Origin of the sequence: Mesorhizobium sp., from assembly GCF_041661565.1 — a bacterium.
Taxonomy (GTDB): domain Bacteria; phylum Pseudomonadota; class Alphaproteobacteria; order Rhizobiales; family Rhizobiaceae; genus Mesorhizobium.
In genome coordinates this window covers 1-55,833 of record NZ_JBAZUD010000012.1, presented here as the reverse complement: position 1 = coordinate 55,833, position 55,833 = coordinate 1, and the positions used below count along the sequence as shown (strand labels likewise).

The 55,833-nt window shown below is 64.3% G+C and carries 49 protein-coding genes and 1 other RNA gene; 38 read left to right on the top strand and 12 right to left on the bottom strand.

The window, feature by feature from the left end; genetic code table 11:
* The coding region (locus WC739_RS04115; protein WP_372951745.1) for an alpha/beta fold hydrolase at positions 1–419 on the bottom strand (419 nt) is incomplete at its 3' end.
* A 188-nt stretch (positions 420–607) separates the two neighbouring features.
* Between WC739_RS04115 and WC739_RS04110 the strand changes: the two genes are divergently transcribed.
* Positions 608–1,615 carry a ribonuclease T2 gene (locus tag WC739_RS04110; RefSeq protein ID WP_372951744.1) on the top strand — a complete coding sequence of 336 codons (1,008 nt, stop codon included), beginning with the start codon at positions 608–610 and terminating at the stop codon, positions 1,613–1,615.
* 71 nt (positions 1,616–1,686) lie between these two features.
* On the opposite strand, the gene WC739_RS04105 is transcribed toward WC739_RS04110, so the two are convergent.
* Positions 1,687–2,967 carry a diguanylate cyclase gene (locus WC739_RS04105; protein ID WP_372951743.1) on the bottom strand — a complete coding sequence of 427 codons (1,281 nt, stop codon included), beginning with the start codon at positions 2,965–2,967 and terminating at the stop codon, positions 1,687–1,689.
* Between the two features lie 262 nt (positions 2,968–3,229).
* Here WC739_RS04105 and ettA point away from each other — a divergent pair, with 262 nt between their 5' ends.
* The 4 genes from ettA (at position 3,230) to WC739_RS04085 (ending at position 7,392) form a co-directional block, all read left to right on the top strand.
* The gene (gene ettA / locus WC739_RS04100; RefSeq protein WP_372951742.1) at positions 3,230–4,879 is read left to right on the top strand and encodes an energy-dependent translational throttle protein EttA; all 1,650 of its coding nucleotides are present in this window, start codon (positions 3,230–3,232) and stop codon (positions 4,877–4,879) included.
* Between the two features lie 46 nt (positions 4,880–4,925).
* A complete protein-coding gene (gene tam, locus WC739_RS04095) occupies positions 4,926–5,696 on the top strand; it encodes a trans-aconitate 2-methyltransferase (protein WP_372951741.1) in 771 nt (256 codons plus the stop codon).
* 116 nt (positions 5,697–5,812) lie between these two features.
* Positions 5,813–6,142 carry a hypothetical protein gene (locus WC739_RS04090; protein WP_372951740.1) on the top strand — a complete coding sequence of 110 codons (330 nt, stop codon included), beginning with the start codon at positions 5,813–5,815 and terminating at the stop codon, positions 6,140–6,142.
* A 128-nt stretch (positions 6,143–6,270) separates the two neighbouring features.
* A complete protein-coding gene (locus WC739_RS04085) occupies positions 6,271–7,392 on the top strand; it encodes a beta-ketoacyl-ACP synthase III (RefSeq protein ID WP_372951739.1) in 1,122 nt (373 codons plus the stop codon).
* 9 nt (positions 7,393–7,401) lie between these two features.
* On the opposite strand, the gene WC739_RS04080 is transcribed toward WC739_RS04085, so the two are convergent.
* A complete protein-coding gene (locus WC739_RS04080) occupies positions 7,402–7,968 on the bottom strand; it encodes an isoprenylcysteine carboxylmethyltransferase family protein (RefSeq protein WP_372951738.1) in 567 nt (188 codons plus the stop codon).
* Between the two features lie 177 nt (positions 7,969–8,145).
* Between WC739_RS04080 and WC739_RS04075 the strand changes: the two genes are divergently transcribed.
* Complete coding sequence (locus WC739_RS04075) at positions 8,146–8,784, top strand: MOSC domain-containing protein (protein WP_372951737.1); 639 nt, start codon at positions 8,146–8,148, stop codon at positions 8,782–8,784.
* Between the two features lie 48 nt (positions 8,785–8,832).
* Here WC739_RS04075 and WC739_RS04070 read toward each other — a convergent pair whose 3' ends face one another.
* Entirely contained in the window at positions 8,833–9,147 is a 315-nt protein-coding gene (locus WC739_RS04070) for a DUF2293 domain-containing protein (RefSeq protein ID WP_372951736.1), read from the bottom strand.
* On the bottom strand, positions 9,144–9,668 hold the full coding sequence (tsaA, locus tag WC739_RS04065; RefSeq protein ID WP_372951735.1) for a tRNA (N6-threonylcarbamoyladenosine(37)-N6)-methyltransferase TrmO: 525 nt from the start codon (positions 9,666–9,668) through the stop codon (positions 9,144–9,146). The genes WC739_RS04070 and tsaA overlap by 4 nt, the downstream gene beginning before the upstream one ends.
* A gap of 154 nt (positions 9,669–9,822) precedes the next feature.
* Here tsaA and WC739_RS04060 point away from each other — a divergent pair, with 154 nt between their 5' ends.
* Together WC739_RS04060 and metF are read left to right on the top strand one after the other, a co-directional pair.
* Positions 9,823–10,845, top strand: coding sequence for an ArsR/SmtB family transcription factor (locus tag WC739_RS04060; RefSeq protein WP_372951734.1), 1,023 nt, complete (start codon positions 9,823–9,825; stop codon positions 10,843–10,845).
* Entirely contained in the window at positions 10,845–11,756 is a 912-nt protein-coding gene (gene metF / locus WC739_RS04055; protein ID WP_372951733.1) for a methylenetetrahydrofolate reductase [NAD(P)H], read from the top strand. The genes WC739_RS04060 and metF overlap by 1 nt, the downstream gene beginning before the upstream one ends.
* A 494-nt stretch (positions 11,757–12,250) precedes the next feature.
* Here metF and WC739_RS04050 read toward each other — a convergent pair whose 3' ends face one another.
* A complete protein-coding gene (locus WC739_RS04050; protein ID WP_372951732.1) occupies positions 12,251–13,168 on the bottom strand; it encodes a DMT family transporter in 918 nt (305 codons plus the stop codon).
* Between the two features lie 196 nt (positions 13,169–13,364).
* Here WC739_RS04050 and WC739_RS04045 point away from each other — a divergent pair, with 196 nt between their 5' ends.
* Positions 13,365–14,585, top strand: coding sequence for an alanine racemase (locus WC739_RS04045; protein WP_372951731.1), 1,221 nt, complete (start codon positions 13,365–13,367; stop codon positions 14,583–14,585).
* Between the two features lie 161 nt (positions 14,586–14,746).
* Here the strand turns inward: WC739_RS04045 and WC739_RS04040 are convergent, their stop codons facing one another.
* Entirely contained in the window at positions 14,747–15,925 is a 1,179-nt protein-coding gene (locus tag WC739_RS04040) for a lytic murein transglycosylase (RefSeq protein WP_372951730.1), read from the bottom strand.
* A gap of 228 nt (positions 15,926–16,153) precedes the next feature.
* Positions 16,154–16,948, bottom strand: coding sequence for a GH25 family lysozyme (locus WC739_RS04035; protein ID WP_372951729.1), 795 nt, complete (start codon positions 16,946–16,948; stop codon positions 16,154–16,156).
* A gap of 268 nt (positions 16,949–17,216) precedes the next feature.
* On the opposite strand from WC739_RS04035, the gene WC739_RS04030 reads away from it, so the two are divergent.
* Positions 17,217–18,596, top strand: coding sequence for a serine hydrolase domain-containing protein (locus WC739_RS04030; RefSeq protein ID WP_372951728.1), 1,380 nt, complete (start codon positions 17,217–17,219; stop codon positions 18,594–18,596).
* Here WC739_RS04030 and WC739_RS04025 read toward each other — a convergent pair.
* Genes WC739_RS04025 through WC739_RS04015 form a run of 3 tightly spaced genes read right to left on the bottom strand, consistent with a single transcriptional unit; the run spans position 18,593 to position 24,292 of the window.
* Positions 18,593–19,261 carry a class I SAM-dependent methyltransferase gene (locus WC739_RS04025; protein WP_372951727.1) on the bottom strand — a complete coding sequence of 223 codons (669 nt, stop codon included), beginning with the start codon at positions 19,259–19,261 and terminating at the stop codon, positions 18,593–18,595. The two genes, WC739_RS04030 and WC739_RS04025, sit on opposite strands and share 4 nt — an antisense overlap.
* Positions 19,258–20,556, bottom strand: coding sequence for a DUF3419 family protein (locus WC739_RS04020; RefSeq protein WP_372951726.1), 1,299 nt, complete (start codon positions 20,554–20,556; stop codon positions 19,258–19,260). Before WC739_RS04020 ends, WC739_RS04025 begins: the two co-directional genes overlap by 4 nt.
* Positions 20,557–20,587: 31 nt before the next feature.
* Positions 20,588–24,292, bottom strand: a complete 3,705-nt coding sequence (locus WC739_RS04015; protein WP_372951725.1) for a hydantoinase B/oxoprolinase family protein — start codon at positions 24,290–24,292, stop codon at positions 20,588–20,590.
* A 179-nt stretch (positions 24,293–24,471) separates the two neighbouring features.
* Between WC739_RS04015 and WC739_RS04010 the strand changes: the two genes are divergently transcribed.
* The 7 genes from WC739_RS04010 to WC739_RS03980 all read left to right on the top strand — a co-directional run bounded on the left by WC739_RS04010 (position 24,472) and on the right by WC739_RS03980 (position 28,445).
* Positions 24,472–24,672, top strand: coding sequence for a hypothetical protein (locus tag WC739_RS04010; RefSeq protein WP_372951724.1), 201 nt, complete (start codon positions 24,472–24,474; stop codon positions 24,670–24,672).
* A gap of 133 nt (positions 24,673–24,805) precedes the next feature.
* The gene (locus WC739_RS04005) at positions 24,806–25,525 is read left to right on the top strand and encodes a TerB family tellurite resistance protein (RefSeq protein WP_372951723.1); all 720 of its coding nucleotides are present in this window, start codon (positions 24,806–24,808) and stop codon (positions 25,523–25,525) included.
* Positions 25,522–26,277, top strand: coding sequence for an N-acetylmuramoyl-L-alanine amidase (locus WC739_RS04000; protein ID WP_372951722.1), 756 nt, complete (start codon positions 25,522–25,524; stop codon positions 26,275–26,277). Before WC739_RS04005 ends, WC739_RS04000 begins: the two co-directional genes overlap by 4 nt.
* 209 nt (positions 26,278–26,486) lie before the next feature.
* Positions 26,487–27,167 (top strand): lytic transglycosylase domain-containing protein, encoded by a 681-nt coding sequence (locus tag WC739_RS03995; protein ID WP_372951721.1) that lies wholly within the window; start codon positions 26,487–26,489, stop codon positions 27,165–27,167.
* Between the two features lie 135 nt (positions 27,168–27,302).
* Positions 27,303–27,712, top strand: an RNA gene (rnpB, locus tag WC739_RS03990) — RNase P RNA component class A.
* Positions 27,713–27,870: 158 nt separating this feature from the next.
* Complete coding sequence (locus WC739_RS03985) at positions 27,871–28,146, top strand: type II toxin-antitoxin system ParD family antitoxin (RefSeq protein ID WP_372951720.1); 276 nt, start codon at positions 27,871–27,873, stop codon at positions 28,144–28,146.
* Positions 28,143–28,445: a type II toxin-antitoxin system RelE/ParE family toxin gene (locus tag WC739_RS03980; RefSeq protein WP_372951719.1), complete on the top strand. Its 303-nt coding sequence runs from the start codon at positions 28,143–28,145 to the stop codon at positions 28,443–28,445. The genes WC739_RS03985 and WC739_RS03980 overlap by 4 nt, the downstream gene beginning before the upstream one ends.
* Before the next feature lie 9 nt (positions 28,446–28,454).
* On the opposite strand, the gene WC739_RS03975 is transcribed toward WC739_RS03980, so the two are convergent.
* A complete protein-coding gene (locus WC739_RS03975; RefSeq protein ID WP_372951718.1) occupies positions 28,455–29,570 on the bottom strand; it encodes a cystathionine gamma-lyase in 1,116 nt (371 codons plus the stop codon).
* A gap of 404 nt (positions 29,571–29,974) precedes the next feature.
* On the opposite strand from WC739_RS03975, the gene mraZ reads away from it, so the two are divergent.
* The 21 genes from mraZ to WC739_RS03870 form a co-directional block, all read left to right on the top strand.
* The gene (mraZ, locus tag WC739_RS03970; RefSeq protein ID WP_372951717.1) at positions 29,975–30,433 is read left to right on the top strand and encodes a division/cell wall cluster transcriptional repressor MraZ; all 459 of its coding nucleotides are present in this window, start codon (positions 29,975–29,977) and stop codon (positions 30,431–30,433) included.
* Complete coding sequence (rsmH, locus tag WC739_RS03965; protein WP_372951716.1) at positions 30,430–31,491, top strand: 16S rRNA (cytosine(1402)-N(4))-methyltransferase RsmH; 1,062 nt, start codon at positions 30,430–30,432, stop codon at positions 31,489–31,491. Before mraZ ends, rsmH begins: the two co-directional genes overlap by 4 nt.
* 4 nt (positions 31,492–31,495) lie before the next feature.
* The gene (locus WC739_RS03960; RefSeq protein WP_372951715.1) at positions 31,496–31,873 is read left to right on the top strand and encodes a hypothetical protein; all 378 of its coding nucleotides are present in this window, start codon (positions 31,496–31,498) and stop codon (positions 31,871–31,873) included.
* Positions 31,870–33,579 (top strand): peptidoglycan D,D-transpeptidase FtsI family protein, encoded by a 1,710-nt coding sequence (locus tag WC739_RS03955; protein WP_372951714.1) that lies wholly within the window; start codon positions 31,870–31,872, stop codon positions 33,577–33,579. The genes WC739_RS03960 and WC739_RS03955 overlap by 4 nt, the downstream gene beginning before the upstream one ends.
* 54 nt (positions 33,580–33,633) lie before the next feature.
* Complete coding sequence (locus WC739_RS03950; protein WP_372951713.1) at positions 33,634–35,088, top strand: UDP-N-acetylmuramoyl-L-alanyl-D-glutamate--2,6-diaminopimelate ligase; 1,455 nt, start codon at positions 33,634–33,636, stop codon at positions 35,086–35,088.
* The gene (locus WC739_RS03945) at positions 35,085–36,518 is read left to right on the top strand and encodes a UDP-N-acetylmuramoylalanyl-D-glutamyl-2,6-diaminopimelate--D-alanyl-D-alanine ligase (protein WP_372951712.1); all 1,434 of its coding nucleotides are present in this window, start codon (positions 35,085–35,087) and stop codon (positions 36,516–36,518) included. Before WC739_RS03950 ends, WC739_RS03945 begins: the two co-directional genes overlap by 4 nt.
* Before the next feature lie 24 nt (positions 36,519–36,542).
* A complete protein-coding gene (mraY, locus tag WC739_RS03940; RefSeq protein ID WP_372951711.1) occupies positions 36,543–37,625 on the top strand; it encodes a phospho-N-acetylmuramoyl-pentapeptide-transferase in 1,083 nt (360 codons plus the stop codon).
* Between the two features lie 8 nt (positions 37,626–37,633).
* Positions 37,634–39,034, top strand: coding sequence for a UDP-N-acetylmuramoyl-L-alanine--D-glutamate ligase (gene murD, locus WC739_RS03935; RefSeq protein WP_372951710.1), 1,401 nt, complete (start codon positions 37,634–37,636; stop codon positions 39,032–39,034).
* Positions 39,034–40,185 (top strand): putative lipid II flippase FtsW, encoded by a 1,152-nt coding sequence (gene ftsW / locus WC739_RS03930; RefSeq protein WP_372951709.1) that lies wholly within the window; start codon positions 39,034–39,036, stop codon positions 40,183–40,185. The genes murD and ftsW overlap by 1 nt, the downstream gene beginning before the upstream one ends.
* A gap of 1 nt (position 40,186) precedes the next feature.
* Complete coding sequence (murG, locus tag WC739_RS03925; RefSeq protein ID WP_372951708.1) at positions 40,187–41,314, top strand: undecaprenyldiphospho-muramoylpentapeptide beta-N-acetylglucosaminyltransferase; 1,128 nt, start codon at positions 40,187–40,189, stop codon at positions 41,312–41,314.
* Positions 41,311–42,717, top strand: coding sequence for a UDP-N-acetylmuramate--L-alanine ligase (gene murC / locus WC739_RS03920; protein WP_372951707.1), 1,407 nt, complete (start codon positions 41,311–41,313; stop codon positions 42,715–42,717). The genes murG and murC overlap by 4 nt, the downstream gene beginning before the upstream one ends.
* A complete protein-coding gene (murB, locus tag WC739_RS03915; RefSeq protein ID WP_372951706.1) occupies positions 42,714–43,679 on the top strand; it encodes a UDP-N-acetylmuramate dehydrogenase in 966 nt (321 codons plus the stop codon). The genes murC and murB overlap by 4 nt, the downstream gene beginning before the upstream one ends.
* Before the next feature lie 302 nt (positions 43,680–43,981).
* Complete coding sequence (locus tag WC739_RS03910) at positions 43,982–44,908, top strand: D-alanine--D-alanine ligase (protein WP_372951705.1); 927 nt, start codon at positions 43,982–43,984, stop codon at positions 44,906–44,908.
* A complete protein-coding gene (locus WC739_RS03905; protein WP_372951704.1) occupies positions 44,896–45,837 on the top strand; it encodes a cell division protein FtsQ/DivIB in 942 nt (313 codons plus the stop codon). The genes WC739_RS03910 and WC739_RS03905 overlap by 13 nt, the downstream gene beginning before the upstream one ends.
* A complete protein-coding gene (gene ftsA, locus WC739_RS03900) occupies positions 45,834–47,141 on the top strand; it encodes a cell division protein FtsA (RefSeq protein ID WP_372951703.1) in 1,308 nt (435 codons plus the stop codon). The genes WC739_RS03905 and ftsA overlap by 4 nt, the downstream gene beginning before the upstream one ends.
* A 66-nt stretch (positions 47,142–47,207) precedes the next feature.
* The gene (gene ftsZ / locus WC739_RS03895; protein WP_372951702.1) at positions 47,208–48,896 is read left to right on the top strand and encodes a cell division protein FtsZ; all 1,689 of its coding nucleotides are present in this window, start codon (positions 47,208–47,210) and stop codon (positions 48,894–48,896) included.
* 282 nt (positions 48,897–49,178) lie between these two features.
* Positions 49,179–50,129 (top strand): UDP-3-O-acyl-N-acetylglucosamine deacetylase, encoded by a 951-nt coding sequence (gene lpxC / locus WC739_RS03890; RefSeq protein WP_372951701.1) that lies wholly within the window; start codon positions 49,179–49,181, stop codon positions 50,127–50,129.
* Between the two features lie 262 nt (positions 50,130–50,391).
* Entirely contained in the window at positions 50,392–51,261 is an 870-nt protein-coding gene (locus WC739_RS03885) for an outer membrane protein assembly factor BamD (RefSeq protein ID WP_372951700.1), read from the top strand.
* A 13-nt stretch (positions 51,262–51,274) separates the two neighbouring features.
* Positions 51,275–52,948: a DNA repair protein RecN gene (gene recN, locus WC739_RS03880; protein WP_372951699.1), complete on the top strand. Its 1,674-nt coding sequence runs from the start codon at positions 51,275–51,277 to the stop codon at positions 52,946–52,948.
* A gap of 140 nt (positions 52,949–53,088) precedes the next feature.
* Positions 53,089–55,293, top strand: coding sequence for an NAD-dependent DNA ligase LigA (ligA, locus tag WC739_RS03875; protein WP_372951698.1), 2,205 nt, complete (start codon positions 53,089–53,091; stop codon positions 55,291–55,293).
* Positions 55,290–55,833: TIGR02453 family protein (locus tag WC739_RS03870; RefSeq protein WP_372951697.1), on the top strand; the 544-nt coding region annotated here is incomplete at its 3' end. The genes ligA and WC739_RS03870, both read left to right, overlap by 4 nt.

Sequence of the window (55,833 nt, the reverse complement as noted above, 5' to 3'; positions counted from 1 at the left end):
CCGTTCCAGATCGCGGCCGCATGGACGCGTGGCGCGTGATGCAGAAGATAGTTCAGCGCCACCGACGCGCCCATCGAATGGCCGAAGAGGATGACCGGCAGGTTCGGCTGTTCGCTGGCGATGAGATCATGGATGGCGTCGACATCGGCGATCACCTTGGCCGGGCCATCCCTGTCGGCGAACCTGCCAAGCGGGGCGTCGGGCGCCTTCGTCGCGCCGTGGCCACGATGGTCGTGGGCATAGATGTGGAAACCGCGCGGCGCGAGGAAATCGGCGAAGCGGGCGTATCGCGCGGCATGCTCGGCCAGTCCATGGTTGATCTGCACCACGGCGCGAGGCCGGCCATCGGCTTGCCGGACGAAAAGGTTGAGCTGGGCACCGGTCGGAGAGGCAACCATGCGCTGCTGGCTGAATGACATGCCGCTGGGTCTCCGGGCTTGGCCGCCGTGACGGCGCAAGCTTGTGTGCTCCCGCGAACGGTATTGCGTCAATCCGTCCGCCGGCTTTTCCGCGACGATGTTTCTTGCGTTTGACCAGGGAATTATCGCAATTCTGACACGGAGACAGCGGCAATCTGTCGGTCCAAATGTTCTCAGACAGGATTCCCATGCGTATTGGTGTTGTTTTCGGATTTGCCATGCTGGCGGCGTCGCTGATCAGCACCGCACATGCCGATGTCAAGATGAACGGCACCTTCGTCTCCGATGCTGCCTGTCCGGCGACGCAGGCCATCAAGAACGGCAAGAATCCCGGCAATATCTCGACCGACGCCGGCCAGAGCTACCAGCTGCTTGCCGGCAACAAGGATGCGCCGACGCACTATCTCATCCTGGTGCCGGGCGCGGATCCGCAGCGCCGCTGGGTGAAGGTCAGCTGTGGCCATGTCTCCGGCAGCAGCGCCGCGACAGCGCCTGCGGCGGCGGGCGGGCAAGGCAAGTCGACCGCCTCGGGCAAACCTGACTATGTCTTCGCGCTGAGCTGGCAGCCGGCTTTTTGCGAGACCAAGTCGAGCAAGACCGAATGCAAGGCTCAGAACGCCAATGACTTCTACGCCACGCATTTCACCTTGCACGGCCTGTGGCCGCAGCCGAACGGCAATTTCTATTGCCAGGCCACGGCGACCGACAAGGCCAACGACAATCCGGCCCACTGGAAGGACCTGCCGCCGGTCAAGCTCGACCCCGGCACGCGCGCGGAGCTCGACCGGGTGATGCCGGGGACCGCTTCGCAGCTCGACCGGCACGAATGGATCAAGCACGGCACCTGCTACGGCAAAGGCCAGCAGGAGTATTTCTCCGACGCGCTCAATCTCACGCGCGCCGTCAACGCCTCGCCGGTGCGCGATCTCTTCGCCAGGAGCATCGGCGGCAAGCTGACGGCGGATCAGATCCGTGGCGCCTTCGACAATGCCTTCGGCGCCGGAGCAGGGGACCGCGTGCGTGTATCCTGTGTCATCGATCCGTCGAACGGCAGGCGGCTGATCGGCGAACTGACGCTGGGCCTAGCCGGCCCGATCGGCCCGAACAGTTCGCTCAAGGACCTGTTGCTGGCTTCGGTCCCAACCAACAAGGCGGGCTGTCCGACAGGCACGGTCGACGCGATCGGTTTCCAGTAGTCCCGGGCGGCCGGCCGCGTTCCGCCGCGAAGGTCATTCCGCGCCAGAAGAGGTCGTGACGCCAATAGCTGTCAGGACTGCACCGACTTTGTCCATGCGGCGGCGGCCTCGTTAATGGCGGGTTCGCCGACGATCCGGTCGCGTCCGGTCGACTTGGCCCTGTAGAGTCGCTGGTCTGCGAGGGCGAACAGGTCGGCGAGGCCGCGAGTGCTTTCGCTGACGCTGGAGACGCCGGCGCTGATCGTCAGGTCGAAGCGGCGGGTGTTGGCGGGTGCCTTGACGGCGTAGCGGATGCTTTCTCCGAACAGCTTCGCGACCGCGTGCGGACGCGAACTGAGGATGGCGAATTCCTCGCCGCCGATCCTGAACACCTGATCCTCGGAACTTGCGGCCTCGGCGAGCAGCGCCGCCACCGCTTTCAGCACCTTGTCGCCTTCGGCATGACCGAATCTATCGTTGATGAGCTTGAAATGGTCGACATCGAAGATCAGCAGGCTGAGCGGCCGTGCCGTGCGCAGGCTGGTCTGGACGGCGACCTCGCCGTCGCTGTCGAAGCGACCGCGGTTGAGGAGGCCGGTCAGTCCGTCGCGGCCGACATGTTCGACCAGCGCTTCGTAGCGCTCGCGATAAGTCAGCGTATCGAAAATGTCTGTCAGGCCGCGCGGCATGGGGATCTGGCGTTCCTCGAACCATTTGAGATAGGCGACGAGCAGGGTGCTGAACGTCAATGCAGCGGCCATCTTGGCGAACCAGCCGCCGAAGAAGACCGCGACCGGCGCGCCGGAGATGAAATGCAGCGCGGTGTAGAACCCGGCCTGGTCAAAGGTCAGCACGCAGGCAACCGAAATCAGGATGCGGGTGAACTGCGCGCCGCGCAGCGAGCGCCCAAGCTTTTCATAGAGCAGGATGAGCAGGATGGCATCGATGAAGAGCAATGCGGTGCCCCACACCATCAGCCAGCCCATCTCGTCGATGAAGCCGATGTCGGGCAGCCGGCCGTCGGGAAGCGGCGCGATGGCATGCATGCGCACAAGCAGCACCAGTCCGATCATCAGGACATTGCCGAGCAGCAGGCCATAGATCGGCTGACGGACGGTGGCGGCGTCCTCCTTCATGTAGAGCAGCAGGAGCATCACCAGCTTGCCCGAAAACAGCACCGCCGAGCCGGGCGAGACCATGCCGAACGGCGAGGCAACGTAAAAGACGCTGGCGAGATAGGTTTCCAGGAAATGCATGACGCCCAGCGCGCAGATGAACACGCCCAGGCCGATCCGTTTCCTGAAGCGGAAGAGCGCCGCCATGACGCTGAAATAGACGACCGCCTCGGCAAGGAGCAGGAAACTGTTCAGCAATGCCGTCGACCCGATCCATCACCCAAAATCGCGGCAAGCCGGCGATTCACCCTGATTGTGTTTTGCCTTTGAAGGGTTAACCGGAGCTTTCAGCGAGCCGTGCGGCGAGGGAAAATTCGCCGCTGTGGCGGACATGCGCGATCCGACGCGGCGAAAGCGATTGCCGTTCGACGCCGCATCGCCTACATAGCGGCCAACCTCCATTCAATTCGACGCATCCAGCCAGTTCCGCTGGGCAGTCATTTTTTCAGGGAAAGCGCGCGTGGCACGCCAGTTCATCTATCACATGGCCGGCCTCAACAAGGCCTACGGCACCAAGAAGGTGCTCGAGAACGTCCATCTGTCTTTCTATCCGGACGCCAAGATCGGCATTCTCGGCCCGAACGGCTCGGGCAAGTCGACGATCCTCAAGATCATGGCGGGGCTCGACAAGGAGTGGAACGGCGAGGCGTGGCTGGCCGAGGGCGCTACCGTCGGCTACCTGGCGCAGGAGCCGGCGCTCGATGCGGACAAGACGGTGTTCGAGAACATCATGGAAGGCGTTGCCGCCAAGACCACCATCATCGAGCGCTACAACGAACTGATGATGAACTATTCCGACGAGACCGCCGACGAGTCGGCCAAGCTCCAGGACGAGATGGACCGGCTGAACCTTTGGGATCTCGAACAGCAGGTCGAAATGGCGATGGAGGCGCTGGGCTGCCCGCCCAAGGATGCCGATGTCACCAAGCTTTCCGGCGGCGAGCGCCGGCGCGTGGCGCTCTGCCAGCTGCTGCTGCGCCAGCCGGACCTGCTGCTGCTCGACGAACCGACCAACCATCTCGACGCCGAGACCACGGCGTGGCTGGAAAAGCATCTGCGCGCCTATCCGGGCGCCGTGATGATCATCACCCACGATCGCTACTTCCTCGACAATGTCACCGGCTGGATCCTCGAACTCGATCGTGGACGCGGCATTCCCTATGAGGGCAACTACACCAAATATCTCGAAGCCAAGGCCAAGCGGCTCAAGCAGGAGGGCCGCGAGGACGACGCCCGCCAGCGCGCCATCGGCCGCGAGCGCGAGTGGATCCAGTCGAGCCCGAAGGCCCGGCAGACCAAATCCAAGGCGCGTATCCAGGCGTTCCAGGATCTTCTGGATGCGGCCGACAAGCGCCGCCCGAGCGATACGCAGATCGTCATCCCGCATGGCGAGCGGCTCGGCAATGTGGTGATCGAGGCCGAAGGCCTGACGAAGGGATTTGGCGACACGCTGCTGATCGACGGGCTGGAGTTCAAGCTGCCACCCGGCGGCATCGTTGGCGTGATCGGTCCGAACGGCGCCGGCAAGACGACGCTGTTTCGCATGATCACCGGCCAGGAAAAGCCCGATGCGGGCTCGGTGCGCGTCGGCGAGACGGTGAAGCTCGGCTATGTCGACCAGAGCCGCGATGCGCTCGATCCGTCGAAGACGGTGTGGGAAGAGATCTCCGGCGGCGCCGAAGTGGTCAAGCTCGGCAAGTTCGAGGCCAACACGCGCGCCTACTGCGCATCGTTCAACTTCCGCGGCGGTGACCAGCAGCAGAAGGTCGGCAACCTGTCCGGCGGCCAGCGCAACCGCGTGCACCTGGCCAAGATGCTGAAGACCGGCGGCAACGTGCTGCTGCTCGACGAACCGACCAACGATCTCGATACGGAAACGCTGGCGGCGCTCGAAGACGCGCTGGAGAATTTTGGCGGCTGCGCCGTCATCATCTCGCACGATCGCATGTTCCTGGATCGCCTGGCGACTCACATCCTGGCCTTCGAGGGCGACAGCCATGTCGAGTGGTTCGAGGGCAATTTCGAGGATTACGAGCAGGACAAGATCCGCCGCCTGGGCCCGGACGCGGTCAACCCGCACCGCATGACGTACAAGAGGTTGACGCGGTAGGGCGACTGGCCGGCGGCGAATTCTCAAGACGATATGAGGAGCTGATATGGCCGATTGGTCCGCCGCCCAATATCTGAAATTCGAGGACGAGCGCACGCGGCCCGCGCGCGATCTCGTCGCGCAGGTGCCGGTCGATTTCCCGCGCCGGGTCATCGACATCGGCTGCGGGCCGGGCAACTCGACCGAACTTCTGGTCGAGCGCTGGCCGGATGCCCGGGTGAGCGGCTTCGACACTTCGCCCGACATGATCGAGAATGCCAGGGCGCGCCTGCCCGATGTCGCCTTCGACCTGGCGGACGCCGCGACATGGGCGCCGGCCGAGCCGGTCGACGTGATCTTCGCCAACGCGGTGTTCCAGTGGCTTCCCACGCATCCGGCGGTGTTCCAGCGGCTGATGGGCTTGCTGGCGCCTGGCGGTGCGCTGGCCGTCCAGATGCCCGACAATATGCTCGAGCCGTCGCACCAGCTGATGCGCGATACGGCCGCCGAAATGCCGTTCGCCGCGAAGCTCAAGGGCGCGGCGCGCGGACCATTGCCGGCGGTGTCCTTCTATTACGACCTTCTGTCGCCGCTGTGCGGACGCCTGGACATCTGGCATACGGCCTACAACCATCCATTGGCCGATGCCCAGGCCATCGTCGAATGGGTGAAGTCGACCGGGCTGAAGCCTTTCCTCGATCCGCTGGATCCGGACGAGCGCGGCATGTTCCTGGACAGCTATACGGCCAGGATCCAACGGGCCTATCCGAAAATGGCGAACGGCAAGGTGCTGTTGCGGTTCCCTCGCATCTTCATCGTCGCCAAGCGGGCCGGCTAGGAAAACATTGGTCTTCGCCCGCCGCGGCAGCGCCGTCTTGACCCTGTTTCGCCAACGTGGCCAATTCACCCGGGTGGAGCAGGATGGCCAGTGTGGGAAGGGGTGGACCGATGACAATGAAAAAGATGATTCTCGGCGGTGGCATGTGCGCGGCGGCGCTTCTGGCATTCTCGGTTTCGGCTGAGGCCAAGCGGGCGCGCTGCTTCACCACCGATGATGGCTATTTTCCCTGCAACTACCGGGCGATCGACGATGCCGGCAGCTTCCGCATCTCGGCGCCGGGCTATCCGACTTATGTTCTGGAGATCGACGGGCCGGGCTTCGCCTATGGCTTTATCAATCTCGGCCACCGCAATGTGCCGTTGCCGGGACAATATGTGCGCAGCCGTGACGACGGCGCCTGCTGGAACAACCCGCAGACCAGCACCAAGCTTTGCGCCTGGTGAAGCCGGGCTCAACGGTCCAACATCGTGGTTTAAGCCGGCGTAAACCGGCGCGATGAGAAAAGTGTTGCGCCGAAGCATTTCGGCGCCCACATGAAGCCGCAACGCCTGCGGATGGGACGGACTGAAACATGCATCGCGTCATCATCAGCGGCATCGGCGCTGAAATTCCCGCAGCTGTCATCACTAATGAAGAACTGGTCGAAAGCTTCAACAGCTGGGTCGACACGGAGAACGCGCGGCGCCAGTTGACCGGCGAAACGCTGCTGCAGAAATCCGACAGCGATTTCATCTTCCACGCCTCGGGCGTGCGCTCACGCCATGTCATCGAGCGCGAAGGCATTCTCGACCCGACCCGCATGACGCCGCGCATCCCGGCTCGGCCGGACGATGCGCTGTCGCTGGAGGCCGAGTTCGGCATCGCCTCGGCCAGAAAAGCGCTCGACTATGCCGGGCTGAAGCCGTCCGACATCGACCTGATCATCTGTTCGGCCTCGCACCACCAGCGGCCCTATCCGGCGATCGCCATCGAAATGCAGGAGGCGCTGGGCACGACAGGCGCCGGCTTCGATATGGGGCTCGGCTGTTCTTCCGCGGCTGCGGCCCTGCACATGGCGGTCAATCTGGTACGCTCGGGGGCGCACAAGCGCATTCTGGTGACCACTCCGGAGATCATCACCGGCCATCTCAATTTCCGCGACCGGCAGACGCATTTCATCTTCGGCGACGCCTCGGTGTCGATGGTCGTCGAAGGCCTGGCGCAGGGCGAGAGGCGACCGGGGCGTTTCGAAGTGCTGGACACGCGCATCTGGACGCAGATGTCGAACAACATCCGCACCAATCTCGGCTATCACACCCGTACAGCCCAGGATGATCCCTACATGATCAATCTGGAGGGCAATCTGATCAAGCAGGTCGGCAACAAGGTGTTCAAGGAAGTCACCGTCGCCGGGCACAAATTCATCGTCGAATTCCTCGCCGAGCATGGGCTGACGCCGCAGGCCGTGAGGCGGTTCTGGCTGCACCAGGCCAATGCCCGCATGAATGCCATGATCCTGAAATTGTCATTCGGTCATGAGGTCGACCACGACCGCGCGCCGATGGTGCTGGAAAAGCTCGGCAACACGGCGGGCGCCGGCGCCATCGTCGCGCTGTCGCAGAACCATGCCGACATGAAGCCGGGCGATTTCGGCCTGATCTGCGCCTTCGGCGCGGGGTATTCGATCGGCGGCGCGTTGATCAGGATGCTTTGAGCCTCCTGGTCAGGCCGGTGTGAATGGCACCAGCATCGGCACGCGCCTGGCGTAGTCGTCATAGGCGCTGCCCAACTCGCCCCGCAGGAAGCGCTCCTCCAGCCTTGCCTTCATGACGATGCCGATGGTCAGCAGGATGGCTCCGGCGACGCCCCAGACAGTGCCCTTGGCGGCCATGGTGGCAAGGATGGCCAGCAGCAGTCCGGTGTAGATGGGATGGCGGACGAGACTGTACGGCCCGGTGTCAATGACGCGGTGCTCGGCCTTCGCGGTCACCGTGCCGGACCACAACCGGCCGAGGTGCAGCCGCGCCCACCAGCAGAAGGCGAGGCCGACGGCGACCAGCGCGACGCAGATCCAGGCCTCGGCAAGGTTGGGAAACCACAGGCGAAGCCACCCGGCATAGCCGTGCGCGGGAATGAAGAACAGGATGGCGCCCAGCGCCAGCACGGCGCGGTAAGGCGCCTCGGCCCGGAAGCCGGCGCGTTTTTCGACCCGGTCTGCCCAGAAGGCGGCCGCTGCCCACGACACCGCCCAGGCCAGCCAAAGCAGCAGAATCGCCTCGCCGGGACGCATGGTGATCTCCGTGGACTTGCCTCCGCGTCACCATGAGGCCGGCATGGCGCGGCGGCAATGCGGTCGCGCTACCGAGAACGGTCAGAAGATCGTGATCGGCGTCTCATCGGTGATGTTGATCCGATAATCAGCAGTTTGAACTGGACGTCGAAAAAGGCAAAACGGATAATTGCAGGCATGACGAAAAACCGAACCGCCACGCTGGATCTCTTCCCCGAGGCCGAAAAGCCGACTGACATCATCCCGGGACGCAAGCTTGCCGCCAGGGTGGCGGCGCTCTACGCCGCATCGTCGGACGATTTCCAGACCCAGCCGGTGGGCGAATTGCGGCTCGGCTTCGACGGCATACCGGGCGACTTCCATTCGGGGCCGACGCGGCGGTCCGGCGGGCGCGAACCGTGGTATCCGCGCGGCACCGAGATGCGCAACGAGCGGCAGGTGTCGATCGTCGCTGCCGACGAGCTCGCCATCGTTGCCGAGCGGATGAACCTCGCCGAGATCAAGCCGGAATGGATCGGCGCCAATCTTTTGATCGAGGGTGTACCCCGCCTCTCCATGCTGCCGGCCGGAACGTTGTTGTTCTTCAAGGGCGGCGTGACCATCAAGGTCGATGGGCAGAACGGACCGTGCCGCCTTAGCGGGCGCGCGGTGGCTGAAAATGCCGGCATGGCCGATGTCGAAGCCGGGGCTCTGCTGTTCCCGAAAGCAGCCAAACGCCTGCGCGGCATCGTTGCCTGGGTTGAAAAGCCGGGGACGATCAGGGCCGGCGAGGAGATTTCCGTTAGGGTGCCGGAGCAGTGGATCTATCGAGCTTGAAGCAGAACTGCGCCGTCCTGCGAACGGATCGGGCACGGCCAGCGCCGGTCAATCCTCTTCATCATCGGCATCGAGCAGACGTGTCGCGCGCCAGCGGGTCAGCACGGCGTTGGTCTGTTCGATGACGAAGAAGCGGGCGGAGTCGCGGTCGTAGCCCTCGGCCAGCAGCTTTTCATAGTCGGTGTGCACGTGCCGGACATGGGCAATGGTGGCCAGCCATACGGCGATCGTCGGCGGCAAGGTCTTCATGTGCACCGCGCCGGCGTCGGCGCGGATCTTTTCCATGTCCGCATAGGGGGCCAGCGGCAGAAGGGCTGTCAGTGCCTTGGCGATGGCACGGCGGCGGCCGGTGGGCGCCGTCATCGCTCCTCGCGCCCCTCGACCGTCGCCTCGGCAATGGCGTCGGTCGAGGCGAAGTAAGGCTTGATGTCGATGACCGGCGTGCCGTCGAGCACATCGATGGCGTCGATGTAGATGCGCCCCGTGCCGACGTCGAGCCCTACGAGCCGCGCCACATGCAGGCCGACCGGGTTCGGCCGGGCAGGGGAGCGCAGGCCGAATACCCCTTTCGCGTCAGCCGCATGGCGCGGTTTCTGCACAATCAGAGTCCGCGGCGCGTGATGCAGCCAGGACAGGATGATGATGTGGCTGGCGCGGTCCAGTCCTTGCAAGCCGGCACGATAGGGTTCGTCGACGGTCAGCACCGCCGGCTGGCCGGCCGCACGCGCGGCCCGCATGTTCTTCGGGCAGGTGTCGCGCGTCGTCCAGGGCGAGGTGAGGCGCCCTATGAAGACGATGCCGCCGTCCGGCGGCATCGTTGCCGGATCCTGATCCAGCCTCCGTTCGCCTTCGCGTGTCTCGAACATATCGCCTGATGAAGTCATCCTGCCCTCGTGATGCGCCGCTTGTTGAAAGATCGGCCTTTTTCCGCCAGCTTACGCCTGCGGCATTTTCTTGTCAGGAAGCGACATAAGACTTGCACGCCGTCAAAAATCGACATAAACATATGTTTATATCTTTTTCAAAGAGAATACGCGGATGCATGTCTCGCTCGACACCATGGTTGATACGTTGAAGGCAGCGGCCGAATCCAGCCGGCTGCGCATATTGGCACTGTTGTCGCGCGGCGACCTCACCGTTTCCGATCTTACCGAAATTCTCGGCCAGTCGCAGCCTCGCGTCTCGCGCCACCTGAAACTCTTGCTGGAGGCGGGCCTAATCGGCCGCTACCAGGAAGGCTCGTGGGCCTTCTTCCGGCTGTCGGACACGGATTCGGCGCGCGACTTCGTGACCGGCCTGGTGTCCGGCATTCGCGGCGCCGATCCGCAGGTCGAGCGCGATCTCGAGCGGCTTGCGTCGGTCAAGCGCAAGCGCCAGGACCGCGCTGCCGAATATTTCTCGGTGAATGCGGCGAGCTGGGATCATATCCGCTCGCTGCATGTGCCGGATCGTGCGGTCGAAGCGGCATTGCTGAAACTGGTTGGCAAACGGCCGTTCCAGTCGATGCTGGATCTCGGCACCGGCACGGGGCGGCTCCTGGAGATCTTTTCGCCGCTCTACAGGCGCGGCATCGGCATCGACATGTCGCGCGAGATGCTGACCGTGGCGCGGGCCAACCTCGACAAGGCCGGGGTTTCGAACGCGCAGGTGCGGCAGGGTGATATCTTTTCGCCGCCGGTCGAGCGCGACGCGTTCGATCTCGTCACCATCCACCAGGTGCTGCACTATCTCGACGATCCCGCCCGGGCCATCCACGAGGCGGCGCGGCTCCTGCGTCCGGCGGGCCGGCTGGTCATCGTCGATTTCGCGCCGCACACGCTGGAGTTTCTGCGCGACGAGCACGCGCATGTGAGGCTCGGCTTTTCCGACCGGCAGATCGCCGACTGGTTTGGCGAAGCCGGCCTCGATCTCGAGGATGCCCAGGAATTCGAGCCGCGCGGCGGCAGCGAGGCGAGGCTCACCGTCAAGCTCTGGCTCGGCCGCGACCGTCGCCTGCTGATGGCCGATCCTTCCGGCGACGCCAGGCAGGTCAAAGTGAACGCGATAGGGGAAATCGCCTGATGAACCAGTTCCGCTTTTCCCGCCGCCCCGACATCGGCGACAAGGTCACGGTTTCGTTCGAGTTCTTCCCGCCGAAGAACGACGAGATGGAGGCCAGGCTGTGGGACACGGTCACGCGGCTGGAGCCGCTGAATCCTCAATTCGTCTCGGTCACCTATGGCGCCGGGGGCTCGACACGCGAGCGCACCGCGCGCACCATCGGCCGCATCCTGAAGGAGACCAGCCTCACTCCGGCGGCGCACATGACCTGCGTCGACGCCGCGCGCCATGAGGTCGACGCGGTGATCCAGGAATTCGCCGATCTGGGCGTCAAGCGCTTCGTCGCCTTGCGCGGCGATCCGGCCGAAGGCGTGGGAGCGGCCTACCGGCCGCATGCGGACGGCTATGCCAACGGGGCCGAACTGGTTGGTGCGCTGAAGGGCGCCGGCGACTTCGACATTTCGGTTTCGGCCTATCCGGAGAAGCATCCGGAAAGCCCCGACTTCGCCACCGACATCGACATGCTGAAGCGCAAGGTCGACAATGGCGCGACGCGGGCGATCACCCAGTTCTTCTTCGACAACGATCTCTACGAGCGCTATGTTGAACGTGTGCGCCGGGCTGGCATCTACATCCCGATCGTGCCCGGCATCCTGCCGGTGCATAATTTCACCCAGGTCGCCAATTTCTCGGCGCGCTGCGGCGCGCTGGTTCCAGCCTGGCTGGCCGAACGTTTCGAGGGCCTGCGCAACGACGCGCAGACCCATGCGCTGGTGGCGTCGGCGGTGGCGGCCGAACAGGTGCTGGACCTGGTCGAGCGCGGCGTGGGCGACTTCCACTTCTATACGATGAACCGGGCCGATCTGGTCTTCGCCGTCTGCCACATGATCGGCATCCGCTCGCATGAAGCGGCGGGTTCAGCCGCGGCTTAAAGCGATGGCTTCGAAATGCGAAAAGGCCGGGTAACGAATACCCGGCCTTACGAATTGTCGGACTGTTGGATGCTGGTCTTCCCCGTCTTGGCGGGTCAGGGAAGAAAGCCCATGATGAGGGCTCCGATGAAGGCGAACGCAGCACAGATCATCAATGCGTTGATAGGCCTCGTAAGTCCCATGACATAGCCTCCTCTTAAAGAGCTATGCCAGGGAGTCTAGGTTCATTTGTGCCACAGGCAAGCGGAAAATGTGCCGCACCGCGCCGTAATTGCGGGGCTCGCGGCCCACTTTTTGCCGTTAGGCCTTGAAACTCCTAGGCAAATGTCCGCTTCACACCTGTGAATAAATTGTGACGGCGATGTGTCCCCGCCGTGTCATGGCAGCGCTACCGTCGATCATCACCGACCACAAACGGTGACCAGAGGGATTCGGCGTCGACGATGGCTCATCACCGGTCAGGCGTCGACTATTCGGCGGAGGACTGCCTTTGCCTACCGCCTGCCGAACACCCGCCCGTCGATGGTGACAAGTCCAAGCGCGATCAGCACCACGCCGCCGACTTCGAACAGTTCGAGCCGTTCGCCGAGGAACAGGAAGCCGAGCAGCATGGCGCTGGCCGGCACGATGAGCGTGACCAGCGACGCGTTGGTGGCGCCTGCCGAGGCGACGAGGTTGAAATAGAGGATATAGGCGAAGGCGGTCGACAGCAGCGCCAGCGCCAGCACAGCCGCCCAGACCGGGGGCGAGGCCGAGAACAGGCCAGCCGGGCCGTAGGCGAAGAGCACGATCGGGATCATGATGACGGTCGAGGCGCTCAGTTGCCCGGCGGCGATGACCGGTGAGGGCACGCCCTTGAAGCGGCGGGCAACCATCAGCGCGATGCCATAGGACAGTGAGGCGCCGATCAGCGCGAACTTGGCCCAGACCGGGCCGCCAAGCCCGGTATGCAGGCCGGGACCGATCATCACCGCCGTGCCTGCTATGCCGAGCGCGATGCCGGAAACCTTGTTCCAGGAGAGCTTTTCGTCCGAGGTCAGCGCATTGGCGAAGATCAGTGTCCAGAACGGCGTCGTCGCGTTGAGCACCGAGGCGACACCGGCGCCGAGCTGGGTCTGGCCGGCGAAGATCAGCGAGAACGGGACGACGTTGTTGGTCAGCGCCAGCAGGAAAAACAGGCCGGCATGGGGAAGGGCGAGGCGGAACGACGGCCCACGGATGGCCAGATACAGCTGCAGCGCGATCGCGGCGATGGCGACGCGGAACAACACCAGCACCAGCGGATGAAGCTCGGCCACCGCGATGCGGGCGAAGAAGAACGAGCCGCCCCAGATGGCACCGAGCAGCAGCAACTGCCCCCAGTCGGTGAGCGTCATCGGTCCGCGCGGCGGTGATGCTGCGGCAATTGCCATGCGAAAATCGTCCCCAGGCCAGCGGTCGGACACAAGCCATATCCGTTCCGGCGATAGGGGCCACCCGAAACCTGATCGCTGGCAAACGTCAGCGGCAGAGACTAGCGCCGCTGCGTCAGGCGCGTAAGACACAGAATTGTTTTCATTAGCCGCTAGCTTGCATTAATTGTGCGGGGCTCAGGTCAAGGATTCGTCGATGCAGCGATTCGAGAATGCCCGCGAGGCGGCACTGGCGCTTCGCCCGGACGATCCGGTCTACTGCTTCCGCCCGCAGGTGCTGAAGGACGATGCCAGACAGTTCATGGGCATGTTCCCCGGCAAGACCGCCTACGCCGTCAAGACCAATGGCGAGCCGATCGTGCTGAAGGCGCTGGTCGAGGCCGGCGTCTCCGCTTTCGACGTCGCGTCGCCGGGAGAGTTTGCCGCCGTGCGCGCTGTCTCGAGCGACGCCGAGATGCTCTACATGCACCCTGTCAAGGCGCAGTCGGATATCAAGCTTGCGCTGGAGAAGTACGGCATCCGCGTCATCTCGCTCGACCACGAGGACGAGATCACCAAGGTGACCCGGGTGGTGCGGGCGCTCGACATCGATCCGGGCACGATCAGCGTGTTCGTGCGGGTACAGACCAAGGGCCATGCCGCCTATGAACTGTCCAAGAAGTTCGGCGCCGGGCCGGCCTATGCGGTCGAACTCGCCGAGCGGCTGAACCGCACCGGCTACAAGGTGGGACTTTGCTTCCATGTCGGCAGCCAGATCGAGGATCCCGACACTTATGAGCGGGCGCTGGCCTCGGCCGACTGGGTCCGCAACCGGCTGACCTTCGACATTGCCGGGCTCGATGTCGGTGGCGGCTTCCCGGCCGAATACGGCCACGACCCGAACCGCAAGCAGGTCGAGATGCCGTCGCTCGGCCAGATCATGTCGCGGCTGTCGGGCGACCTCAAGGAGTACCAGTTCGACAAGATGCCGCTGGTGGCCGAGCCGGGCAGGGTGATCGTGGCTCGCTGCCTGTCGCTGATCGTGCGCGTGCTTTTGCGCAAGGGCAAGCGACTCTACATCAATGACGGCATCTGGGCGTCGCTGTCGGATTCATGGACCGGCAAGATCACCCTGCCGGCGCGCTTCATTCCCGATCCCGCGATCCGCTCGCGCAATGGCGAGGAAAAGAACATCGTGCCGTTCAAGGTCTGCGGCGCGACCTGCGATTCCGTCGACATCCTGTCGCGGCCATTCTGGCTGCCGGAGACCGTCGACACCGGCGACTGGATCGAGATCGGCCATATCGGGGCCTATTCGCTGTCGCTCAGGACCCGCTTCAACGGCTTTTATCCCGACACCTTCGTCGAGGTGACGACGCCGTTCGACGAAGGCGACGCGCCGCAAGGGTTTGCAAGTTTGGAGACGATGGCGGATTAAGGTTTCTTCCTTCTCCCCCTGTGGGAGAAGGTGTCGCCGAAGGCGGCGGATGATGGGTGTTCCAGAAGACGCCAACGTCTCACTACGCTGGAACATCCCTCATCCGTCTCGTCGCTACGCGCCGATCCACCTTCTTCCACAGGGGGAGAAGGCAGAAGGAGCTACAATTTCCCCAGCAGTTCCGGCGTCGGCCAGCCATCCACCGCCAAGCCGAGGCGCATCTGTTCCTTGCGGATCGCTTCGCGGGTGTTGGTGCCCAGGATGCCGTCGACCGTGCCGACATCGTAACCCCTGGCTTCCAGCTTGGTCTGCAAGGCCTTCATCTGGTCGCCGTTGAGGCCGGTCTCGGGATTGCGCGGGTCGAACCGCGGCGCGCCGGCAAAGCGGGCGGCGAGGTTGGCCGCGGTCAGCGCGTAGGTGAAGGACTGGTTCCATTCGAGATAGACGTCGAAATTGTCATAGGTGAGGAAGGCCGGGCCCTTGCGGCCCATGGGCAGCGCCAGGCCTGCCTTCAGGCCATTGTCCACCAGCGGCGCACCGCTTGGATAGGTGACGCCCCACTGCGCCCACTGCGTCAGCGGCAATTTGTTGGTGCGGCCGGTCTGGTCCCACGGCATGTCGTCGGGCACGCGGACTTCCTCGATCCAGGGCTGGTCGCGCTTCCAGCCGCGCGACAGGACCTTGCTGGCGGTGGTCATGATCACGTCCGGCACGCTGCCGCGCAGGTCGACCTTGCCGTCGCCATCGCCATCGACGCCATGCGACAGATAGTCGGACGGCAGGATCTGCGTCTGGCCGATCTCGCCGGCCCAGGCGCCCTCGACATCGGCCGGCAGGACACCGCGATCGATGAGTTCCAGAAGCGGCACCAGTTGCTGCCGAAACAGCTGCGGACGGCGGCAATCATGCGCGAGCGTGACAAGCGCATTGAGCGTGTGGAAATCGCCCTGCACCGCGCCGAAATCGGTTTCCAGTGCCCAGAACGCGGCGATGATGGGGGCCTGGACGCCGAACTGCTGGTCGGCGCGGGCGAAGACATCGGCGTATTTCTTCAGGTTGGCCGCGCCTTGCTTCAGCCGGTAGGCCGAGATCATGCGGTTGGAGAATTCAATGAAGGTCTGGGTGAAAACGCCCTGGGCGCGGTCACGTGCCAGCGCCTTCTCGTCGATGGTGGCGGCTTCCAACGCGGCGAGGCCGACGGCTCCGGCACCGGCAGCCTTGGCTTCCGCCGCTACGCCCTGCTTCCAGGTTTCGAAATCGCCGCCGCATTCTTGCGCCATTGCCGGCAGGGCCGTGGCGCACAAGAGCAGCGCCGCGAGGGCGTGGAGACGCAATTGCATCGGCTTCCTTTCGAAACTGACAGGGGATGATCGTGCTCGCCTGGCGCCCCAACGCCTTGGATCGCCCGGCGGTTGCACGCGTCACCGCTGGCTGTGTCGAAAAGCAGGCGACAGGCCCGGTGTCAACGGCTCTTCTGCCACAGTGCGGCGTTGAAAGCGGTTCGTTGCGGGTTCAACGGGGACTCTGTGGGAGTAATTGGTGAAGGGTGGTTTCGCCGCCCTTGAACCTCAACGGGTGTTCTGCCGCAGCCATTTGTTCCAGGCGGATTCACTGCCGTTGAAGACGTTGATGTCGGACTTGCCGGTCATCCCTGGCACGATTCCGGTGCCGGTGTACTGCCAGAAGGTGAAGGGGTGGCTGCCGTACTTCTCGCGCGGATGTCCGGCGACGGAGCGCAGCCAGTAGGGATAGCCGCGGAAGCTGGACAGCTCGTTGTCGTCGAAGAAGTCGACCGACGTGTAGATGATCGGCTTCTTGCCGTAATGCCGCTCGACGATCTGGAGGAAAGTGGTCATCTCGGCGCGCACGGTGGCGGCATCCGGACGCAGCCGGCAGGTTGGCGATTTCGGGTTCCATTCCATGTCGAGAACCGGCGGCATGGCCGAGCGGTCGACCGGGACATTCTGGATGAACCAGCGCGCCTGCACGGCGGCCGGTGTGCAGAAATAGAAGAAATGATAGGCCGCGCGCGGAATTCCGTTGGATTTCGTGCGCGACCAATGCTCGTTGAAATACTCATCGAAGCGGTCGCCACCCTCGGTCGCCTTGATGAAAGCGAAGGAGATGCCGCTGGCCTTGGCCGCCGGCCAATCGACCGAGGTCTGGTATTTGGAGACGTCGGTGCCGTGAACGGCATAGTTCCACGGCGCCCCGCTGTCCCATTCATGCGGCTTGGAGTCGGCGAAGCGCGGCGCGCGCACGGTAACCGTCTGGCTGCTGGATGGCGACAGCGGCGAGAGATCGTCCACGGTCGAGCAGGCGCCAAGCAGCGTCAGCATGAAAAGAGCCGCAAGACGGCGCATCGCAACTTCCAAGCCGGAATCAGCCGGTCGCTGATGGGTCTGTAGCAGATGGCCGGTCTGGCCCCTCCGGACGATCGCCCCACGCATCGCCCGGCATTCGTGTCAGCCGCCCCGCAATCTCGATGCCCGGCAGGACGACTTCCATCCCCTTTGATCGCCGATCATGGTTGATAATCCGTTGATGGCGCTCGACAAGGGCCTCCAATTTGCGGAAGCAATGGCGGCAATTCGATGACATAAAGCTTGGGCGACAGCCTGGGAGGAAATTATGCGGTTTGCGGTCAAGATCGTCAAATGGCTGCTTGGCCTGGTCGTGCTGGCGGTTGCCGCTTTGTTTGCCTGGCTCTACATCGCGCCGCCCGAATTGATTCGCGTCGGCTCGGGCTATTCGGCCAAGATCGTGTGCTCGAACGTCTTCATCGCCGGACGCGATCCCGAAGAGGTGCTCGCCGTCGACGTGCAGGCGCCCGGCCATCCCTTGCTGCGGTTGATGCGGGTCTCGGTGGACAAGAACCGGGGCACCGTCTCGGCCGGCCTGCTCGGCTTCCTCGGCAAGAGCGTTGCCGTCGCCCGCGACGGGCTGGGCTGTGCCTCGGTTCCCGATGGCGATGTCGGCAAGGCACGGCGCACGACCATCCATGTCGGGCCGTCGGCGGCCCGCGAAAATGCGCTGTGGCCGGAAGGCGAGCGGGTCGATGGCTCACAGGATCCGGTGGTGGCGAAGCTGCTCGACGATGCCGCGCTGACCGGGGCCGGCATGCGCGCTGTGGTGGTCGTGAAAAACGGCCGCATCGTCGCGGAACGCTACGGCGACGGCTTTTCCGACAGGACGCCGCTGCTCGGCTGGTCGATGACCAAGACGGTGAATGCCGCCATTATCGGCACGCTGGTCAAGGACGGCAAGATGGCGGTCGCCGACAAAGGCCTGTTCGCACCATGGAAGGCCGACGGCCGCGCCGCGATCAGCCTTGCCGACATGATGGCGATGTCGAGCGGTCTGGCGTTCAACGAGGATTATGGCGACGTCGCCGACGTCACCCGCATGCTCTATCTCGAACCCGACATGGCGGGTTTTGCCGAAGCCAAGCCGCTGGCCGCCGAAGTCGGCAAGGTTTTCTCCTATTCGAGCGGCACGGCGGTGATGCTGTCGCGGCTGTGGCAGGACGCGATCGGCGACAAGGCCAGGGCCCTTGCGTGGCCGCGCACGGCGCTGTTCGAGCCGCTCGGCATGCACAGTGCCGTGCTCGAAACCGACGAGCAGGGAACCTTTGTCGGCTCCTCCTATCTCTACGCCACCGCGCATGACTGGGCGCGCTTCGGCCAGTTCCTGGCTCAGGGCGGCGTCTGGAACGGCAACCAGGTCCTGCCCGCCGGCTTCGTCGACTGGATGCGCGAGCCGGCGCCGGCCTCGAAGGTCTACGGCAAGGGCCAGTTATGGCTCGAAGCGCCGGGCGACGAGGAAAACCCAGGCGCCGGCGTCGCAGCAGATTTGCCCAAGGACACCTATTGGATGGAGGGGCATGACGGGCAGACTGTCACCATCATTCCATCGGAGCAACTGGTGGTGGTGCGGCTGGGCCTGACCCCGGCCAAGCTCGGCTATCGCCCGCAAACCATGGTGGGCGCCCTGGTGAAGGCGCTGCATTAGCGGCTTGGTTGTCCAATCACCGCCAGCCAGGCATAGCCGCGATAAAGCGTGCGGAAACGGAAAATTGCGCCGGTTCGCCGGGATTCCGTTTCCAGGACGTCGCGCAAGGATTGACGCGGCGAGACGTGGAATTTCCTGAGCCAACCGCGCAGCACGGTGCGGAACCAGGTGGGCAGGCCTTCCTGCTGGCCGAAATCGACGATGTGCAGCGAGCCGTTGGGGGCGAGCGCTGCCAGTGCCGCCGACACAGTCTTTTCCCAGCCGGGGATCATCGACAGCGAATAGGAGACGAAGACGCGGTCGAAGCGGTCGATGCCGTAAAGCGCGGCGGCATCGAAATCGGTGGCGTCGCCCCTTGCCAGCGTGACGCGGCCGGACAGGCCTTCGCGATCGATCGCCTTGCGCGCCGTTTCCAGCATTCCGGCCGAGATATCGAGGCCGAAGAAGCGAGCCTCGGGGTATCGGCGGGCGGCGAGGATGATGTTGCGGCCGGTGCCGCAGCCGAGTTCGAGCACGGTGCCCCCTTTCGGCACGTCCAGTCCGGCGATCAGCCGGTCGCGTCCGAGCAGATAATATTTGCGGGTCAGGTCATAGATGTGACGCTGCCAGCGGTAGACGCCGTCCATCAGTTCGGCATGGCTGGCCGGCAGCTCCGTCGTGCTCATGGCGCGCGCTTCACATAGAGGTGGAAGCCACCATAGATGGCGGAACGGTCGCGGGCCGAGAATTCGCGCGACGCCTCGTCCTGGTAGTCCCACTGGTCGAGCAGAGAGGTCGAGACGCGGCCCGGCAGCAGGCTGGGCTCGGCGGCGGTGCGGAAGATGACACGCGCTCCGGCCGAAGCGGTGCGGCTGATTTCCGACCAAAGCCCATTCAGCTGTTCGTCGGTCATCCAGTCCTGCGCATCGAGCAGGATGAAGCGATCGACGGTCCCGGCATCCTTGCCGGCGAGGAATTCGATCAGGTTGGCGTGGTGAATGGCGACGCGGTCGATATTGCCGCGGATGGTGTCGTAGTTGCGTTTTTCCAGATAGGCGGGCAGGGCGGCCTCGCCGGGTTCGGGATAGCGCCGGGCGAAAGCTTGCCAGGCGAAGTAATTATTCCGCAAGGGAAAATCGCAGGCGAGCTTTTCCAGCCGGGCCTTCAGGACGCTGGCCATGGTGCCGTCGCCCGACGTGATCAGCGAATCATATTGGGCCGGCGGAATGCCGAGGCCGAACAGCGAGGCCTTGCGCGAGGTCGCCCATTTCAACAGCGGTTTGTCGAAGACCGGGGCCAGTTCCTCATGGAAGAAGCGGCGCTGCTCGCCGATGTTGCGGGCCTGCATGATGCCGGCCGGGTCGACGCCGAAGACTTTCGCCGTGCGATGGCCCATGGCGATGAACAGGCCGAGCAGGCCGGTCTGGTAGAAATTGCGGTCGAAAACACCGATACGCCGGCGGCCGCGCCAGTCGCGGCGTTCCCAATAGTGGCGGCTGACCGGATCGAGATGTGGTGCGATGAAGCGGTCGTAGGCTTGCGAATTGTGGCTAGTGTCGGCGGCGCCGAAGAAGCGGAACAGGTCGCCCTGCGAAGGCAGACGGCGCACGGCCTCGAGCTTCATCCGGTTCAGTGCGATGTGGGCGGCGTTGAGGTCTACGGCGTCGACGCGTGCCGGCGAACGGGTGAGGTAGGCCAGGATGTTGCAGCCGCCCGAGGCGATGGTGACGACGCGGTGGCCACGGCCAAGCTGCATCGCGTCCATGTCGACATCGGGGTCTTCCCAGATCTGCGGATAGACGAGGCCCGAAAACAGAAAGGCGAACAGCCGCTCGGAAATGCCGGCCTTCGACAGCGCGCGGTTCTGGTAGACGGCCTTTCCAACTTCCTTGCCACGGCGAAAAACCAGGTCCGAGGAGACGTCCGTCATGGCAAAATGATTCCCCTTTTGCTTTGCCGCAAGCGGGTAGCGCAGGGTCATGACAGGCCGGTGACAGCCTTTTGACGTCGGTTCAGGCCTTGCCAAACCCGCCCGGTGTCGGCGTCGTGACGATGACAGCCTCGCCTGGCTGGAGCACGGTCTGGTCGCAGGCTTTCAGCACCTCGATCGTGCCGTCCTTGCGGCGGACCTTGGTTGAGCCGACCTCGCCGTCGCCGCCGCCGTCCAGACCCTTCGGCGGGCGATTGCGATGCGAGGACAGGATCGCGCATTCCATCTTTTCGAGGAATCGGATGCTGCGACTGGTGCCGTCGCCGGCATTCCATTTGCCCTTGCCGCCGGAGCCCTCCCGGATGTGGAAATCCTCGAGCAGGACGGGGAAGCGCAGTTCCAGCACTTCCGGGTCGGTGAGGCGGGAATTGGTCATGTGGGTGTGGACGCCGGACGTGCCGGCGAACCCGCGTCCTGAGTTCATGTGCCCGGCCGGGGAGCCGGAGCAGATTGTCTCGTAGTACTGATATTGCTTGTTGCCGAAGGTGAGGTTGTTCATCGTTCCCTGAGCATTGGCCATCGCGCCCATGGCGCCGAACAGGGCGTTGGTGACGTGCTGCGAGGTCTCGACATTGCCGGCGACGACGGCCGCCGGATAGGTGGGTTTGAGCATGCAGCCATCGGGAATGATGATGTTGATCGGCCTGAGGCAGCCGGCATTCATCGGGATCATGTCCTCGACCATGACGCGGAAGGCGTAGAGGACAGCCGCGCGGGCGACCGGCTCCGGCGCATTGAAATTGTTCTTCATGACAGGCGATGTGCCGGTGAAGTCGACCGTTGCCTCGCGCTTTTGCCGGTCGACCGTGATCTTCACCTTGATCACCTGGCCGGTATCGGTCGGGTATTCGTATTGCGACGTATCGGGCAGCCGTTCCAGCACGCGGCGCACGCTTTCGGCTGCGTTGTCCTGGACATGGCCCATATAGCCCTCGACCACATCGAGGCCGAAATGCGCGACCATCTTGCGCAATTCGGCGACGCCTTTCTCATTGGCGGCAATCTGCGCCTTGAGGTCGGCGATGTTCTGGTTCGGGTTGCGGGCCGGATAGCGATGATCGGTGAGCAGCGCATGCAGCTCATCCTCGCGAAAGCGGCCGCGGTCGACGATGCGGAAATTGTCGAACAGCACGCCTTCCTCGTCGACCGTGGTGGCGAGCGGTGTCATAGACCCGGGCGCCGTGCCGCCGATATCGGCGTGATGGCCGCGCGAGGCCGCCCAGAACAGGATTGTTCTTTGGGCATCGTCGAAGACGGGCGTGACCACCGTGATGTCGGGCAGATGCGTGCCGCCATTATAGGGTGCGTTGAGAGCAAAGACGTCGCCGGGGTGGATGTCGCCGGAATTAAGCCGGATGATGGTTTCGACCGAGCGGTCCATCGAGCCCAGATGCACCGGCATGTGCGGCGCGTTGGCGACCAGCGCCCCGGTGTGGTCGAAGACGGCACAGGAAAAATCCAGCCTTTCCTTGATGTTGACGGAATAGGCCGTGTTCTGGAGCGTCACGCCCATCTGTTCGGCAATGGACATGAAGAGGTTGTTGAAGACTTCCAGCATGACCGGATCGGCTGATGTGCCGAGTGCGGCCTGCCGGCGCTTTTTCTCGATGCGGCGCAGCAGCACATGGTTTCGGGCGGTGATTTCTGCCTGCCAGCCGGGCTCGACGACGATGGTCTGGTTCGGCTCGATGATCAGGGCGGCACCCGCAATCCTGTTGCCGGGCTTGAGCGCGTCGCGAAGGAAGACGCCGCAATCGCGCCACTCCCCCTCGGTAAAGATTTTGCGGGTTTGTGAAGGGCTTGCGACGAGATCCTCGGTTTCCGAATCACTTTCGTCGCCAACGGTGCCGCCGGTGTCGGTGCCTTCGACGCCGACGGTCTCGACGATCATCGGCTTGTCGTCGTAGACGAAGCCGAATTGCGCCTTGTGGGCAATTTCGAAATCGCGCCTGGCCTGGAAAATGGAGCTGTCCTCGAAATTCACCGGCAACGCCGTGTCGGTGCCGTCATAGCGAATGTGCAGCACGGGTTTTGCAGCGACGGCATTCTCCGCGATGCCTTGCGCGGCGAGTTCGGTGATGACGGCCTTTCTCAATGTGGCAATGAGGGCGGCGATCTCGGTTCTGGACTCTTCGGCAAGAGGCTTGAGCAGCGCCTGCTGGCGTGAGGCGAAGACGGACGCCAGCCCTATGCCATAAGCCGACAGCAGGCCCGAGAAAGGGTGGATCAGCACCGCCTCCATGCCCAGCGCATCGGCAACCAGGCAGGCATGCTGGCCGCCGGCGCCGCCAAAACAGTTCAACAGATATTCGGTGACGTCGTAGCCCCGCTGCACGGAGATTTTCTTGATGGCATTGGCCATGTTCTCGACGGCGATGGTGATGAACCCCTCGGCCGCCGCTTCGGGCGAACGCCCGTCGCCGATTTCGGCGGCAAGTGCCGCGAATTTCGCGCGCACGATGGCGACGTCGAGCTGCTCGTCCTGGCCGGGGCCGAAAATCGCGGGGAAGAAATCGGGCTGCAGCTTGCCCAGCATCACGTTGGCGTCGGTGACGGCCAGCGGCCCGCCGCGTCGATAGGCCGCCGGACCCGGATTGGCGCCGGCGGAGTCCGGTCCCGCGCGAAAGCGGCCGGCCTCGTAGTGCAGGATCGATCCGCCGCCGGCGGCGACTGTGTGGATGCGCATCATCGGCGCGCGCACGCGCACGCCGGCGACCTCCGTATCGAAGGCGCGCTCATATGCGCCGTCATAGTGGGCGACGTCGGTCGATGTGCCGCCCATGTCGAAGCCGATGACCTTGTCGAACCCGGCGCGCTTGGCCGTCTCGACCATGCCGACCACGCCGCCCGCCGGGCCTGACAGCAGCGCGTCCTTGCCCCGGAACATGTCGGCGGCGGTCAGGCCGCCCGACGACATCATGAACATGAGATGGGGACTTTCCCTCCCCCTCGAGGGGAGGGTGTCGGCAGAGCCGACGGGTGGGGGTGGACCGACCGGCCCCGGTGTTCCGGCGGGGCCTTCTGAGGAGAGGACGCCGAGTTCCTGGCCAACCCTTCGCACGTAGCGCGACAGGATCGGCGACAGATAGGCGTCCACCACGGTGGTGTCGCCACGGCCGACGAGCTTGATCAGCGGCGACACTTCATGGCTGACCGAGATTTGGCCGAAGCCGATCTTGCGGCAGATTTTCGCCACCGCTTTCTCGTGATCGGGGTATTTCCAAGCATGCATGAAGACGATGGCGACGGCATCGATGCCGTCCGCCTTCGCCTGCTCGATCGCCGTCCGGCAAGCGGCGATGTCAAGCAACCGTTCGACGCAGCCGTCGGCACGCACCCGCTCGTCGATCTCGATCACGCGTTCGTAGAGCTGTTCCGGGAGGATGATCTCCTTGGCGAAGATGTCCGGGCGCGCCTGGTAGGCGATCGCGAGCGCGTCGCGGAAGCCCTTGGTGATCAGCAGCAGCACGCGGTCGCCCTTGCGCTCCAGCAGTGCGTTGGTGGCGACCGTGGTGCCCATCTTGATATCGCCGATCAAGCCCGGCGGGATCGCGGCGCCGGATTCGAGGCCGAGAAGGTCGCGAATGCCCTGGATCGCTGCATCGGAGTAGGCTTCCGGATTTTCGGAGAGAAGCTTGCGCGGATGCAAGCGGCCTTGCCGATCGCGGCCGATGATGTCGGTGAAGGTGCCGCCGCGGTCGATCCAGAAATCCCACTTCGCGGCCATCGCGGCTGCCTCCAGCGTTTTTGTTTCAGCTCTCGTTGTTAATGCGACACTGACCATGCAGCAACGCACGCCATTGATATTACATGCGGAAACGCAACGTTACGAAACCCATGGGCGGCCGGTGCATTGTCTTCCCGAGCGTCACCGCGAGCGGGGGCGTTATTATAAGGAGAGATGTTATGAAGAACCTTATTCTTGCGTCAGTTTCGGCTCTGGCTTTGCTCGGCGTCGCGGCCTGCAGCGATAGCGGCACCGACAACACCACGACACAGAGCACCAATCCTCCGGCCGCAGAGCAGCCGATGCAACCGGCATCGCCCGATGCGGCGAAGCCAGCCGAACCGGCTCCGGCAACACCAGCTCCGGCCCCTGCCCAGTAATCTCGGGGCGAGAGCTAGAGTAATCAGCGTAAAGGAAGGGCCGGCCTCGAGCCGGCCTTTTCTTGATCGTGGGAGCACTGCCATAGTGCTATCGCGGCTTGATAGCGGGCGGCAGCCGCTTTAATAAGCGGTCATGTCGATTTGGGATCGCTTCGGCGACTTCATCACCCGCGTTTCATCTTCAACCTCGTCTGGCGTCTCGGACGTCGTGGAGGCTGTGCGCACGGTTTTTTCCGGCGACGCCGACCTGCGCCGGCGCGTTGCATTCTCGGTGGCGATGATCGCGCTGTCGGCCAAGATGGCCAAGGCCGATGGCATCGTCACCCAGGATGAAGTTCGGGCCTTCCAGCAGATATTCGAAGTGCCGCAGAAGGAAACGCGCAATGTGGCGCGGCTTTTCGATCTCGCTCAGCGCGACGTGGCCGGTTTCGAGATTTATGCCGCGCGCATGGCGCAGATGTGCGGTTCGGGACATTCCAATTGCGTGATGCTGGAAGACATACTCGACGGACTGTTCCACATCGCCAAGGCGGACGGACTGGTGCATGAGCGGGAGGGCCAGTTCCTGCACCGCATCGCCGAAATCTTCCAGATCGACGAGGCGCACTACGAAGCCATCATGGCGCGTCACGTAAACCTCGGCGCTGGTGATCCCTATGTCGTGCTCGGGATCGAGCGCGGCAGGCCTTTCGAAGAGGTCAAGAAGCGGTATCGCAAGCTGGTGTCCGATAACCACCCGGACCGGCTGATCGCGCGCGGCCTGCCGCAGGAGTTCATCAAGATCGCCACGACCAGGGTCGCCGCGATCAACGCCGCGTATGAGATGATCGAGCGAGGCCTGCGCCCCGCATGAGCGGCTTCCTGCCCGACGAGCCGAGCGCCGAGGTCAGGGTATCACCGAATTTCGGACCGCGACGCGACCCGGTCAAGCCCGACATGATCGTGTTGCACTATACGGGCATGCCGACCGGCGCCGGGGCTGAGTCGTGGCTGTGCGACCCGGCCAGCGAAGTCTCGTCGCACTATCTGGTGCATGAGAACGGTCATATCGTGCAGATGGTCAGGGAAAGCAACCGCGCCTGGCACGCAGGCAAGAGTTCGTGGTCGGGTGTCACGGACATCAACTCCTGTTCGATCGGTATCGAGATAGTCAATCCAGGCCATACGCTGGGCTATCCCGGCTTTCCCAGGCGACAGGTCGACGCGGTGATCAGGCTGTGCCGGGGAATCTCGGCCCGGCATGCGATCAGCCCGGAGCGGGTCCTGGCGCATTCGGACGTCGCGCCCGGCCGAAAGATCGATCCCGGCGAGAAGTTTCCCTGGGCGGCTCTGTTCGCGGCCGGCATCGGTCATCTGGTGGCGCCCGCGCCCATCAGGCGCGGGTCGGTCCTCAAGGCCGGGGCCGCCGGGGCCCAGGTGGAGGCGCTGCAGTCGATGCTGGCGCTTTATGGCTATGGTGTCGAGATATCGGGCATCTTCGATCGCCAGACCGAGATCGTGGTCGAGGCGTTTCAGCGCCATTTCCGGCAGCGTAGGGTCGACGGGATTGCCGACCGTTCGACGATCCTGACGTTGAAAAGGCTGCTTACGTCCCTGGCGGGCTGACGTTGAGGAAGGTCGCTCTCAAGTAAAACCTTCCAAACCGTTAAGTTACAAACTGTCGCGCAAAGTGATTTGTCTGGCCTTCATTGGCGCTAAATCGGCCGTCAAACGGCTGCTGTACAGACGTCGGGCCCCCAGTTTAGCGATGACCCGATATTGATCAGGCGTTGCCGCGTTGAAACCTTCGCGCGGTTCAGACAGAACAGGATCACATGCTCAGATTGACCGTTGTAACGGCAGCTCTTGCTGCCGGAGTATTCAGTGTTGCCTTCAGTACCGCACATTCCGCTCCGCTCAGTCCACGTGCCGACCAGGGGCTCGCGGCGGCCTCCGCGAAAAGCGGCAAGGCCAACCCTGCGAAAGCGACGAAGCGAGCCACGGCGAAAGTCGAGAAGGCAAGCTTGACCCATGCGAAGAAGGCACGCGCGAAAAAACGGTCCAGACGCGGCAGCATGCCCGTCGACACGATGACGACGGCATCGATCGGCGCAGTTGCGCTGCCGACGGCGCCGGCGGCCGATGGCCAGTATTCGGCGATCGTCGCGCGTTACGCCGCGAGCTACGGCGTGCCGGTCACCCTGGCCCAGGCGGTCATCAGGATCGAGAGCAACTATCGGCCGAACATGGTGGGCAGCGCCGGCGAAATCGGCCTGATGCAGATCAAGCCGGCGACGGCGCGGATGATGGGCTACAGCGGCTCGGCCAAGGGGCTGTTCGATCCCGACACCAATATCAAGTACGGCATGAAGTATCTCGCCATGGCTCAGGATCTGGGCGGCGGAACGACCTGCGGCACCATCCTGAAATACAATGCCGGCCACGCCGCGACGCGCATGAACCCGGTCTCCGCCGCCTATTGCAGCAAGGTCAAGGTGCAGATGGCGGCGTTGTAGGCAACCCGGCTGCACAGGACGGAACCTCGTGGCGGGAGGTGCCGTCCCGGCACGGCGCAAGGGCGCTGCGACTGTTTCCCGGAGTCCGGCTTTTTCATTTGCGTTTTGCGGCGTGAACCCCTTTATACGCCCTTGCCAGCTGGCTGGGCGGCCGCACCTGCAAACACCGAAAGGCCGTGGGTGAGGAAAGTCCGGGCTCCATGGAAACACGGTGCCGGTTAATGGCCGGCGGGGGCGACCCCAGGGAAAGTGCCACAGAAAGCAAACCGCCACGGCCCGGCTTGCCGGGTTCGGGGCAAGGGTGAAAGGGTGGGGTAAGAGCCCACCGCGCGACTGGCAACAGGAGCGGCACGGTAAACCCCACCGGGAGCAAGACCGAATAGGGACGGTGCGAGGGGAAACCTTCGAGGGCTGTTTCCGGCTCACCGTCCGGGTAGGTTGCGTGAGACGCATGGCAACATGCGCCCAAGATGAATGGCCGCCACGTTCTCGCCCCGCAAGGGGCGAGGGCCATACAGAACCCGGCTTACAGGCCGGCTGGCAGTTTCTCCTCGAAAAGAGAAATCATTTTATATCAGCAGGTTGCGCCTTCGGGCGTGCCTGTCGATTCAAGCTCCTCCAGCCTGTCGGTTCAACCCGCCATTGCTTGAAGTTGGTACGATAAAATCGTACCATGGTTCGGCAACGATACTGGGAATTTCTCATGGGACAGGTCGACAAACGCAGCATCACGCTGTCGCCGGAACTGGCGCAAGCGGTGGACGATGTGGTGGCCGCCGGAGAGTACGCCTCGGCGAGCGAGGTCATCCGCGATGCGCTGCGGCAATGGAAGGACCGTCGCGATCTCTTCGGCTATACGATCGAGGAACTGCGCAAGCTGGTGCAGGAAGGCATCGACAGCGGGCCTGGCCGATTTGCATCGATGGATGAGATCAAGGCAGAAGCACGCAGGCGTTGGCGATCCGACGACGCCGCATGAATTTACTGCCCATTATCCGGAACGCGCGCGCTGAAGACGATCTCATAACAATTTGGCAACATATTGCACGCGACAGCGAAGCTGCAGCCGATCGGTTGCTCGACCGCATCGAAGCGCGGTGGCAGCAACTCACCACATATCCCTTCTCGGGCGCACCGCGCGATGATATCGCGCCAGGCATCCGTCATCTCGTGGTTGGCGAATACCTGACTTTGTATCGCGTCGCCGACGACGCGATCGAAATTCTTCGCGTACTGCACGGCCATCGCAACATCGAGGTCGACGATTTGCGGTCGTGACCGGTTGGATCAGCCGCCGATCCCGTCCAGCGATGCCTCGATCGCCTTCCAGAGTTCTTCCACCGGCTCGCAGCCGACCGACAGGCGCACAAAGCCGGCGGGAACCGCATCGCCCCGCTTCGAGCGCCGCTCGGCCGAGGTGTGGACGCCACCGAAGGAGGTCGCGGCCTCGATGAGTGGGCAATTGTTGATGAAATCCTCGGCTTTCTCCTCCGAGCCGAGCTCGAAGGAGATGAGGAAGCCGAAACGCTCCATCTGGGCGCGGGCAAGGTTGTGCGACGGATCGCCAGCCAGACCAGGGAAGCGCAGGCCACGGACCGCGCGATGTTCCTTCAGCCGTTGCGCTATGGTTTCGGCCGAAGAGCACATGCGATCGAAGCGCACCTCGAGAGTTTCGAGGCCGCGATGCACCAGCCAGGCTTCGAACGGCCCGGGAATGCCGCCGGCCATCGCCCGCCAGTCGGTCACCCTGGCGATGATGTCGGCGTTGCGGCTTGCCACATGGCCGAACAGCACGTCGGAGTGGCCGTTGACCGCCTTGGTGTCGGCGGAGACGACGATATCGGCGCCGAAGTCGAGCGGACGCTGGCCGAACGGCGTCATCGTCGTGTTGTCGACGACAAGGACCGCGCCCTGTTGGTGGGCGGCCTTGGCGACGGCCGCGATATCGCAGATGTCCAACCGCGGATTTGACGGGGTTTCCACGAAGACCAGCTGGTAGCCTTCGAAGCCGCCGTCGAGGAAGGTCGGTGTCGGCTTGGTGTCACATGTGATGCCGAGCGGCTTCAGGAAGCGATCGGCCATGGCGCGCGTGGCATGGTACCCGTCCGCGGGCAGAAGCACGCGGTCGCCCGATTTCAGAAGAGCGAAGAACACGGCCGAAATCGCGGCCATTCCGGAGGGAAAGCTCACGCATTGCGCGTCCTCGAGATGGCCGAGCACATGTTCCACGGCGCGCCAGGTCGGATTGTCGTAGCGGCCATATTGATCGACTTCCGTTTCGACACCCGGCGTGTGGAAGATCGAAGCCATGGTCAGCGGCAAGGGGATCGGATCGCCATTGGCGAAATTGCGGCTGCGCAAATGGGAAAGTGCGGCGGCGCGTGAGTTTGCCGTCTCTGACATGGGTTCGATCCTTTGTGCTGGGCGAAAGCCGTCGCTCGACGCTATGTGCGGCCGCGGGGCCCGGCAAGCTGTCTCCGATTGGGCCAGGGGCTCTAAACGCTTCGTTAGGCTTAATGATCCATAAAGACGAGACGTGCCGTTGCGACTGCCCGGATTGGTCGCGATGCGCGTATGTGAAGCCTATTCCCGTTGACGCCCATAGTGCCCCATGTTATCCCATTCAGATACTCAAGCCTTCGTTCCGTGTCAGGGTAAAGCGTACGCCAATCGGGCAGCCGCGATGGCTGCGCGTTTGCCGGTTTTTACCCCTGCGAGCGAGGCGGGTTCGGGGCAGGGAACGCGTTGCGGCGGCGCGTTCGACGAGATGCAGAGGGGTGCGGCGGCGCAGGCGGCCGTAACGCGTGATGGACCGGGTTCTATCGAACACGGTGAGCAGGATCGACGCGAAGGGACGGGTGTCCGTTCCGGCGCATTTCCGCGCCGTCGTTCAGAAACGCGGCTATTCCGAACTCTATGGGCTGCGTTGCCTCGACCTGCCGGCGATGGATGTGGGCGGGCTGGACCTGCTCGATCGCTACGAGCAGCGCATCGCGCTCGAGGATCCCTTCCTGGGCACGGCGGACGACATGTCGTTCTTCTGCCATGGCGACGGCACCTTCCTGAAGCTCGATCAGGACGGGCGCATCACGATGAGCGATTTCATCCGCGAGCATACGGGCATCTCGGCGGAGGTTGCCTTTGTCGGACGCGGCAATTTCTTTCAGATCTGGGAGCCGGGACGGCTTGCCGCCTATGGGGCGCAAGCCCGGGCCCGGCTTCTGCGGCTTCGGCAGGGGACGAAGCCCGGGGAGCAATCGGAATGACGGCGGGCCACGGCGATGACCCTCACGCCGCAGAGAGGCACGCCGCAGACGGGCACACCGTAGACGGGCACACCATTGGCGGATCGGCCCGCCACATTCCGGTCCTCCTCGGCGAAGTGCTTGAAGCGCTGGCGCCGATGGAAGGCGATATCATCATCGACGGGACGTTCGGCGCCGGCGGCTACACAAGGGCGATCCTGGCGACGGGGGCCAGCGTTGTGGCGATCGACCGCGATCCGGATGCGATCGCGGCCGGGCGCGACCTCGAGGCGCAATCGGCCGGCCGACTGAGGCTGGTGCAGGCGCCGTTCTCTACGCTCGACGACCATGTCGAAAGCGCGGACGGCGTCGTGCTCGACATCGGCGTCTCCTCGATGCAGATCGACCAGGCAGGGCGCGGGTTTTCCTTCCGTGCCGACGGTCCGCTCGACATGCGCATGGCGAAGGCGGGCCTGAGCGCCGCAGACGTCGTGAACAGCTTCAAGCCGGGCGACCTTGCCCGCATCTTCGGCTTCCTCGGCGAGGAGCGCCACGCCGGGCGCATCGCCCGGATGATCGAGGCTCGCCGTGAAAAGCGCCCGTTCGAACGCACGCTGGAACTTGCCGACGCCATCGAGACACATGTCGGCCGGGCGCCGAAGGACAAGATCCATCCGGCCACGCGGGTCTTCCAGGCGCTGCGTATCTTCGTCAATGACGAGCTCGGCGAACTCGCCAAGGCACTGTTCGCCGCCGAACGTGTGCTGAAGCCGGGCGGACGGCTCGTCGTGGTGACCTTCCACTCGCTGGAAGATCGCATCGTCAAGCGCTTCATCGCCGACCGCGCCGACGCGGTGACCGGTTCGCGCCACCTGCCCGAGGCACAGGCACGCACCGCGACCTTCCGCAAGGCCGGCGGCGGCGTGACGCCCGGCGATGCCGAGATTGTCGCCAACCCGCGCGCCCGTTCGGCAAGGCTGCGCGCGGCGATCCGCACCGACGCGCCGGCGCGCGGCGGCGATTTCTCGATTTTCGGCCTTCCAAAGCTTCCCGGCATCAACCAGCCGGAAGAGAGGTGACCACGTGTTTCGTACCAGCGACATTGTCCTGATCGCCGTCATGGTTTCGGCGGCCGCCCTTACCTACAAGACAAAGCGCGAGGCCGAGGAACAATTGGCCACGGTGCAGAAGATCCACGCGCAGATACGCTACGAGGAGGACACGATCGACCTGCTCAAGGCCGACTGGAGCCTGCTGACGCAGCCGTCGCGGCTGCAGAAGCTGACCGAACTCTACAAATCGCAGCTCGACCTCGAGCCTGTGAGCGCGCGCCAGATCGTTGGCGTCGGCGACTTGCCGGCCAAGGCCCTGGACATCCAGGACATCCTGTCCGGGCGGCAGGGCGGCATGGCCGAGAATTCGGACAAGGATCCCGTTGTGACCGGAGGCATCGCCCAATGATCGGCAAACTGCTCAAGCGTCGCGCCAGGACGGCTGAGGACGGATCGATCGTTGTCGAGGGTGCCCGCAAGGCGACCGGCGGCAGGGGCCGGACACGCATCGTGATGACGATGGCGGTGTTCTTCGGCATCTTCTCGACCATTTCCGGACGGCTGGTCTATCTCGGCTTCCAGACCCCCGACCTTTCGGGCGGTCCGCAGAGCCGGGTCACGGCATCGCGGCCCGATATTGTCGACCGCAACGGTGAGGTGCTGGCGACCGACATCAAGACGGCGTCCTTGTTCGCCGAGCCGCGCCGCATCGTCGATGCCGACGAGGCGATCGAAAAGCTTTCGACCGTGCTGCCAGAGATCGACTACGAGCAGACCTATCACAAGCTCAAGAGCGGGGCCGGCTTCGTCTGGCTGCAGCGCCAGCTGACACCGAAGCAGCAGGCCGACATCATGCAACTCGGCATTCCGGGCTTCGGCTTCCGCACCGAGAAGCGCCGTTTCTATCCTAGCGGCGAGACCTCGTCCTACGTTGTCGGTCTCACCAACATCGACAACCAGGGCATCTCCGGCATGGAGAAATACATCGATGAGCAGGGCCTGAGCGACCTGCAGGCGTCGGGCCTGGCGATTGCCAAGGATCTCAAGCCGGTGAAGCTGTCGATCGATCTGCGCGTCCAGCATATCGTGCGCGACGAGATCGCCGCGGCCCTGGAGCGCTATCGCGCCATCGGCGCCGGGGCCGTCGTGCTCAACGTCAAGACCGGTGAAGTGGTGGCCATGGCCTCGGTGCCGGATTTTGATCCCAACAACCCGTACAACGCACAGGAAAAGGACCGGCTGAACAGGATGTCCGCGGGCCTCTACGAGATGGGCTCGACTTTCAAGAGCTTCACCTCGGCCATGGCGCTCGATTCCGGCAAGGCGACGATGGCGAGCCGGTTCGACGCCTCGCATCCGATCCGGGTCGGCCATCAGGCCATTCACGATTTCCACGGCAAGAACCGTATCCTGTCGCTGCCGGAAGTGTTCCTCTATTCATCCAACATCGGATCGGCCAGGGAGGCCGAGATGGTCGGCATCGAGGGGCACCGCGAATTCCTGCATCGCCTCGGCATCCTGGACAGGATGCAGACCGAGCTGCCGGAAGTCGCCCGCCCCACCGAACCGAAGGTCTGGAAGCAGGTCAATTCGTTCACCATCGCCTTCGGCCATGGCGTGTCGACAACGCCGCTGCAGGCGGCTGTCGGCTGCGCAGCGCTGATGAATGGCGGCTACTTGATGGAGCCGACATTCCTGGTCCGCAGCGAGCAGGAGGCGATGGCCGTGGCCAAGAAGGTGGTCACCGACAAGACCGTCGAGGGCATGCGCTACCTCTATACGCTCAACGCCGAGAAGGGCTCGGCCAGAAACGCCCGCGTGCCCGGCTACCGCGTTGGCGGCAAGACCGGTACGGCCGAGAAGGTCATCAACGGGCGTTACTCCAAGGATTTGAACTTCAACACCTTCGTCGCGGCCTTCCCGATGGACGATCCGCAATATCTCGTGTTCACGATTGCCGATGCCCCGCACCCCGAAAAGCCAGGGATGACAGACGTCGCGGCGGCAAATGCGGGGGTTATCGCCGGTAATATCATCAGGCGTTCCGCAGCCATGCTTGGCGTGAAGCCAGATTTCAGCCATGAAAATGGTGCAACGCTGGTTTCCTATCAGTGATTCTTAGGGCGCGCCGGCAACTGCGCGCTATTTTGTTGCGGTGAACGGGACTCGATGAAGCTCAGAGATCTAGCCGGTATCCTGCCAGTCGAAGGAACAGCTTCCGTCGATGTGGACATTACCGGGATTTCGTCGGATTCCCGCCAGGTAAAACCTGGCGTGGTCTTCTTCGCGCTCGCGGGCAGCAAGGCGGACGGCTCGGCCTATGCGGCCGACGCCGTCAAGCGTGGCGCCGTCGCGATCGTTACCGGCCCGGGCGGACACCTGGGGCCGCTGGGCGCTCCCGTACTGACGGTCGATGATCCACGCCTGGCGCTGGCGCTCAGCGCGGCGCGTTTCTTCGGCAGGCAACCGGAAATCATGGTCGCGGTGACCGGCACCAGCGGCAAGACGTCGGTCGCTGCCTTCACCAGGCAGATCTGGGAGCAGTCGGGGTATGCCGCAGCCTCGATCGGAACCACGGGCGTGGTGGCGCCGGGCCGCAATGACTATGGTTCGCTGACGACGCCTGATCCGGTCGCCCTGCACCAATTGCTCAGGGAATTGGCGGATGCCGGTGTCACCCACGCCTCGATGGAGGCGTCCAGCCACGGGCTCGACCAGCGCCGCCTCGATGGCGTGAAGCTTGCCGCCGGCGGCTTCACCAATCTCGGCCGCGATCATATGGATTACCATCCGACGATCGAAGACTATCATCGGGCCAAATTGCGCCTGTTCGACACGCTTTTGCCGAAAGGGGCGCCGGCGGTCATCTTCGCCGACGATCCGTGGTCGGCGCCCACGGTCCAGGCGGCGCGGGCGGCCGGGCTCAATGTGCTCACCGTTGGCCGGCACGGCGATTTCCTCAAGTTGAAGCGGGTCGAACACGAGCGTCATCGCCAGCGCGCCGAGGTCGAGGCCGAAGGCGTGCTGTACGAGATCGACCTCCCGCTGGCCGGCGATTTCCAGATTTCGAATGCCCTGGTTTCGGCCGGGCTCGCCATTTCCACGGGAACGCCCATTGCCAAGGCCTTGATGGCACTGGAGAAACTGAAGGGTGCGCCGGGGCGGCTCGACCTCGTCGGCACCACCGCCAATGGCGCACCGGTCTATGTCGATTACGCCCACAAGCCCGACGCGCTGGAAAACGTGCTCGCCTCGGTGCGTCCGTTCACCACGGGCCGCGTCCTCGTCGTGTTCGGCTGCGGCGGCGATCGCGACCGCGGCAAGCGGCCTATCATGGGCGAGATCGCGACGCGGCTTGCCGATGTCGTCATCGTCACCGACGACAATCCGCGTTCGGAAGTGCCGCAGTCAATCCGCGCCGCCATTCTCGCCGCCGCACCGGGGGCCATCGAAATCGGCGACCGGCGCCAGGCTATCCACGAGGCGGTGGCCATGCTGCATGCCGGCGATACGCTGATCGTGGCCGGTAAGGGCCATGAGGAGGGCCAGACGATCGGGTCGGAGACCTTGCACTTTTCCGACCATGAAGAAGTGCGCGCCGCGCTCAGGGAGCGTGCCGCATGAGCCTGCTTTGGACCTCCGAGGCGCTGGTTTCCGCGATGGACGGGCGGCCGCTCGGGCCGATGCCGGACGGCATATCGGGCATTTCGATCGACAGCCGCAGCCTGCAGCCGGGCGATGCGTTCTTCGCCATCAAGGGCGAGGCGATGGACGGGCATGACTTCGCCACCGCGGCCATCAAGGCCGGCGCCGGGGTGCTGGTGGTGGCGGAAGGCAGGCTGCCGTCGCTCGGCCGGCTGACGGCGCCGATCATCGTCGTCGAGGATGTGCTGGCGGCGCTGGAAAAGCTGGGCGTCGCGGCACGGACCCGTTCGCAGGCAAAAATTATCGCGGTGACCGGCTCCGCCGGCAAGACCACCACGAAGGAAGCGCTGCGCCATGTCCTGTCGGCGATCGGCAAGGTGCATGCCTCGGCGCAGTCGTTCAACAACCATTGGGGCGTGCCGCTGACGCTGGCGCGCATGCCCGATGACTGCGACTACGCCGTGTTCGAGATCGGCATGAACCATCCCGACGAGATCCGGCCGCTGGTGAAGATGGTGAGGCCGCATGTCGCCATCGTCACCATGATCGCGGCGGCGCATCTCGGCTTCTTCCGCAATCTGGACGAGATCGCCAAGGCCAAGGCGGAGATTTTCGAAGGGCTGGAGCCCGGAGGGGCCGCCGTCCTCAACCGCGATGATGCGCGCTTCAAGCTGCTGGACAAGCTGGCGCATGCCGCCGGCGTCGAGCATGTCTATGGCTTCGGGGAGAACGCGCGCTCGACGTTCAAACTGGTCAAATGCGAACTCCACGCGGACCATTCCGACATTGCGGCCAGGATCGACGGCCATGACATGATCGCGCGCATCGGAGCGCCCGGCCGGCACATGGTGCAGAACGTGCTGGCGGTGCTGGGCGCGGCGCATCTGGTCGGCGCCGATCTCGACAAGGTGGCGCTGGCGCTGTCCGATCTCTCCGCCGAGCGGGGCCGTGGCAAGCGGCATGTGCTGCGCCACACCGGTGGCTCGATAACTTTGATCGACGAGAGCTACAACGCCAATCCGGCGTCGATGGCCGCAGCCATGGCGTTGCTCAACGCGACGCCGGTGACGGGCGAGGGCCGCCGCATCGCGGTGCTGGGCGACATGCTCGAACTCGGCGACCACTCGGCCAAGCTGCATGCCGCGCTTGCCGATCTCATTGTCGGCACCGGCACGCGGACCGTCTACCTCGGTGGTCCGGAAATGCGGGCGCTGGCGCAGGCACTGCCGGCCGAGGTCAAGACGGAATACCACGCCGGCGCCGAGGAGCTGAAGCCGGTGCTGCTGGCGGCGCTGCGGCCGGGCGACGTGGTGATGATCAAATCGTCGAAAGGCATCGGTTTTGCAAAACTGGTCGATGCGCTGCTGGGCAAGTTCCCGGCTGAAACAACAACCAGCAAACAGACCTAGGTCTGGTCGGGGGACGAAAAGCGCATGTTTACACTGCTCGTCGATTTCGCGGACAAGGTCTCGGTCTTCAATGTCTTCCGCTACATCACCTTCCGCACCGGCGGCGCGCTGATCACGTCGGCGCTAATCGTCTTCATCTTCGGGCCGACGATCATCAATTCGCTGCGGCTGCGGCAAGGCAAGGGCCAGCCGATCCGCGCCGACGGGCCGCAGACGCATTTCAAGAAGGCCGGCACGCCGACCATGGGCGGGCTGATGATCCTGTCGGGCATCATCGGCTCTTCGCTTTTGTGGGCGAACCTGTCGAGCATCTATGTCTGGGTGGTGCTGCTGGTGACGCTGGGCTTCGGCTCGATCGGCTTCTACGACGACTATCTCAAGGTGACCAAGCAGTCGCATCTCGGCTTCTCCGGCAAGGCGCGGTTGGTGCTGGAATTCGCCATCGCTGGCATCGCCGCCTGGGTCATCATGCACAATGGCCAGGCGCCGTTCTCCTCGTCGCTGACATTTCCCTTCGCCAAGGAATTCATCATCAATCTCGGCTGGTTCTTCATTCCGTTCTCCTGTTTCGTCATCGTCGGCGCCGGCAATGCGGTTAATTTGACCGACGGCCTGGACGGGCTGGCGATCGTGCCGATCATGATCGCGGCGGCGTCCTTCGGCGTCATCGCCTATCTCTCCGGCAACGCGGTGTTCGCCGAGTATCTGCAGATCCATTTCGTGCCGGGCACCGGCGAACTGGCGGTGGTGCTTGGCTCGGTGATCGGCGCCGGCCTCGGCTTCCTCTGGTTCAACGCGCCGCCGGCGGCGATCTTCATGGGCGACACCGGCTCGCTGGCCATGGGCGGCCTGATCGGCACCATCGCGGTGGCGACCAAGCACGAGATCGTGCTGGTCATCGTCGGCGGCCTGTTCGTCGTCGAAATCCTGTCGGTCATCATCCAGGTCGGCTACTTCAAGATGACCGGCAAGCGCGTGTTCCTGATGGCGCCGATCCACCATCATTTCGAAAAGCTCGGCTGGACCGAAAGCCAGGTGGTGATCCGCTTCTGGATCATCGCCGTCATCTTGGCACTGGTCGGCCTGTCCACCCTCAAGCTGAGATAGGCAGTCCTTTGATCCCCGCCGCATCCTTCGCAGGCAAGCGCGTTTCGCTCTTCGGGCTCGGTGGCTCGGGGATAGCGACCGCGCGCGCGCTGATCGAGGGCGGGGCCGACGTGCTGGGCTGGGACGACAATCCTGAAAGCGTCGCCAAGGCCGGCGCCGCGGGCATCGCGACCGCTGACCTGCGCGGCGCCGACTGGGCGAAGTTCTCGGCTTTCGTGCTCTCGCCCGGCGTACCGCTGACGCATCCCAAGCCGCATTGGACGGTGGAACTGGCGCGTGGCGCGGGCGTCGAGATCATCGGCGACGTGGAGCTTTTCTGCCGCGAGAGGATCCTCGCCGCGCCAACCTCGCCCTTCATCGCCATCACCGGCACCAATGGCAAGTCGACGACGACCGCGCTGACTGCTCATGTGCTGAAAGCGGCGGGACGCGACACGCAGATGGGCGGCAATATCGGCCGCGCGGTGATGACGCTCGATCCGCCACGGCCCGATCGGCACTATGTCGTCGAATGCTCGTCCTACCAGATCGACCTCGCGCCCTCGATCAACCCGACGGCCGGAATCCTGCTGAACCTCACGCCCGACCATCTCGACCGGCACGGCACCATGCAGCACTACGCTGCGATCAAGGAGCGGCTGGTGGCCGGCAGCGAAACCGCCATCGTCGGCATCGATGATTCCTGGTGCGCACAGATCGCCGAGCGGCTCGAGCGGGCGGGAAGGGATGTCATCCGCATTTCCAAGCGGCTGCCCCTCACCGATGGCTATTTCGCCGACGGCACCAATCTGATGGAGGCGGTGCATGGGCGCTACAGCCGTATCGCCTTCCTCGAAGGCATCGGTTCGCTGCGCGGCCAGCACAATGCGCAAAACGCGCTGGCGGCCGTCGCCGCCTGCCTCAAGGTCGGGCTGGACCTCGGCGAGATCCAGTCGGGGCTTGAGAGCTTCCCCGGCCTTGCGCACCGCATGGAGCAGGTCGGCCGCAAGAACCACGTGTTGTTCATCAACGATTCCAAGGCGACCAATGCCGATGCCGCGGCGCCGGCTCTGTCGAGCTTCCCGCGAATCTACTGGATCGCCGGCGGCCTGCCCAAGGAAGGCGGCATCGAGCCGTTGCGCGGCTTCTTTCCGCGCATCGCCAGAGCCTATCTGATCGGCGAGGCAGCGCCCGCCTTCTCGGCGACGCTCGGCGAGGCCGTGCCCTATGAAATATCCGGCACGCTGGCCGCGGCGGTCGAGCACGCCGCGCGGGACGCGGCCCGCGACGAGGGCGGCGAGGTGGTGGTGCTACTGTCGCCGGCCTGCGCCAGTTTCGACCAGTTCAAGAATTTCGAGGTTCGCGGCGATGCCTTCCGGCAAGCCGTGAATGCTGTCGCGGGTGTGAAACCCATCGGAGGGGCACGTTAATGCAGAGCCGTCTCGACAAAAGTCCGGTTGCAACCTGGTGGTGGACAATCGATCGCTGGTTCCTGGCGGCATTCCTGTCGCTGATGGGGCTCGGCATCGTCCTGTCCTTCGCCGCCAGCCCGGCGGTGGCCGAGCGCATCGGCCTCGACAGTTTCCACTTCGCCACAAGGCAGATCATCTTCACTGTGCCGGCTCTCGGCGTCATGCTGGCCGTCTCATTCCTCGATTCCCGCCAGATCCGGCGCATGGCGCTGATCATGCTGTGCCTGATGCTGGTGCTGATGGTGGCGGTGCTCTACATCGGCGTCGAGGTGAAGGGCGCTCGCCGCTGGGTGTCGCTGGCCGGGCTGTCGATCCAGCCGTCCGAATTCCTGAAACCCGCCTTCGTGGTCATGTGCGCCTGGCTGTTCGCTGAGCACAAGCGCCAGCCCGACATTCCGGGCAATCTGTTCGCCATGCTGCTGCTGGTCCTGGTCGTCTCATTGCTGGTGGCGCAGCCGGACCTTGGCCAGACGATGCTGACGACGGGCACCTGGGGCATCATGTTCTTCATGGCGGGCCTGCCCTGGCTGTGGATCATCGCGCTGGGCGCGGCCGGCGTCGGCGGCGTCTTCGCCGCCTACACCGTGTTTCCGCACGTCGCGCTGCGCATCGACAAGTTCCTCACTGGAGAGGGCGACACGTTCCAGGTCGACATGGGTCGCGACGCGCTGATCAATGGCGGCTGGTTCGGCGTCGGGCCGGGCGAGGGCACGGTCAAGCGGGTCATCCCGGACAGCCACGCCGACTTCGTCTTCTCCGTCGCCGGCGAGGAATTCGGGCTGATCATGTGCTTCTTCATCATGTCGATCTTCGCCTTCATCGTGCTGCGCGGCCTCAATTCGGCGCTGAAGGAACACGATGATTTCACCCGCTACGCGGTCGGTGGCCTGGTCACCGTCTTCGGCCTGCAGGCCGTCATCAACATGTGCGTCAACCTGCAGCTGGTGCCGGCCAAGGGCATGACGCTACCCTTCATCTCTTATGGCGGCTCGTCGCAGATCGCCATCGCCATCTCGATGGGCATGGTGCTGGCGCTGACGCGCAAACGGCCGGAAAAGCGCAAGCAGGTGGGCTTTGGCCTGTCGCAGCGCGCCGTGCCGGCGGAGTGACATGGCCAAGGGCGTCATCCTTCTCGCGGCGGGCGGAACCGGCGGGCATCTCTTCCCGGCCGAGGCGCTGGCGCATGAGCTGAAGGCGCGCGGCTGGACGGTGCATCTTGCGACCGACGACCGCGCCGAGCGGTTTGCCGGCCATTTCCCGGCCGCGGCGGTCCACCCGATCCAGTCGGCGACGATGGGTTCGAAGAATCCCGTCGCCGTGCTTGGGGCCTTCTGGAAGATCTGGCGCGGCGTGCGCCAGGCCTCCGCCATCATTGGCAGGATCAAGCCGGACGCCGTCGTCGGCTTCGGCGGCTATCCGACCCTGCCGCCGCTCTACGCGGCGACGCGGCGGAAGGTGCCGACGCTCATTCATGAGCAGAACGCTGTGATGGGGCGCGCGAACCGGGCGCTGGCCGGCCGCGTCGATGCCATCGCCGGCGGCTTCCTGCCGCAGGACACGAGCGCCGCCGGCGCCAAGACGGTGACGACGGGCAATCCGGTCAGGCCGCCGGTGCTTGAAGCGGCCAAGACGCCTTACGTGGCGTCGAGCGGCGAACAGCCGTTCCGGCTGCTGGTGTTCGGCGGCAGCCAGGGAGCCCAGTTCTTTTCCGATGCCGTTCCGGCGGCGATCGCGCTGCTTTCGGACGCGCAACGCAGGCGGCTGGTCATCACCCAGCAGGCCCGCGCGGATGACGTGGCGCGGGTGAAGGCAGCCTATGCGGCGCTTGGCGTCGCCGTCGAGGTCTCGCCCTTCTTCACCGATATGGCGGCGCGCATGGCCGCAGCACATCTGGTGATCTCTCGTTCGGGCGCCTCGACCGTGTCGGAGATCGCCGTCATCGGGCGGCCGGCGCTGCTGGTGCCGTATCCCTATGCGCTCGATCACGATCAGGCGGCGAACGCGGCGGCACTGGCCGCTGCCGGCGGCGGCGAGGTGCACCCGCAATCGACGCTGTCGCCCGAGCGCATCGCGGCCCTCATTGGCGGGCTGATGGACGATCCCCAGCGGCTCGAGGCCATGGCAGCGGGCGCGAAGGCGGCCGGCAGACCGGACGCGGCACGGTTGCTCGCCGATCTCACAGAGGCTATTGCGTCGAAAAAAACAGTCTCGGAATTCAGGAAGGGGACGCACGCATGAAGATGCCGCAGACCATCGGCCTTGTGCATTTCATCGGCATTGGCGGCATCGGCATGAGCGGCATCGCCGAAGTGCTGCACAATCTCGGCTACAAGGTGCAGGGGTCAGATCAGGCCGACAGCGCCAATGTGCAGCGGTTGCGCGACAAGGGCATCGAATGCTTCGTCGGCCACAAGGCCGAAAATCTCGGTGACGCCGAGGTGGTGGTCGTCTCGACGGCGATCAAGAAAACCAATCCGGAGCTGAACGCCGCGCGCGAGAGGCTGCTGCCGATCGTGCGCCGCGCCGAAATGCTGGCCGAACTGATGCGGTTCCGCCAGGCGGTGGCGATCGGCGGCACGCATGGCAAGACGACGACGACCTCCATGGTCGCGACGCTGCTCGAGGCCGGCGGGCTCGACCCGACCGTCATCAATGGCGGCATCATCAACGCCTATGGCACCAACGCCCGCATGGGCGATGGCGAATGGATGGTGGTCGAGGCCGACGAGAGCGACGGCACCTTCCTCAAGCTGCCGGCAGAGATCGCCGTGGTCACCAACATCGATCCCGAGCATCTCGACCACTATGGCAGTTTCGACAAGGTGCGCGAGGCGTTCCGCCAGTTCGTCGAGAACGTGCCGTTCTACGGCTTCGGCGTGATGTGCACCGACCATCCGGAGGTGCAGGCGCTGGTCGGCCGCATCGAGGATCGCCGGGTCATCACCTATGGCGAGAACGCGCAGGCCGACGTGCGCTTCACCAACCACCGCATGGCGGGCGCCACCTCGGAATTCGACGTGGTGATCCGCAACCGCAAGGGCGGTGGGGAGACAACGATTTCGGGCCTGCGCCTGCCCATGCCCGGCCGTCACAACGTCTCGAACGCCACGGCGGCGATCGCGGTGGCGCATGAGCTTGGCCTGTCAGCGGAGGCGATCAAGAAGGGCCTGTCGTCCTTCGCTGGCGTCAAGCGCCGCTTTACCCATACCGGTTCTTGGAACGGCGTCGACGTCTTCGACGATTACGGTCACCATCCGGTCGAGATCGCGGCGGTGCTGAAGGCGGCGCGCAGCGCCACCAAGGGACGCGTCATCGCCATCGCCCAGCCGCATCGCTTCACCCGGCTGCACGATTTGTTCAATGAGTTCTCCGCCTGCTTCAACGATGCCGACACGGTGATGGTGGCACCGGTCTACGCCGCCGGCGAGGACCCGATCGAAGGAGTGACCTCGGACGAGTTGGTGTCGCGCATCCGCGCCGGCGGTCATCGCGACGCGCGCTACATAGAGGGCCCGGCCGATATCGCGCCGATCATCCGTGACCTGGCCAAGCCCGGCGACTTCGTCGTCTTCCTTGGCGCCGGCAACATCACGCAATGGGCCTACGCGCTTCCCAGGGAGCTTGGCGGGACCGTCTCATGATGCGCGGCCAGGCCCTGATCGACGGACTCGGAGACCGGCTTGCCGGCTTGCGCGGTCGTCTCACGCCGAATGCCGAGATGGACAAGATCACATGGTTTCGGGCCGGCGGGCTGGCCGAAGTGCTGTTCCAGCCTGCCGACGAGGAGGATCTCGCCGCGTTCCTCAAGGCGGTGCCCGAGGAAATCCCGCTGACCATCGTCGGCATCGGCTCGAACCTGCTGGTTCGCGACGGTGGCATTCCGGGCTTCGTCATCCGGCTTTCGGCCAAGGGCTTCGGCGACACGGAAATCATGTCGCCGACCACCCTCAGGGCGGGCGCCGCTGCGCCCGACAAGCGCGTCGCCGCCGTGGCCTACGAAGCGGGGATTGGCGGCTTTCATTTCTATCACGGCATTCCAGGCGCCATCGGCGGCGCGCTGAGGATGAATGCCGGCGCCAACGGCGTCGAGACGCGCGAGCGCGTCGTCGAAGTGCGCGCGCTAGACCGCCACGGCAATGTCCACACGCTGAGCAATGCCGAGATGGGCTATGCCTATCGTCATTCCTCGGCGCCTGCCGGGCTCATCTTCACCTCTGCCATCCTCGAAGGCTTTGCCGAGGACAAGGCCACCATCAAGGCGGCCATGGACGCGGTGCAGAACCACCGCGAAACCGTGCAGCCGATCCGCGAGAAGACCGGCGGCTCCACCTTCAAGAATCCGGAAGGCACGTCGGCCTGGAAGGAGATCGACAGAGCGGGCTGCCGCGGCCTCATGATCGGCGGCGCGCAGATGTCGCCGATGCATTGCAACTTCATGATCAACACCGGGACGGCGACCGGCTACGACCTCGAATATCTGGGCGAGACGGTGCGTGCGCGGGTGCTCGAGAAATCGGGAATCCGGCTGCAATGGGAAATCAAGCGTATCGGCGAATTCCGGCCGGGACATGCCGTCCAGGAGTTTCTTGGGCAACTACTTTAGTGTTGCCTGAAGTTCATGTGATACATGAACTTCAAATGCCCGAAACAACCGCGAGACCGTTGCTCCAAAGACTCAATGGCAAGGTTTTCGCTTCCATTTTCACGGAAAGTGAATCTCTCGGAATCCTAAGCACTTGCCAGTGAATCAACTCTCTGATTCTCTGCTCCAAAGCGTTTCCTGATTTGAGTCGTTCGACGCGTTTTCAGCGTTTTCCGTCTGGGGGGGCAACCTGCCGGGAGACTCTGACTCAATGTTGCGGAAAATCTTGGTTTTTGGTCCGCCGTGAGAGGGGATGACGGGGAATGAAAAACAAGCATGTGGCCGTCCTGCTGGGTGGGTTTTCGTCCGAGCGGCCCGTGTCCCTGTCCTCGGGAAAGGCTTGCGCCGATGAGCTCGAGAAGGAAGGCTACCAAGTCACGCGCGTCGATGTCGGGCGCGATGTCGGCACGGTGCTCGCCGAGCTCAGGCCCGATGTCGCCTTCAATGCGCTGCATGGTCCCTTCGGTGAGGACGGCACCATCCAGGGCATCCTCGAATATCTCGGCATTCCCTACACCCATTCCGGCGTGCTCGCCTCGGCGCTGGCCATGAACAAGGAGCAGGCCAAGCGGATCGGCAAGTCGGTCGGCGTTCCGGTTGCCGAATCAAAGGTAGCCAGCCGCTTCGCCATCAAGAACAAGCATCCGATGAAGCCCCCTTATGTGGTCAAGCCGGTCAACGAGGGGTCGAGCTTCGGCGTCGTCATCGTGCATGAAGGCCAGTCGCATCCGCCGCAGGTTATCGGCTCTTCGGAGTGGAGATATGGCGACACCGTCATGGTGGAGCGCTACGTGCATGGCCGCGAACTGACCTGCGCGGTGATGGGCGACGTGGCGCTGGGAGTCTGTGAGATCATTCCGACCGGCCATTCCTTCTACGACTATGATTCAAAATACGTCGCCGGGGGATCAAAGCACGAATGCCCCGCAAAACTTTCACCGAATATTTACCAAAAAATACAAACACTGGCGCTCAAGGCTCACCAAGCGATCGGCTGCCGGGGCGTTTCCCGGTCGGACTTCCGGTATGACGATCGGCATTCCGAAAACGGCGAGATTGTCTGGCTCGAGGTCAACACCCAGCCGGGAATGACACCGACGTCACTGGTGCCTGAAATCGCTGCCCAGGCCGGGCACTCGTTTGGCGATTTGTTGAGTTGGATGGTGGAGGACGCTTCGTGTCTGCGTTGAAATGGGGACAGGGTAGGGAGAGGAGCGCGGCCGGGCCGGCGCTGTTCGGCCTGCCGTTGTCGTTTGACCATTTCGTGCTGCCGCGCATGCTTCGCCGCCCGGTGCGCGTCCTGGCGCGGCTGGGCGTCGGCGAGGTTCAGCCGCCACGTTTCCTGGCGGGAATCATGTCGGCCGTACTGCTCGCCTCGAGCGGCGCCTATGGCGCCTATCTCGGCGGCCACGCCGACGGTATCGTTCAAAGCATCACCGCCCGCACAGGATTTGCCGTCGATCAGGTCAAGGTGGTCGGCAATCGCCAGACTTCCGAGATCGATATCCTGGACAGGCTGGAGCTCGACGGCTGGACATCGCTGATCGGCTTCGATGCCGAGGCGGCGCGAGAGCGGATTTCGGGCCTGCCATGGATCGAGGCCGCGGCGGTGCGCAAGGTCTATCCGCACACGCTCGAAGTGCGTGTCGAGGAGCGTGAGGCCTTCGCGCTCTGGCAGCAGGGCGACAAGCTCTCGGTCATCGAGAAGAACGGCGCCGTCATCGCGCCATTCTCCGGCGGCAAGCAGGTGCTGTTGCCGCTGTTGATCGGCACCGGCGCGCCGGCCATGGCGCCCGACTTCCTCGCCAGGATGGAAAAATATCCCGAGCTCGCCAGCCGGGTCAAAGCCTATGTCCGCGTCGGCGAGCGGCGCTGGGACCTGAAGCTCGACAACGGCATCACGGTCAAGCTTCCCGATGACGGCGAGGATCAGGCGATCGCTGAGCTGGTCGGCATGGATCGCGACAACGGATTGTTGTCGCGCGATATCGCGGCCGTCGACATGCGCCTGTCCGACCGGCTGGTCGTGCAGCTGACGCCCGAGGCCGCGACGCAGCGCGAAGCCGCGCTCAACGAGAAGCCGAAAAGCCTGAAACACAAGCCGGAGACGAAGATATGAGCTGGCTTGGCGGTTCTGGCGATGCCTCGTCGCGCCGGTCCGGCACCCTCACGGTGCTGGATGTCGGTTCGAACAAGGTTTGCTGCATGGTGGCCAAGCTCAAGCCGCGCGATGACGGCAAGCTTTTGCGCGGCCGCTCGCACCGGATCCAGGTCATCGGCATCGGCCATCAGAAATCGCAGGGCGTGAAGTCGGGCGTGATCGTCGATCTCGACCGCGCCGAACATGCCATCCGCCTCGCCGTCGACGCCGCCGAGCGCATGGCGGGGCTGACGGTCGATTCGCTCATCGTCAACATGACGGCGGGCAGGCTGAAGAGCGAAGCCTTTTCGGCGACCATCAACCTTGGCGGCCATGAAGCCGACGAGGCCGACATCAAGCGTGTGCTTGGCGCCGGTGCCAAGCAGGCGCTGAAGGCCGAGCGCGAAGTCGTCCATTCGCTGCCGGTGGCCTTCTCGCTCGATGCCGAGCGCGGCGTGCGCGATCCGCGCGGCATGGTTGGCGACACACTCGGCGTCGACATGCATGTGCTGACGGGCGATGCGGCGCCGATGCGCAATCTCGAACTGTCCATCAACCGCTCGCATCTGTCGGTCGAGCGCATGGTGGCGACGCCCTATGCCAGCGGCCTGGCCGCCCTGGTCGACGACGAACTGGAAATGGGCGCCGCCTGCATCGACATGGGTGGCGGCACGACGACGATCTCGGTGTTCTCGGAAGGCAAGTTCGTGCATGGCGACGCCATCGCCATCGGCGGCAACCATGTTACGCTGGACATGGCCAAGGGGCTTTCGACCTCGCTCGACGCCGCCGAGCGGCTGAAAGTGATGCATGGCTCGGCGCTGCCTGGCAGCGCCGACGACCGCGACCTGGTCTCGATCCAGCCCATCGGCGACGATGGCGACGTGCCGCTGCAGATACCGCGCTCGGTGATGACGCGCATCGTGCGCGCCCGCATCGACGAGACGCTCGAATTGTTGCGCGACCGGCTGAACAAGTCCGGCTATGGCAATGCGGTCGGCAAGCGCGTCGTGCTGACCGGCGGCGCCAGCCAACTGGCCGGCCTGCCCGAAGCGGCGAGGCGGATACTCGGACGCAATGTGCGCATCGGCCGCCCGCTTGGCGTGGCGGGCCTGCCGGAAGCGGCGAAAGGCCCGGCCTTCTCAGCCGCGGTCGGGCTTCTGATCTATCCGCAGATGGCGAGTTTCGAGAGCCATCATGCGAAAGGAATTTCCGGTCTCAGAATGACCGGAACAGGCGGAAAACTGCATCGCATGAGTCAGTGGTTGAGAGACAGTTTCTAATTGACGGGGACAGCCCCATTAGGTGGCCGCGGCGGCGAAGCGGCGTAAAGGCAAAGGACGGAGACAATGACCATCAATCTGCAGAAGCCGGACATTACCGAGCTTAAGCCGCGCATCACCGTGTTCGGTGTCGGCGGCGGCGGCGGCAATGCCGTCAACAACATGATCACCGCCGGTTTGCGCGGCGTCGAGTTCGTCGTTGCCAACACCGACGCGCAGGCGCTGACCATGTCGAAGGCCTCGCGGCTGATTCAGCTCGGCGCGCATGTCACCGAGGGCCTGGGCGCCGGATCGCAGCCTGAGGTCGGCCGCGCGGCCGCCGAGGAATGCATCGACGAGATTCTCGACCACCTGACCAACACCCACATGTGTTTCGTCACCGCCGGCATGGGCGGCGGCACCGGCACGGGGGCTGCTCCGGTGGTTGCCCGCGCCGCGCGTGAAAAGGGCATCCTGACCGTCGGGGTCGTCACCAAGCCGTTCCATTTCGAGGGCCAGCGCCGCATGAAGACGGCGGATTTGGGCATCGAGGAACTGCAGAAATGCGTCGATACGCTGATCGTCATCCCCAACCAGAACCTGTTCCGGCTGGCCAATGACAAGACCACCTTCGCCGATGCCTTCGCCATGGCCGACCAGGTTCTTTACTCCGGCGTCGCTTGCATCACCGACCTGATGGTCAAGGAAGGCCTGATCAACCTCGACTTCGCCGACGTGCGTTCGGTGATGCGCGAGATGGGCAAGGCGATGATGGGCACCGGCGAAGCTTCGGGCGAGGGCCGCGCGATGGCCGCCGCCGAGGCCGCCATTGCCAACCCGCTGCTCGACGAGACCTCGATGAAGGGCGCCAAGGGCCTGCTGATCTCGATCACCGGCGGCCGCGACCTCACCCTGTTCGAAGTCGACGAAGCCGCGACCCGCATCCGCGAGGAGGTCGACCAGGACGCCAACATCATCCTCGGCGCTACCTTCGACGAGGAACTCGAAGGCGTCATCCGCGTCTCGGTGGTCGCCACCGGCATCGACAAGTCCGCGGCTGAAATCGCCGCCGCGCCGATCTCGATCCGCACGGCTCCGCCGAAGCCGACCGGCCGTCCCGCGGTCGCCGCTGTGGAAAGCCGCCCATCGGCGGTCCAACAGCCGGCATACGAACCGCGCGCCGTCGACCCGGTCGCCGAAGCCATCCACCTGGCCGAAGCGAATGCCGCGGCAATGGCCCACGCACGCCCCGCGCCCGTGGCTCACGCGGACGATTTCCGCCCGCAGAGCAAGATCTTCCAGGCTCCGCCCGCACCACCGCAGCCGATGCCGCAGCCCGTGGTCCAGCAGATGATGCAGCCGGTCCAGCAGCCGCGCGAAGTTCTGCAGAGCGAAGCTCCGCGGCCGGTTCAGATGGCGCCGCAGCGCATGCCCCGCGTCGAGGATTTCCCCCCGGTCGTGAAGGCCGAGGTCGATGCCAAGGGTCGCCCGCAGGATCATGAGAACAGCGGACCGATGGGCCTTTTGAAGCGCCTGACCAATGGCCTGACCCGCCGCGAGGAAGAACCCGCCCGGCTGCAGCCGGCGCAGCCGCGTGAACCCAAGCTGCGCCAGGCAGCGCCCGAAGTGCGCCGCCTCGCCAGCCAGGATTCGCAGCTCTACGCGCCCCGCCGCGGCCAGCTCGACGATCAGGGCCGCCTTACGCCGCAGGTGAGGCCGACTCACGAAGACGATCAACTGGAGATTCCGGCGTTCCTGCGCCGCCAGGCCAACTGATTGGTTAACGGACTGAAATAATTGTTAACGGGCAGGCAAGGGAATTGCTTGCCCGTTAACGTTTAAAACGGCGCTATATCAATATGTTACGAATTCGGACAGGTCCGGGCTCGCGGTTACAAAGAGTAAGAAACCGTGATTTGGAGTATCCCTCCGGCAACATTATCTTCGCTGCCTACCATAGTCGGTTTGTCGGGATTTCGGGGGAAATGGCCTCGCCTGCCGATTCAAACAAGAGCCGCGCCCACTCAATGGCGAAGCGGACATAGGCATTACGGGCTTATGGGGATTGTCTTGCACGACTATCAGACGACATTGAAGACGCGCGCGTCGCTAACCGGCACCGGCGTCCACAGCGGCAAGGAAGTCTCCATCAGTTTCGTGCCGGCGGATGCCGACACCGGCATCGTCTTCCAGCTTTTCAACGGCAATGGGCCGGGCCGCGAGTTCCGCGCCCTGGTTTCGGAAGTCGGCGCGACCGATCTCTGCACCATGCTTGGCGATCCGGCTGGAGAGCACATCGCCACGGTCGAGCATATCATGGCCGCGCTGTTCGGACTTGGCATCGACAATGTCGCGATAGAGATCGACGGCCATGAGGTTCCGATTCTCGACGGAAGCGCGATGGCGTTTGTCGACGCCATCGACCAGGCCGGCATCGAGATGCTGTCGGTAAAGCGGCGCTATATCAGGGTCATGAAGCCGGTTCGAATCGAGAACGGCGCGTCGTGGGCGGAGTTCAGGCCCTATGACGGCACCCGTTTCGAGATCGAGATCGATTTCGAAAGCCCGGCGATCGGCCGTCAGTTGTTCGCGTCCGACCTGAATGCCGATATCTTCCGCCGCGACATCGCGCGCGCCCGCACCTTCGGCTTCATGAAGGATGTCGAGCGGCTGTGGGCCGCGGGCTACGCGCTCGGTTCATCGCTGGAGAATTCGCTGGTGATCGGCGACGACAACCGCGTCATCAACATGGGCGGCTTGCGCTATCCCAATGAATTCGTGCGCCACAAGACGCTGGACGCCATGGGCGACCTGGCATTGGCTGGGGCCCGCTTCATCGGCTGCTTCCGCTCCTATCGTGGCGGCCACAGGATGAACGCCGCGGCGTTGCGCCGGCTGCTGTCGGATCGCACCGCGTTCGAGATCGTCGAGACGACGCGCCGCGAGCGTGGACGCACCGCCGAGATGAACGCCGTCAAGGCGCCGCTCTACGCGCCCTGGATGATCTGATTTCCCTGCATTTTACCGATTGCATGACAGGCAATGGCTGTTGCATGAATGCATCACCTGGTGGTGAAATCGCCTCGATGTCCAAGCTGCGCCCGGCCGCCACAAAAATGTGCGATTGGCCGGAGATAGCGTTGCCCGGTGAGGCGGTTATGGTTTATGGCTGCTGCCATTGATGAGTGCATGGCGCTGAAGTTGCTAGCTTGTTTTGCGACGGCGACATGCGGCACGCATTGAAACAACGCCGAAAGGGCGGAATCCAATCATGGTCTTCAAGCGAATTGGTCAATCGAAGGCGCCGCGGCCGTCCGTTTTGCTGGCGCTTTCGGTGGTTGTTCCATCGCTCTTCCTGTCGGCCTGCATGTCGTCGGAAAAGGATATCGACCTGTCGACCTATGTCGACCAGACCGAGCCCGCGGATGTGCTCTACAATCAGGGCCTCGCCAATCTGAATGCCGGTCGCCTGCAAGAGGCGAGCCGCAAGTTCGATGCGGTCGACCGCCAGCATCCCTATTCGGAATTCGCCCGCAAATCGATGGTGATGGGCGCCTTCGCCGACTATCGCCAGGGCAATTATGACGAGGCGATCAGTTCCGCCAAGCGCTATCTCACCCTCTATCCGTCCACCGATGACGCCGCCTACGCTCAGTACATCATCGGCTTGAGCTACTACCGGCAGATCAAGGACGTGACGCAGGACCAGAAGGAAGCGCGTCAGACCCTGCAGACGATGCAGGATCTGGTGACGCGCTGGCCGACGTCGGAATATGTCGACGATGCCAAGGAAAAGATGCGCTTTGCCAACGACCAGCTCGCCGGCAAGGAAATGCAGATCGGCCGCTACTATCTCGAGCGCCGCGAATACATCGCCGCCGTCAAGCGTTTCCGTACTGTGGTGGAGAGCTATTCCAACACGCGTCACGTCGAGGAGGCACTGGCCCGCCTGACCGAAAGCTATTACGCGCTGGGGTTGACCTCGGAGGCGCAGACCGCCGCCGCCGTGCTCGGCACGAACTACCCCGACAGCCCGTGGTACAAGGATTCCTACAAGCTGCTGCAGAGCAACGGGCTTGCGCCGCGCGAGAATGCCGGCTCGTGGATTTCCAAGGCCGGGAAGCTGATCACCGGCGCCTGATGCAGGCGTAGAGATGCTTTCCAGACTGTCGATCCGCGATATCGTCCTGATCGAGAAGCTGGACATCGACTTCGCGCCCGGTCTTTCCGTGCTGACGGGTGAGACCGGCGCCGGCAAATCCATCCTGCTCGATGCCTTGTCGCTGGCGCTGGGCGCGCGTGGCGACGCGTCGCTGGTGCGACATGGCGCGGCGCAGGGCCAGGTCATCGCGGTCTTCGACGTGCCGCGCAACCATCCGGCCCGCGCCCTGCTCGCCGAGAATGCCATCGAGGATGACGGCGACATCATCCTGCGCCGCCTGCAGACCGCTGATGGCCGCACCCGGGTCTTCGTCAACGACCAGCCTTCGAGCGTCACGCTGATGCGCGATGTCGGACGTGCGCTGGTCGAAATCCACGGCCAGCACGATGAACGCGCGCTCGTCGATCCTGGCGCGCACCGCGAGTTGCTCGATGCGTTCGGTGGTCATCTCGGCGTCGTTCGCTCGACGGGCGAGGCCTGGCGGCATTGGCGCGACTGCGAGCAGGAGCTTTCGCGTCACCGCGCCAAGGTGGCGGCAGCGGCCCGCGAGGCGGACTATCTGCGTGCCGCCGTGGCGGAACTGACCAAGCTCGACCCGCAACCGGGTGAGGAGACCGACCTCGCCGAAGTGCGTGCGTCGATGATGCGGGCGGAAAAGATCGCTTCCGAAATCCATGACGCACAGGATGTGCTGTCCGGCCCATCCTCGCCGCTGCCGCAACTGGCAAGCCTGCTCAGGCGGCTGCAACGCAAGGTGACCGAAGCGCCCGGCCTGCTCGACGATGTGGTGAAGTCGCTCGATGAGGCGATGCTGTCGCTGGACGCGGCGCAATCGGGCGTCGAGGCGGCACTGCGCGCCGCCGAATATGATCCGCAGCGGCTGGAGAAGGCCGAGGAGCGGCTGTTCTCGCTGCGGGCGGCCTCCCGCAAGCATGGCGTCGCCGTCGACGACCTGGCGCAACTGCGGGATACGATGTCGGCCGATCTCGCCGATCTCGATGCCGGCGAGGGGCGCCTGCATGGGCTGGAAAAGCAGGCCGTTGCCGCGCGCGAGGCCTATGACATCGCGGCCGCGCAACTCTCCTCGCTTCGCCATGCGGCGTCGGTCGGCCTGACCAAGGCCGTCATGGCCGAATTGCCGGCGCTGAAGCTCGAGCGCGCTGCCTTCATCGTCGAGCTGGCGAGCGATGCCGACAACCGCATGGAAGAGGGTATCGACCAGATCGAATTCTGGGTGCGCACCAATCCCGGCACGCGGCCCGGGCCGATGATGAAGGTCGCGTCCGGCGGCGAGCTGTCGCGCTTCCTCCTGGCGCTGAAGGTGGCTCTGGCCGATCGCGGTTCGGCGCCGACGCTGGTCTTCGATGAAATCGACACCGGTGTGGGCGGCGCCGTCGCCGACGCCATCGGCCAAAGGCTGGCGCGGCTGTCGAAGCGCGTCCAGGTGCTTTCGGTCACCCACGCGCCGCAAGTGGCGGCCCGGGCGGCGACGCATTTCCTGATTTCCAAGTCTGGCGGCGCCGACCGCGTCGCGACCGGCATTGCCGAGATGGACCGGCCGGCGCGCCAGGAAGAGATCGCGCGCATGCTGGCCGGCGCGACGATCACCGACGAGGCCCGCGCCGCCGCCGAGCGGCTGCTGCGCGAGAACACCACCGCGTCCTGATCCCGCGCCCGCGCTTAGGCTTTTGAGCAGAGTCAGCAGATGGCTCCATCCTCCTGTTTGCGCGTCGTTTTGTCAGAATTTGGTTCCCGCCGGTCCGAATCCTGATCTATTGTCCGGGCCAACAGCAGCCGGGTGTAAACATGTCGCAAAAACCAGTCGACGCCTTGACGGAGACCGAGGCCGAGGCCGAACTGAAGCGCCTGGCCGAGGAGATCGCCGAGCACGACCGGCGCTACCATGCCGAGGACGCGCCTGTTATCACGGACGCGGAATACGATGCGCTGGCGCGGCGCAACCTGGCGATAGAGGAGCGGTTCCCGGCGTTGATACGCGAGGATTCGCCGTCGCGGCGGGTCGGCGCGCCGCCGGCGGAAGGCTTCACCAAGGTGCGCCACGCCGTGCCGATGCTCAGCCTCGCCAAGGCCTATACCGATCAGGACGTCGCCGATTTCATCGAACGCGGCCGCCGCTTCTTCGATCGCGACAAGGACCTCGAGATCGCGTTCACCGCCGAGCCGAAGATCGACGGGTTGTCGGCTTCGCTGCGCTATGAAGGCGGGGTGTTCGTGCAGGGTGCGACGCGCGGCGACGGCGCCGTTGGCGAGGACATCACCGCGAACCTCAGGACGATCGCCGACATTCCCAAGAAGCTGAAAGGGTCCGGCTGGCCCGAGATCATCGAGATCCGCGGCGAGGTCTACATGACCTACGCCGAATTCGAGGCTCTCAAGCAACGCTCGGCCGCCACCGGCGGCCAGGACTATGTCAACCCGCGCAACACCGCGGCCGGGTCGCTGCGCCAGAAGGATGCTTCGGTCACCGCCAGCCGCAACCTCAAATTCTTCGCCTATGCGTGGGGCTATACCACGCAGGATCCGGCACCCACCCAGTATGAATCGGTGCGGAAATTCGCCGACTGGGGGTTCAGGATCACGCCGCTGATGGTGCGGGCGAAATCGGTCGAGGAACTCATCGCCCACTATCACCTCATCGAGGAGCAGCGCTCGTCGCTTGGCTACGACATCGACGGCGTCGTCTACAAGGTCGATCAACTGGAGCTGCAACGGCGTTGGGGTTTCGTCACCGGTGAGCCACGCTGGGCGATCGCGCACAAATTCCCCGCCGAGCAGGCAATGACCACCGTGCAGAAGATCGACATCCAGGTCGGACGCACCGGCACGCTGGCGCCGGTCGCGCGGCTGGCCCCCGTCAGCGTCGGCGGCGTCGTGGTCGAGAACGTCACGCTCCACAATGAAGACTATATCAGGGGCTTCGACAGCAACGGCCAACCGATCCGCGACGGCATCGACGTGCGCATCGGCGATACGGTCGTGATCCAGCGGGCAGGGGATGTCATTCCCCAGATCGTCAGCGTCGTCATCGACAAGCGCCCGGCCGACGCGGTGCCGTACGAGTTCCCGCATGTCTGTCCGGTCTGCGGCTCGCCGGCGACGCGCGAGGTGAACGAAAAGACCGGCAAGGAAGATTCGCGCCGCCGCTGCACCGGCGAACTGGTCTGTGCGGCGCAGGCAGTGGAACAGTTGCGTCACTTCGTGTCACGCGGCGCGATGGACATAGAAGGCCTTGGCTCGGAAAACATCGACCTGTTCTTCAATGCCGGGCTGGTCAAGACCGCCTCCGATATCTTTACGCTCAAGCAGCGCCGTCCAGCCGTCACCAAGGCGCTGGCCGAGCGGCGCGAGGAGCAGGCCAGATTGCGCGAGGCCGCGTCAGGCAAGACGCGCAAGAACGTACGCGGCGTCGAGGACCGCAACTATGAGGGTCTCGACAAGCTGTTCGCCGCCATCGATTCGCGCCGCGAGCCGGAACTCGACCGTTTCATCTTTGCCCTCGGCATCCGCCATATCGGCGAGACGACCGCCGCCTTGCTCGCCAAGACATTCTCGACGGTCGAGGAACTGATCCGGGTCGGCAAGGAGACGGCGGCGGCCGATGATCCGCATACCGTTTTCCCGTCGATCAACGGCATCGGTGACACGGTGATCGACGCGCTGCGCGATTTCTTCGGCAATGAGCGCAACGACGCCGTGCTCGACGCGCTGCTCGAGCAGGTCCACCCCAAGCCGTATATCGTGACCATCGCGGCCGACAGCGCGGTCGCCGGCAAGACAATCGTGTTCACGGGCACGCTGGAAAAGATGACGCGTCCTGAAGCCAAAGCGATGGCGGAACGTCTGGGCGCCAAGGTCGCGGGCTCGGTGTCGGCGAAGACCGACCTGGTGGTGGCCGGGCCCGGCGCTGGCTCCAAGCTGAAGCTCGCCAGCGAGCTGGGCATCGAGGTGATCGACGAGGATGCCTGGCTGACGCGGATCGGCAGGGCATGACGGAAGGCGCGTTCAAGGGCTTCGGCCAAAAGGCCATTCCGTTCCTGAAGGCGCTCGATTTCCACCAGAGCCGCGAGTGGTTCCTGGAGAACCGCGACCTGTTCGAGACGGAGTTGCGCAATCCCCTGGGAGATCTCGTTGAGACGCTCACGCAGCGCTTCGCGCAGGCGGGGCTGGGCCTGCGCGGCGACCGCAAGAAGTCGCTGTTCCGCATCAACCGCGATGTGCGCTTCGCCAAGGACAAGCGGCCTTACAACCGGCACCTGTCAGCGATCCTGTCGCCCGACGGCAGCAAGATGGAACAGGGCGTGTTCTATGTTCACATCGGGTTGGAGGGTTGCTTTGCCGGCGTTGCCTGGTGGCAGCCGGAGACGCAATTGCTGCTGGCGATGCGCAAGGCGATAGCGACGAAGCCGAATGAATTTCGCGCCATGGTGGCGGCGCTGGGCAAAAAGGGTCTTCAACTCGATGCCGAAGGCTGCATGAAGCGCACGCCGCGCGGCTTCGAACACGTCGCCGATAAAGAGCTGGTCGCAGCGA

What these genes read in the sequence shown, in the direction of transcription:
- WC739_RS04110 (WP_372951744.1), top strand. Translation starts at nt 608, where the DNA reads ATGCGTATTGGTGTTGTTTTCGGATTTGCCATGCTGGCGGCGTCGCTG.
- tam (WP_372951741.1), top strand. Translation starts at nt 4,926, where the DNA reads ATGGCCGATTGGTCCGCCGCCCAATATCTGAAATTCGAGGACGAGCGC.
- WC739_RS04090 (WP_372951740.1), top strand. Translation starts at nt 5,813, where the DNA reads ATGAAAAAGATGATTCTCGGCGGTGGCATGTGCGCGGCGGCGCTTCTG.
- WC739_RS04085 (WP_372951739.1), top strand. Translation starts at nt 6,271, where the DNA reads ATGCATCGCGTCATCATCAGCGGCATCGGCGCTGAAATTCCCGCAGCT.
- WC739_RS04080 (WP_372951738.1), bottom strand. Translation starts at nt 7,968, where the DNA reads ATGCGTCCCGGCGAGGCGATTCTGCTGCTTTGGCTGGCCTGGGCGGTG.
- WC739_RS04075 (WP_372951737.1), top strand. Translation starts at nt 8,146, where the DNA reads ATGACGAAAAACCGAACCGCCACGCTGGATCTCTTCCCCGAGGCCGAA.
- WC739_RS04070 (WP_372951736.1), bottom strand. Translation starts at nt 9,147, where the DNA reads ATGACGGCGCCCACCGGCCGCCGCCGTGCCATCGCCAAGGCACTGACA.
- tsaA (WP_372951735.1), bottom strand. Translation starts at nt 9,668, where the DNA reads ATGACTTCATCAGGCGATATGTTCGAGACACGCGAAGGCGAACGGAGG.
- WC739_RS04060 (WP_372951734.1), top strand. Translation starts at nt 9,823, where the DNA reads ATGCATGTCTCGCTCGACACCATGGTTGATACGTTGAAGGCAGCGGCC.
- metF (WP_372951733.1), top strand. Translation starts at nt 10,845, where the DNA reads ATGAACCAGTTCCGCTTTTCCCGCCGCCCCGACATCGGCGACAAGGTC.
- WC739_RS04050 (WP_372951732.1), bottom strand. Translation starts at nt 13,168, where the DNA reads ATGGCAATTGCCGCAGCATCACCGCCGCGCGGACCGATGACGCTCACC.
- WC739_RS04045 (WP_372951731.1), top strand. Translation starts at nt 13,365, where the DNA reads ATGCAGCGATTCGAGAATGCCCGCGAGGCGGCACTGGCGCTTCGCCCG.
- WC739_RS04040 (WP_372951730.1), bottom strand. Translation starts at nt 15,925, where the DNA reads ATGCAATTGCGTCTCCACGCCCTCGCGGCGCTGCTCTTGTGCGCCACG.
- WC739_RS04035 (WP_372951729.1), bottom strand. Translation starts at nt 16,948, where the DNA reads ATGCGCCGTCTTGCGGCTCTTTTCATGCTGACGCTGCTTGGCGCCTGC.
- WC739_RS04030 (WP_372951728.1), top strand. Translation starts at nt 17,217, where the DNA reads ATGCGGTTTGCGGTCAAGATCGTCAAATGGCTGCTTGGCCTGGTCGTG.
- WC739_RS04025 (WP_372951727.1), bottom strand. Translation starts at nt 19,261, where the DNA reads ATGAGCACGACGGAGCTGCCGGCCAGCCATGCCGAACTGATGGACGGC.
- WC739_RS04020 (WP_372951726.1), bottom strand. Translation starts at nt 20,556, where the DNA reads ATGACCCTGCGCTACCCGCTTGCGGCAAAGCAAAAGGGGAATCATTTT.
- WC739_RS04015 (WP_372951725.1), bottom strand. Translation starts at nt 24,292, where the DNA reads ATGGCCGCGAAGTGGGATTTCTGGATCGACCGCGGCGGCACCTTCACC.
- WC739_RS04010 (WP_372951724.1), top strand. Translation starts at nt 24,472, where the DNA reads ATGAAGAACCTTATTCTTGCGTCAGTTTCGGCTCTGGCTTTGCTCGGC.
- WC739_RS04005 (WP_372951723.1), top strand. Translation starts at nt 24,806, where the DNA reads ATGTCGATTTGGGATCGCTTCGGCGACTTCATCACCCGCGTTTCATCT.
- WC739_RS04000 (WP_372951722.1), top strand. Translation starts at nt 25,522, where the DNA reads ATGAGCGGCTTCCTGCCCGACGAGCCGAGCGCCGAGGTCAGGGTATCA.
- WC739_RS03995 (WP_372951721.1), top strand. Translation starts at nt 26,487, where the DNA reads ATGCTCAGATTGACCGTTGTAACGGCAGCTCTTGCTGCCGGAGTATTC.
- WC739_RS03985 (WP_372951720.1), top strand. Translation starts at nt 27,871, where the DNA reads ATGGGACAGGTCGACAAACGCAGCATCACGCTGTCGCCGGAACTGGCG.
- WC739_RS03980 (WP_372951719.1), top strand. Translation starts at nt 28,143, where the DNA reads ATGAATTTACTGCCCATTATCCGGAACGCGCGCGCTGAAGACGATCTC.
- WC739_RS03975 (WP_372951718.1), bottom strand. Translation starts at nt 29,570, where the DNA reads ATGTCAGAGACGGCAAACTCACGCGCCGCCGCACTTTCCCATTTGCGC.
- mraZ (WP_372951717.1), top strand. Translation starts at nt 29,975, where the DNA reads ATGGACCGGGTTCTATCGAACACGGTGAGCAGGATCGACGCGAAGGGA.
- rsmH (WP_372951716.1), top strand. Translation starts at nt 30,430, where the DNA reads ATGACGGCGGGCCACGGCGATGACCCTCACGCCGCAGAGAGGCACGCC.
- WC739_RS03955 (WP_372951714.1), top strand. Translation starts at nt 31,870, where the DNA reads ATGATCGGCAAACTGCTCAAGCGTCGCGCCAGGACGGCTGAGGACGGA.
- WC739_RS03950 (WP_372951713.1), top strand. Translation starts at nt 33,634, where the DNA reads ATGAAGCTCAGAGATCTAGCCGGTATCCTGCCAGTCGAAGGAACAGCT.
- WC739_RS03945 (WP_372951712.1), top strand. Translation starts at nt 35,085, where the DNA reads ATGAGCCTGCTTTGGACCTCCGAGGCGCTGGTTTCCGCGATGGACGGG.
- mraY (WP_372951711.1), top strand. Translation starts at nt 36,543, where the DNA reads ATGTTTACACTGCTCGTCGATTTCGCGGACAAGGTCTCGGTCTTCAAT.
- ftsW (WP_372951709.1), top strand. Translation starts at nt 39,034, where the DNA reads ATGCAGAGCCGTCTCGACAAAAGTCCGGTTGCAACCTGGTGGTGGACA.
- murG (WP_372951708.1), top strand. Translation starts at nt 40,187, where the DNA reads ATGGCCAAGGGCGTCATCCTTCTCGCGGCGGGCGGAACCGGCGGGCAT.
- murC (WP_372951707.1), top strand. Translation starts at nt 41,311, where the DNA reads ATGAAGATGCCGCAGACCATCGGCCTTGTGCATTTCATCGGCATTGGC.
- murB (WP_372951706.1), top strand. Translation starts at nt 42,714, where the DNA reads ATGATGCGCGGCCAGGCCCTGATCGACGGACTCGGAGACCGGCTTGCC.
- WC739_RS03910 (WP_372951705.1), top strand. Translation starts at nt 43,982, where the DNA reads ATGAAAAACAAGCATGTGGCCGTCCTGCTGGGTGGGTTTTCGTCCGAG.
- ftsA (WP_372951703.1), top strand. Translation starts at nt 45,834, where the DNA reads ATGAGCTGGCTTGGCGGTTCTGGCGATGCCTCGTCGCGCCGGTCCGGC.
- ftsZ (WP_372951702.1), top strand. Translation starts at nt 47,208, where the DNA reads ATGACCATCAATCTGCAGAAGCCGGACATTACCGAGCTTAAGCCGCGC.
- lpxC (WP_372951701.1), top strand. Translation starts at nt 49,179, where the DNA reads ATGGGGATTGTCTTGCACGACTATCAGACGACATTGAAGACGCGCGCG.
- WC739_RS03885 (WP_372951700.1), top strand. Translation starts at nt 50,392, where the DNA reads ATGGTCTTCAAGCGAATTGGTCAATCGAAGGCGCCGCGGCCGTCCGTT.
- recN (WP_372951699.1), top strand. Translation starts at nt 51,275, where the DNA reads ATGCTTTCCAGACTGTCGATCCGCGATATCGTCCTGATCGAGAAGCTG.
- ligA (WP_372951698.1), top strand. Translation starts at nt 53,089, where the DNA reads ATGTCGCAAAAACCAGTCGACGCCTTGACGGAGACCGAGGCCGAGGCC.